65 protein-coding genes and 1 pseudogene (2 of these 66 running past the window's edge) are annotated in these 54,917 nt (G+C 50.0%); 45 read left to right on the plus strand and 21 right to left on the minus strand.

Going from position 1 to position 54,917, the window contains the following annotated elements:
• Positions 1 to 696, plus strand: the 3' portion of a protein-coding gene (locus tag B5066_RS13315; RefSeq protein ID WP_079476388.1) for a helix-turn-helix domain-containing protein. 54 nt of this gene lie to the left of the window's left edge; the window shows 696 of its 750 coding nt (coding positions 55-750); its start codon lies off the left edge, out of view; its stop codon occupies positions 694 to 696.
• Positions 697 to 727: 31 nt separating this feature from the next.
• Positions 728 to 1,111, plus strand: a complete 384-nt coding sequence (locus B5066_RS13320; protein ID WP_079476389.1) for a hypothetical protein — start codon at positions 728 to 730, stop codon at positions 1,109 to 1,111.
• A gap of 265 nt (positions 1,112 to 1,376) precedes the next feature.
• On the opposite strand, the gene B5066_RS13325 is transcribed toward B5066_RS13320, so the two are convergent.
• Together B5066_RS13325 and B5066_RS13330 are read right to left on the minus strand one after the other, a co-directional pair.
• Entirely contained in the window at positions 1,377 to 2,093 is a 717-nt protein-coding gene (locus B5066_RS13325) for a GntR family transcriptional regulator (RefSeq protein WP_079476390.1), read from the minus strand.
• A gap of 109 nt (positions 2,094 to 2,202) precedes the next feature.
• Positions 2,203 to 3,300 (minus strand): tartrate dehydrogenase, encoded by a 1,098-nt coding sequence (locus B5066_RS13330; protein ID WP_079476391.1) that lies wholly within the window; start codon positions 3,298 to 3,300, stop codon positions 2,203 to 2,205.
• 164 nt (positions 3,301 to 3,464) lie between these two features.
• Between B5066_RS13330 and B5066_RS13335 the strand changes: the two genes are divergently transcribed.
• The 9 genes from B5066_RS13335 to B5066_RS13375 all read left to right on the plus strand — a co-directional run bounded on the left by B5066_RS13335 (position 3,465) and on the right by B5066_RS13375 (position 14,076).
• On the plus strand, positions 3,465 to 5,111 hold the full coding sequence (locus tag B5066_RS13335) for an SLC13 family permease (protein ID WP_079476392.1): 1,647 nt from the start codon (positions 3,465 to 3,467) through the stop codon (positions 5,109 to 5,111).
• A gap of 29 nt (positions 5,112 to 5,140) precedes the next feature.
• Positions 5,141 to 6,286 (plus strand): glycerate kinase family protein, encoded by a 1,146-nt coding sequence (locus B5066_RS13340; protein WP_179124112.1) that lies wholly within the window; start codon positions 5,141 to 5,143, stop codon positions 6,284 to 6,286.
• A gap of 256 nt (positions 6,287 to 6,542) precedes the next feature.
• Positions 6,543 to 7,517, plus strand: a complete 975-nt coding sequence (locus B5066_RS13345) for a 2-keto-3-deoxygluconate permease (RefSeq protein ID WP_079476394.1) — start codon at positions 6,543 to 6,545, stop codon at positions 7,515 to 7,517.
• Positions 7,518 to 7,588: 71 nt separating this feature from the next.
• Positions 7,589 to 8,878, plus strand: coding sequence for a four-carbon acid sugar kinase family protein (locus B5066_RS13350; protein ID WP_079476395.1), 1,290 nt, complete (start codon positions 7,589 to 7,591; stop codon positions 8,876 to 8,878).
• Entirely contained in the window at positions 8,875 to 9,870 is a 996-nt protein-coding gene (gene pdxA / locus B5066_RS13355; RefSeq protein ID WP_079476396.1) for a 4-hydroxythreonine-4-phosphate dehydrogenase PdxA, read from the plus strand. Before B5066_RS13350 ends, pdxA begins: the two co-directional genes overlap by 4 nt.
• Before the next feature lie 68 nt (positions 9,871 to 9,938).
• The gene (locus B5066_RS13360) at positions 9,939 to 11,669 is read left to right on the plus strand and encodes a sigma-54-dependent Fis family transcriptional regulator (protein WP_079476397.1); all 1,731 of its coding nucleotides are present in this window, start codon (positions 9,939 to 9,941) and stop codon (positions 11,667 to 11,669) included.
• A gap of 196 nt (positions 11,670 to 11,865) precedes the next feature.
• Complete coding sequence (locus tag B5066_RS13365; RefSeq protein WP_079476398.1) at positions 11,866 to 12,900, plus strand: zinc-binding dehydrogenase; 1,035 nt, start codon at positions 11,866 to 11,868, stop codon at positions 12,898 to 12,900.
• Between the two features lie 196 nt (positions 12,901 to 13,096).
• Positions 13,097 to 13,315 carry a hypothetical protein gene (locus B5066_RS16585; protein ID WP_143745440.1) on the plus strand — a complete coding sequence of 73 codons (219 nt, stop codon included), beginning with the start codon at positions 13,097 to 13,099 and terminating at the stop codon, positions 13,313 to 13,315.
• A 473-nt stretch (positions 13,316 to 13,788) separates the two neighbouring features.
• The gene (locus B5066_RS13375) at positions 13,789 to 14,076 is read left to right on the plus strand and encodes a hypothetical protein (protein ID WP_079476400.1); all 288 of its coding nucleotides are present in this window, start codon (positions 13,789 to 13,791) and stop codon (positions 14,074 to 14,076) included.
• A gap of 118 nt (positions 14,077 to 14,194) precedes the next feature.
• On the opposite strand, the gene B5066_RS13380 is transcribed toward B5066_RS13375, so the two are convergent.
• On the minus strand, positions 14,195 to 15,535 hold the full coding sequence (locus tag B5066_RS13380; protein WP_079476401.1) for an alkaline phosphatase: 1,341 nt from the start codon (positions 15,533 to 15,535) through the stop codon (positions 14,195 to 14,197).
• Positions 15,536 to 15,784: 249 nt separating this feature from the next.
• Between B5066_RS13380 and B5066_RS13385 the strand changes: the two genes are divergently transcribed.
• Together B5066_RS13385 and B5066_RS13390 are read left to right on the plus strand one after the other, a co-directional pair.
• Positions 15,785 to 16,156, plus strand: a complete 372-nt coding sequence (locus tag B5066_RS13385) for an ArsR/SmtB family transcription factor (protein ID WP_079476402.1) — start codon at positions 15,785 to 15,787, stop codon at positions 16,154 to 16,156.
• The gene (locus B5066_RS13390) at positions 16,146 to 18,698 is read left to right on the plus strand and encodes a heavy metal translocating P-type ATPase (protein WP_244897372.1); all 2,553 of its coding nucleotides are present in this window, start codon (positions 16,146 to 16,148) and stop codon (positions 18,696 to 18,698) included. The genes B5066_RS13385 and B5066_RS13390 overlap by 11 nt, the downstream gene beginning before the upstream one ends.
• A 56-nt stretch (positions 18,699 to 18,754) precedes the next feature.
• Here the strand turns inward: B5066_RS13390 and B5066_RS13395 are convergent, their stop codons facing one another.
• The 9 genes and pseudogenes from B5066_RS13395 to B5066_RS13435 form a co-directional block, all read right to left on the minus strand.
• Positions 18,755 to 19,822 (minus strand): metal ABC transporter solute-binding protein, Zn/Mn family, encoded by a 1,068-nt coding sequence (locus tag B5066_RS13395; protein ID WP_079476403.1) that lies wholly within the window; start codon positions 19,820 to 19,822, stop codon positions 18,755 to 18,757.
• A 45-nt stretch (positions 19,823 to 19,867) separates the two neighbouring features.
• A complete protein-coding gene (locus B5066_RS13400; protein ID WP_079476404.1) occupies positions 19,868 to 20,695 on the minus strand; it encodes a metal-binding protein ZinT in 828 nt (275 codons plus the stop codon).
• Positions 20,696 to 20,772: 77 nt separating this feature from the next.
• A complete protein-coding gene (locus B5066_RS13405; RefSeq protein WP_179124113.1) occupies positions 20,773 to 21,945 on the minus strand; it encodes an NAD(P)/FAD-dependent oxidoreductase in 1,173 nt (390 codons plus the stop codon).
• A pseudogene (locus tag B5066_RS13410) lies at positions 21,938 to 23,165 on the minus strand (GTP-binding protein). The gene B5066_RS13405 and the pseudogene B5066_RS13410 overlap by 8 nt, the downstream one beginning before the upstream one ends.
• Before the next feature lie 197 nt (positions 23,166 to 23,362).
• Positions 23,363 to 24,268, minus strand: a complete 906-nt coding sequence (locus tag B5066_RS13415) for a universal stress protein (protein WP_079476406.1) — start codon at positions 24,266 to 24,268, stop codon at positions 23,363 to 23,365.
• Positions 24,268 to 24,504: a hypothetical protein gene (locus tag B5066_RS13420; protein ID WP_079476407.1), complete on the minus strand. Its 237-nt coding sequence runs from the start codon at positions 24,502 to 24,504 to the stop codon at positions 24,268 to 24,270. Before B5066_RS13420 ends, B5066_RS13415 begins: the two co-directional genes overlap by 1 nt.
• 79 nt (positions 24,505 to 24,583) lie before the next feature.
• Positions 24,584 to 24,907 carry a hypothetical protein gene (locus tag B5066_RS13425; protein WP_079476408.1) on the minus strand — a complete coding sequence of 108 codons (324 nt, stop codon included), beginning with the start codon at positions 24,905 to 24,907 and terminating at the stop codon, positions 24,584 to 24,586.
• A gap of 527 nt (positions 24,908 to 25,434) precedes the next feature.
• A complete protein-coding gene (locus B5066_RS13430) occupies positions 25,435 to 26,352 on the minus strand; it encodes a DMT family transporter (protein ID WP_079476409.1) in 918 nt (305 codons plus the stop codon).
• 458 nt (positions 26,353 to 26,810) lie between these two features.
• Positions 26,811 to 27,557, minus strand: a complete 747-nt coding sequence (locus B5066_RS13435) for a YqjF family protein (RefSeq protein WP_079476410.1) — start codon at positions 27,555 to 27,557, stop codon at positions 26,811 to 26,813.
• Between the two features lie 350 nt (positions 27,558 to 27,907).
• Between B5066_RS13435 and B5066_RS13440 the strand changes: the two genes are divergently transcribed.
• On the plus strand, positions 27,908 to 29,188 hold the full coding sequence (locus B5066_RS13440; protein ID WP_079476411.1) for a hypothetical protein: 1,281 nt from the start codon (positions 27,908 to 27,910) through the stop codon (positions 29,186 to 29,188).
• Positions 29,189 to 29,208: 20 nt separating this feature from the next.
• Here the strand turns inward: B5066_RS13440 and B5066_RS13445 are convergent, their stop codons facing one another.
• The gene (locus B5066_RS13445) at positions 29,209 to 30,168 is read right to left on the minus strand and encodes a tyrosine-type recombinase/integrase (RefSeq protein WP_179124114.1); all 960 of its coding nucleotides are present in this window, start codon (positions 30,166 to 30,168) and stop codon (positions 29,209 to 29,211) included.
• Positions 30,169 to 30,277: 109 nt separating this feature from the next.
• Between B5066_RS13445 and hflX the strand changes: the two genes are divergently transcribed.
• The 11 genes from hflX (at position 30,278) to B5066_RS13485 (ending at position 38,675) form a co-directional block, all read left to right on the plus strand.
• On the plus strand, positions 30,278 to 31,567 hold the full coding sequence (gene hflX, locus B5066_RS13450) for a GTPase HflX (RefSeq protein WP_079476413.1): 1,290 nt from the start codon (positions 30,278 to 30,280) through the stop codon (positions 31,565 to 31,567).
• On the plus strand, positions 31,564 to 32,796 hold the full coding sequence (locus tag B5066_RS13455; protein WP_079476414.1) for a methionine gamma-lyase family protein: 1,233 nt from the start codon (positions 31,564 to 31,566) through the stop codon (positions 32,794 to 32,796). The genes hflX and B5066_RS13455 overlap by 4 nt, the downstream gene beginning before the upstream one ends.
• Positions 32,797 to 32,982: 186 nt before the next feature.
• The gene (locus B5066_RS13460; RefSeq protein ID WP_079476415.1) at positions 32,983 to 33,378 is read left to right on the plus strand and encodes a MerR family transcriptional regulator; all 396 of its coding nucleotides are present in this window, start codon (positions 32,983 to 32,985) and stop codon (positions 33,376 to 33,378) included.
• A gap of 86 nt (positions 33,379 to 33,464) precedes the next feature.
• Complete coding sequence (gene glnA, locus B5066_RS13465; RefSeq protein WP_079476416.1) at positions 33,465 to 34,811, plus strand: type I glutamate--ammonia ligase; 1,347 nt, start codon at positions 33,465 to 33,467, stop codon at positions 34,809 to 34,811.
• Positions 34,812 to 35,256: 445 nt separating this feature from the next.
• Complete coding sequence (locus B5066_RS16830; protein ID WP_158219134.1) at positions 35,257 to 35,430, plus strand: hypothetical protein; 174 nt, start codon at positions 35,257 to 35,259, stop codon at positions 35,428 to 35,430.
• A gap of 206 nt (positions 35,431 to 35,636) precedes the next feature.
• The gene (locus B5066_RS16835; protein ID WP_158219135.1) at positions 35,637 to 35,774 is read left to right on the plus strand and encodes a hypothetical protein; all 138 of its coding nucleotides are present in this window, start codon (positions 35,637 to 35,639) and stop codon (positions 35,772 to 35,774) included.
• 55 nt (positions 35,775 to 35,829) lie between these two features.
• Positions 35,830 to 36,069 carry a hypothetical protein gene (locus B5066_RS13470; RefSeq protein WP_079476417.1) on the plus strand — a complete coding sequence of 80 codons (240 nt, stop codon included), beginning with the start codon at positions 35,830 to 35,832 and terminating at the stop codon, positions 36,067 to 36,069.
• A 166-nt stretch (positions 36,070 to 36,235) separates the two neighbouring features.
• The gene (locus B5066_RS13475; RefSeq protein ID WP_079476418.1) at positions 36,236 to 37,081 is read left to right on the plus strand and encodes a DnaD domain-containing protein; all 846 of its coding nucleotides are present in this window, start codon (positions 36,236 to 36,238) and stop codon (positions 37,079 to 37,081) included.
• On the plus strand, positions 36,969 to 37,841 hold the full coding sequence (locus tag B5066_RS13480; RefSeq protein WP_244897373.1) for a DnaA ATPase domain-containing protein: 873 nt from the start codon (positions 36,969 to 36,971) through the stop codon (positions 37,839 to 37,841). The genes B5066_RS13475 and B5066_RS13480 overlap by 113 nt, the downstream gene beginning before the upstream one ends.
• On the plus strand, positions 37,842 to 37,991 hold the full coding sequence (locus tag B5066_RS16840; RefSeq protein WP_179124115.1) for a hypothetical protein: 150 nt from the start codon (positions 37,842 to 37,844) through the stop codon (positions 37,989 to 37,991).
• A 303-nt stretch (positions 37,992 to 38,294) separates the two neighbouring features.
• On the plus strand, positions 38,295 to 38,675 hold the full coding sequence (locus tag B5066_RS13485; protein ID WP_079476420.1) for a hypothetical protein: 381 nt from the start codon (positions 38,295 to 38,297) through the stop codon (positions 38,673 to 38,675).
• A 108-nt stretch (positions 38,676 to 38,783) separates the two neighbouring features.
• Here B5066_RS13485 and B5066_RS13490 read toward each other — a convergent pair whose 3' ends face one another.
• Positions 38,784 to 39,377 (minus strand): DUF4352 domain-containing protein, encoded by a 594-nt coding sequence (locus B5066_RS13490; protein ID WP_179124116.1) that lies wholly within the window; start codon positions 39,375 to 39,377, stop codon positions 38,784 to 38,786.
• Positions 39,378 to 39,496: 119 nt separating this feature from the next.
• Positions 39,497 to 40,048, minus strand: a complete 552-nt coding sequence (locus tag B5066_RS13495) for a hypothetical protein (protein ID WP_079476422.1) — start codon at positions 40,046 to 40,048, stop codon at positions 39,497 to 39,499.
• Positions 40,049 to 40,362: 314 nt separating this feature from the next.
• Here B5066_RS13495 and B5066_RS13500 point away from each other — a divergent pair, with 314 nt between their 5' ends.
• A complete protein-coding gene (locus B5066_RS13500; protein ID WP_079476423.1) occupies positions 40,363 to 40,548 on the plus strand; it encodes a hypothetical protein in 186 nt (61 codons plus the stop codon).
• 122 nt (positions 40,549 to 40,670) lie between these two features.
• Positions 40,671 to 41,087 carry a hypothetical protein gene (locus B5066_RS13505; protein ID WP_079476424.1) on the plus strand — a complete coding sequence of 139 codons (417 nt, stop codon included), beginning with the start codon at positions 40,671 to 40,673 and terminating at the stop codon, positions 41,085 to 41,087.
• A gap of 386 nt (positions 41,088 to 41,473) precedes the next feature.
• Here the strand turns inward: B5066_RS13505 and B5066_RS13510 are convergent, their stop codons facing one another.
• Positions 41,474 to 42,394, minus strand: a complete 921-nt coding sequence (locus B5066_RS13510; RefSeq protein WP_079476425.1) for a hypothetical protein — start codon at positions 42,392 to 42,394, stop codon at positions 41,474 to 41,476.
• Between the two features lie 38 nt (positions 42,395 to 42,432).
• Positions 42,433 to 42,744: a hypothetical protein gene (locus tag B5066_RS13515; protein WP_079476426.1), complete on the minus strand. Its 312-nt coding sequence runs from the start codon at positions 42,742 to 42,744 to the stop codon at positions 42,433 to 42,435.
• 287 nt (positions 42,745 to 43,031) lie between these two features.
• Between B5066_RS13515 and B5066_RS13520 the strand changes: the two genes are divergently transcribed.
• The 3 genes from B5066_RS13520 (at position 43,032) to B5066_RS13530 (ending at position 44,329) form a co-directional block, all read left to right on the plus strand.
• Complete coding sequence (locus B5066_RS13520) at positions 43,032 to 43,238, plus strand: hypothetical protein (protein WP_079476427.1); 207 nt, start codon at positions 43,032 to 43,034, stop codon at positions 43,236 to 43,238.
• A gap of 92 nt (positions 43,239 to 43,330) precedes the next feature.
• Positions 43,331 to 43,537, plus strand: coding sequence for a hypothetical protein (locus tag B5066_RS13525; RefSeq protein ID WP_079476428.1), 207 nt, complete (start codon positions 43,331 to 43,333; stop codon positions 43,535 to 43,537).
• 147 nt (positions 43,538 to 43,684) lie between these two features.
• Positions 43,685 to 44,329: a C40 family peptidase gene (locus B5066_RS13530; RefSeq protein WP_079476429.1), complete on the plus strand. Its 645-nt coding sequence runs from the start codon at positions 43,685 to 43,687 to the stop codon at positions 44,327 to 44,329.
• A gap of 69 nt (positions 44,330 to 44,398) precedes the next feature.
• Here the strand turns inward: B5066_RS13530 and B5066_RS13535 are convergent, their stop codons facing one another.
• Together B5066_RS13535 and B5066_RS13540 are read right to left on the minus strand one after the other, a co-directional pair.
• Positions 44,399 to 45,424: a thermonuclease family protein gene (locus B5066_RS13535; RefSeq protein WP_079476430.1), complete on the minus strand. Its 1,026-nt coding sequence runs from the start codon at positions 45,422 to 45,424 to the stop codon at positions 44,399 to 44,401.
• Between the two features lie 263 nt (positions 45,425 to 45,687).
• Entirely contained in the window at positions 45,688 to 46,581 is an 894-nt protein-coding gene (locus B5066_RS13540; protein WP_079476431.1) for a universal stress protein, read from the minus strand.
• Positions 46,582 to 46,764: 183 nt separating this feature from the next.
• Between B5066_RS13540 and B5066_RS13545 the strand changes: the two genes are divergently transcribed.
• The 3 genes from B5066_RS13545 to B5066_RS13555 all read left to right on the plus strand — a co-directional run bounded on the left by B5066_RS13545 (position 46,765) and on the right by B5066_RS13555 (position 48,528).
• Positions 46,765 to 47,211: a hypothetical protein gene (locus B5066_RS13545; RefSeq protein WP_079476432.1), complete on the plus strand. Its 447-nt coding sequence runs from the start codon at positions 46,765 to 46,767 to the stop codon at positions 47,209 to 47,211.
• Positions 47,212 to 47,274: 63 nt separating this feature from the next.
• Entirely contained in the window at positions 47,275 to 47,598 is a 324-nt protein-coding gene (locus B5066_RS13550; protein ID WP_079476433.1) for a hypothetical protein, read from the plus strand.
• Between the two features lie 45 nt (positions 47,599 to 47,643).
• Positions 47,644 to 48,528, plus strand: a complete 885-nt coding sequence (locus tag B5066_RS13555) for a universal stress protein (protein ID WP_079476434.1) — start codon at positions 47,644 to 47,646, stop codon at positions 48,526 to 48,528.
• Between the two features lies 1 nt (position 48,529).
• Here B5066_RS13555 and B5066_RS13560 read toward each other — a convergent pair whose 3' ends face one another.
• Positions 48,530 to 49,153, minus strand: a complete 624-nt coding sequence (locus B5066_RS13560; protein WP_079476435.1) for a response regulator transcription factor — start codon at positions 49,151 to 49,153, stop codon at positions 48,530 to 48,532.
• A gap of 182 nt (positions 49,154 to 49,335) precedes the next feature.
• On the opposite strand from B5066_RS13560, the gene B5066_RS13565 reads away from it, so the two are divergent.
• Entirely contained in the window at positions 49,336 to 50,079 is a 744-nt protein-coding gene (locus B5066_RS13565; RefSeq protein WP_158219139.1) for a Crp/Fnr family transcriptional regulator, read from the plus strand.
• Between the two features lie 56 nt (positions 50,080 to 50,135).
• On the opposite strand, the gene B5066_RS13570 is transcribed toward B5066_RS13565, so the two are convergent.
• On the minus strand, positions 50,136 to 50,570 hold the full coding sequence (locus B5066_RS13570; RefSeq protein WP_079476437.1) for a universal stress protein: 435 nt from the start codon (positions 50,568 to 50,570) through the stop codon (positions 50,136 to 50,138).
• Between the two features lie 155 nt (positions 50,571 to 50,725).
• Here B5066_RS13570 and B5066_RS13575 point away from each other — a divergent pair, with 155 nt between their 5' ends.
• From B5066_RS13575 to B5066_RS13625, 11 genes are all read left to right on the plus strand, one after another.
• Positions 50,726 to 51,079 (plus strand): SpoIIAA family protein, encoded by a 354-nt coding sequence (locus tag B5066_RS13575; protein ID WP_079476438.1) that lies wholly within the window; start codon positions 50,726 to 50,728, stop codon positions 51,077 to 51,079.
• 31 nt (positions 51,080 to 51,110) lie between these two features.
• Entirely contained in the window at positions 51,111 to 51,311 is a 201-nt protein-coding gene (locus B5066_RS13580; RefSeq protein WP_079476439.1) for a hypothetical protein, read from the plus strand.
• Positions 51,312 to 51,463: 152 nt separating this feature from the next.
• A complete protein-coding gene (locus B5066_RS13585) occupies positions 51,464 to 51,691 on the plus strand; it encodes a hypothetical protein (protein ID WP_079476440.1) in 228 nt (75 codons plus the stop codon).
• A gap of 150 nt (positions 51,692 to 51,841) precedes the next feature.
• Positions 51,842 to 52,120 (plus strand): hypothetical protein, encoded by a 279-nt coding sequence (locus B5066_RS13590; RefSeq protein ID WP_079476441.1) that lies wholly within the window; start codon positions 51,842 to 51,844, stop codon positions 52,118 to 52,120.
• Between the two features lie 83 nt (positions 52,121 to 52,203).
• Positions 52,204 to 52,521 carry a hypothetical protein gene (locus tag B5066_RS13595; protein ID WP_079476442.1) on the plus strand — a complete coding sequence of 106 codons (318 nt, stop codon included), beginning with the start codon at positions 52,204 to 52,206 and terminating at the stop codon, positions 52,519 to 52,521.
• A gap of 33 nt (positions 52,522 to 52,554) precedes the next feature.
• Positions 52,555 to 52,884: a hypothetical protein gene (locus tag B5066_RS13600; RefSeq protein WP_079476443.1), complete on the plus strand. Its 330-nt coding sequence runs from the start codon at positions 52,555 to 52,557 to the stop codon at positions 52,882 to 52,884.
• Between the two features lie 15 nt (positions 52,885 to 52,899).
• Entirely contained in the window at positions 52,900 to 53,349 is a 450-nt protein-coding gene (locus B5066_RS13605; protein ID WP_079476444.1) for a hypothetical protein, read from the plus strand.
• Between the two features lie 241 nt (positions 53,350 to 53,590).
• Complete coding sequence (locus B5066_RS13610; RefSeq protein ID WP_079476445.1) at positions 53,591 to 53,812, plus strand: hypothetical protein; 222 nt, start codon at positions 53,591 to 53,593, stop codon at positions 53,810 to 53,812.
• Positions 53,813 to 54,058: 246 nt separating this feature from the next.
• Entirely contained in the window at positions 54,059 to 54,322 is a 264-nt protein-coding gene (locus B5066_RS13615) for a hypothetical protein (protein WP_079476446.1), read from the plus strand.
• Positions 54,323 to 54,490: 168 nt separating this feature from the next.
• Entirely contained in the window at positions 54,491 to 54,670 is a 180-nt protein-coding gene (locus B5066_RS13620; protein WP_079476447.1) for a hypothetical protein, read from the plus strand.
• Between the two features lie 112 nt (positions 54,671 to 54,782).
• A protein-coding gene (locus B5066_RS13625; RefSeq protein WP_079476448.1) for a hypothetical protein crosses the window boundary here: on the plus strand, positions 54,783 to 54,917 show its start. Its footprint extends 168 nt past the window's final position; 135 of the gene's 303 nt are visible here — the first part of the coding sequence; it begins with the start codon at positions 54,783 to 54,785; the stop codon falls past the right edge of the window.

Raw genomic sequence — 54,917 nt, forward strand, 5'->3', positions numbered from 1 at the left:
ATGAACCAGGCAGAAAACGAGGAGCTGGTGGAGCTTTATAAGGCACAAAACCGTTTTTTCGACTGTATTTTCCGCAGCCGGAAAAAAGAAGCTAAAAAAGAGCTCGCGACAATATACCGGATTATTTCGCTCGAGCCGGAAGATGAGAAGCGGCTGCAGGTGCTGAAGCAGTATTATTTCTTTTTAATAGGCGGATTTCTGGACCGCTATACTCAAACCTTTTCGTTTGATAAAAAAGCGCTTGCCGCCTCAGTAGCCCTGATTAATGTTATGGAAGAGTGGAACCTGGAAGAGGAATTTTTTGAAGGAATCAATGTATTGGTCGACGGGATGCTTGATACCACCTGGAATGAAGACATACAAGCCTATAATAATCCGATCATTTCCAGATTTATTACGCTTGTGGAGCAGCAGCTCTACCAGGCGTTAAATACGAACATCCTCGTAGGCGAGCTGGAGGTCTCCAAAAGCCATATCTCCCGGCTGGTGAACGAAGAGCTTGGCATGTCCATCCCAAACTACGTGACCCAGAAACGAATACAGGAGGCGGCATATCTCCTGCAGACTACAACGAGTCCGGTAAAAGCCATCGCTGAACGGCTGCGGTTTTCGAGCGCCAGTTATTTTGGGGTATGTTTCAAAAGCGTCTACGGATGCACACCCAGACAGTACCGTACGTTCACCGCTCAAAGGTAACAAATAACGCAGACAGAAAGGGAGAGAGACAATGGTGGTCTCCTTGCAGCATTATAGAATTCAAAAAGCATTACGCAGTTTGTCAAAAGCACTGCATTGGGATCTTGGAGAAGCACTTTTGCGGAAAGACAGAGTATATCTTTCCATTTCCTGTACAGAGCGCCACCGGGTGGACCCCTATATTCGTATTCTTCAGGAATCAGAGGCCGTCTATTTTTGGGAAGTAAGTGAAGAATTAATGAACGGACCCGTCAAAGAAGTGCTTTATGTGGGAGCAGCTTCGGAAGCCTTTGAGCGATGGGTCTGCTCACCAATTAATGGCAGTATTAGGCAGGAAAAGGGAAGAGAAAGAATCTATGCGCACTCAGGATTTGAACCAGGCGGTAATAACCTGTCTGGCGGCAAATGGCTGTGAAATGAAGATATCTGCGCTGGTCCAACAAGTAAGCCAAACGCTGCCATTTCCAGTACATGCTAAAGAAATAAGTGATAGAGTCAGCAGTTTAGAACAGATAGACGCCGTGAAAAAAGTTAGATCTTCGTCAGGAGCATTGGCTGTTGTTTTACGAAAAGAAGCTTCCAGCGGTATCAGTCATTTATATGAAGAAATAACGAGGAGCCGTCTCTAAGCGAATAGAGGCGGCTTATTTGTGTAAATAATAAAAATTTTCTCTCTGAAGTCAGTCAATAACGTTTAAAATGTCCCGGCTGGCTCGGCGCCGGTGGGACTCCATAATGGTTCTGGCCGCTTTGCCGTCGTTTGTTTTTAGGCAGGCCACAATTGCTTCATGCTCTAAAATCGAATTGGTGGGGAGCGGGCGTTTATTTACGGTATATAAACGGGCCCGGAATAAATGATCGGCGTGAAATTCGATTAAATCGTTCAGCCGCTCGTTTCCGGCCGCTTGAATGATTCGTGAATGAAAATCATCGTCCAGAATAGCCCAGTTTTTCAGGTTTTTGCTTTCCAGAGCGGTTTTCTGTTCCGAAATTAAAGCTTCGAGCTGGGAAAGGGTCCCCTCGTTTGTATTTCGGACAGCCAACTCGGCAGCCAGGCCGTCCAGGCTCTCCGCAATTTCGTAGATTTCCATTAAGTTCTTACGTTCAATAGGGGTAACTGCGAAGCCCTTACGGGGGATGACCCGCACTAAGCCTTCGGTCTGCAGACGTATCAAGGCTTCGCGTACCGGCGTGCGGCTCATATCCAAAACCTCCGCCATCTCCCTTTCTAGAACCATTTTTTCCGGGGGAAGGTAAAGATTCCGAATCGCCTGCCGGATAATTTGATACGCTTTTTGAGGCAGGCGCTTTTCTTCTATGGAAGAAGAAAGCTGTGTTAAATGCTGGTGCAGGGTTTCATCATAAAGAATTGAAGGGGAATAATCGTTAGTGTTCATCGAAAGCCTCTCCCTGTATATAAGTTTCTATCCGTTCATATAAAAGTATAACACCTCCTTTTCGGTTAAAAAGGAGGTGTTATACTTTTATTCTTTTATTTGCGCTTTATTACGCTTTGACGTAAACCTTCGCGAGGGCTTCCAGGATAGCGTCAGTCATTTCTTTGGTGGAGGTATTTCCTCCGATGTCAGCTGTTAAATAACCGGCGGCCGTTGCATCCCGGATAGATTGATTGACGAGCTGGGCTTCTTCGGCATAGCCGAGCTGTTCAAGCATAAGTGATGCGCTTCCGATCGCACCGATAGGGTTTGCGATGCCTTTACCGGCGATGTCCGGTGCGGATCCGTGGACGGATTCAAACATGCTTGGATATCTGCGCTCCGGATCCAGGTTCGCACTGGCAGCGATGCCAAGACTTCCGGCAAGAGCACTTCCTAAATCAGAAAGAATATCTGCTAACAGATTGGAGGCAACTACTACTTCGAGGTCCTCCGGATGGAGAACAAAGTTGGCAGCCATGGCATCTACCAGCCACTGATCCGTCTCGACGTCCGGATATTCCTTACTGACTCTCGCAAATACTTCATCCCACAGCACCATGCCATATTGCTGGGCATTACTCTTTGTAACGCTCGTTACTTTTTTCCGCTTTCTGGTTCTCGCTAAGTCGAAAGCGTAACGAATAACACGTTCGCAGCCTTCTTCGGTAAAAAGGGAAGACTGGACAGCTACTTCCTTGCCAGGACCCCGGCCGGTAAAGTTTCTGCCACCGATACCGGAGTATTCGCCTTCGGAGTTTTCGCGAACGAGCACCCAGTTCAGCGTATCTGTGTCCGGGTGGTTTAGCTTGCTCGGCACTCCAGGGAGAAATTCAACAGGACGAATGTTTGCCCACTGGTCAAAGCCCTGGCATATCGCAATACGGAGTCCCCATAAGCTAACATGGTCTGGTACGCCCGGGAAACCCACAGCCCCGAAATAAATAGCATCATAATTTTTCAACCTCTCAAGCCCATCCTCATCCATCATACGGCCATGCTCGAGATAGTACTCGCAGCCCCATGGAAAGTAATCGGTTTCAAAATTGAAATTGTTTGGAGAATGTTTGCTGATAAAATCCAATACCCGGATCCCTTCCTGTACCACTTCTTTTCCTATACCGTCTCCTGGAATAATCGCTAGTTGATGAGTTTTTTGATTGTCCATTTTTTTCCCACCTTTTTTGTATTTGACTTCATTATCTATAACGTATACGTAAAAGTCAATAAAAAAATAAAATTAGAGAAAATAAGAAAAATAATTGACTTAACGTATACGCTAATATAAGATTTGGTTAATGAAAGCGCTATCAATAACAGGGAGGGAAAGAAATGAATTTCACAAAAACCTGGAACCACCTTTGGTATTGGAATGACCAAGTTAAAAGTCAATTAAAAAACAGCGTCAAAATCTTAACGTTTTCGCAGCCTGATCCAAAGCATGCAGATAATGTCCGGGAAGCCGAGCGCCAGGAGCTGGAACAGGAAGAGCCAAACCCGCCCAATCAACCCCGGCTGTATTCCAAAGTACAATTGATCGGGTTATTTTTAGGCCCGTTGCTTTTCTTATTGATACAGTTCGTTGTTCAGCCGGAAACCATGTCTGAAGAAGCAGTCTCCATGCTTGGAATGATCGCCTGGATTGCCACGTGGTGGGTAACGGAAGCACTGCCGATTCCGGTAACTTCCTTGCTGCCGATCGTCCTATTTCCAATACTCGGCATTATGGAAATGGAAGGAGTTACAGCTTCCTACGGCGATCCGCTCATTTTCTTGTTTGCGGGAAGCTTCATGATCGCTTTAACGATGGAGAAATGGAACCTGCATAAACGTATCGCCCTAAGCGTTATTGCTTTTGTCGGTACCAACCCCAACACAATCATTCTCGGGTTTATGATCGCCACCGGATTTTTATCAATGTGGATCTCCAATACCGCGACCACAATGATGATGGTACCGATCAGTATTGCGGTAGCCAAACATGTGTCAGATTCTTTAAAAGAGACAGAAATCGATACCTCACCCGGCGTGTTTCCGTTTGGTACGGCTTTGATGCTTGGTACAGCGTATGCAGCTACGATCGGAGGGTTTGGCACATTAATTGGAGCGCCAGCCAACACGATTTTAGCGGCAACGTTAAATAATTTATACGACGTGCAAATTGCTTTCGCCACTTGGATGATGTTTGGCGTGCCATTAGTAGTCCTGCTGGTCCCGTTAGTGTGGTTTTATCTGATCAAAATAGCTTTTCCGATGAAAGTTAATCACATTCCCGGCGGCAGGGAAATTATTAAAGAAGAACTTCGTAACCTGGGGAAAACACAGTATGAAGAAAAAATTGTACTTACGATTTTTTCGCTGACGGCGTTTGCCTGGATTACGAGAAGCTTTCTATTGGAAAACTTCATTCCGGGCATTAATGACACCATTATTGCATTATGCGGCGCTTTATTGCTTTTTCTTATTCCATCCAAAAATAAAAAAGACACAATCCTGGATTGGAATACAGCTTTAAAGCTGCCATGGGGAATTTTATGGCTGTTTGGAGGCGGGCTCGCGCTTGCTGCTGGTATTACAAACAGCGGCCTGGATAGCTGGCTTGGTGAAAAGCTCGTTGCTTTTTCCAACGCACCACTGTTTATCATATTACTGTTTATCATTGGATTGATTACCCTGCTCACCGAATTCACCTCCAATACAGCGACATCGACCATGGTTTATCCAATTGTAGCAGCAGGAGCTGCGACACTCGGCACGGATCCGGTCGTCTTAATGATTGCTGCCTGCATGGGTGCGACTTTTGCTTTCATGTTCCCGGTAGCGGCTCCGCCGAATGCGATTGTATTTGCAAGCGGTTACGTGAAGATGAGTAAAATGGCATCAGCAGGGATTTGGTTAAACTTAATATGTATTGTTATTTCCTGCTTGATCGTCTTGTATTTTGTGCCGATTGTTTTTGGCAATTTAAGCGTTATGTAATATTTCAATACCGTCAATGGAGGAAAACTATGAAAATCGTCATTGCTTCGGATTCGTTTAAAGAAAGCTTAAGCTCAGTGGAGGTGGCAAATTATTTTCGTCAGGGGTGGGAACAATTTTCCCCAAAAAATGTGGAATTCGATATTATTTCGATGGCAGACGGAGGAGAGGGGACCTCAGAAGCACTGCAGCACGCATTGGACACGGAAGAAATTCAAGTGCCGGCTCATGATCCGCTGATGAAGCCGATCACCGCCTCGATGCATATTTCTAAGAAACATAGTACCGCTGTTATAGACGTAGCTTCTGCCTCAGGCCTGGATAAAATACCTGAGGGTGAACGAAATCCCTCTCTCGCTACTTCCTATGGAACAGGGGAACTTATCAAGGCCTGCCTGGATTATGATATTGACCGGATCCTCATTGGACTCGGAGGAAGCGGCACGAACGACGGTGGAGCCGGCATGCTGCAGGCGTTAGGAGGGAAGCTGCTGGATAACAACCACCAGGAGCTTCCGTACGGCGGAGTGTTTTTAAAACAGCTCGATACATTGGACATGACTTCGCTGGATCCGCGGCTGGCAAAGAAAGAAATAATCGGTTTATGTGATGTAGATAACCCTTTAACCGGGCCGCGGGGAGCAAGCTACACGTTTGGTCCGCAAAAAGGAGCATCTGAAGCAGCCATGGCTTCGCTGGAAAAAGCATTAAGCACATTCGGTAAAGTGCTTAGCACCTATACAAATAAAGCTGTAGGTGAACAACCTCATATGGGAGCAGCTGGAGGTCTGGCGGCCGGACTGGCCGGGTGTTTGAAAGGCCGGCTGGAGTCGGGAATTTCATTTATTTTAAAAGAAAACAATTTCTATGAACGGGTGCAGGGCGCTTCCTTAGTCATTACGGGAGAGGGAAAAATAGACTTCCAGAGCGCTTTCGGAAAAACGCCGGTGGGTGTTGCGAAAGCCGTGCAAAAAATAAATCCATCGATTCCAGTGATTGCGATATGCGGCCAGCTTGGGGAAGGCTTTGAAAGTGTATATGAGGAAGGAATTACAGCCGTTTTTAGCGTCAGCGAAGGTCCTTCCACCCTGCAGGAAGCTCTCAAAGACTCGAAAAACCTGTTAGCACATCTGGCAGGCAATTTGTCTAAATTCTATGGACAAATGATGAATTAGAGCAAAAAATAAAGAAGAGAGAACGAGCAAAAAAAGTCGTAACAAAATGCTTGAAGCTGGATATTATCCGGCTTCTTTTTTATTTTGCCTCCATTAAAACCTCGAACAGCTATTCTATAATTCGTTTAATTTTGCAACTATTTTTAAAAAATCCGCTTTCACAGTTGAATAATTGATTAATATGTTTTATATTTCAACATGTAAGCGTTATTATATTTACTGTTGCAAATTGCAAATATTAAAAGGAGGTTGTATAATGCGTATTAAAGCGAACATGGAGAAAATCCCTGGCGGCATGATGGTTGTGCCATTATTGCTTGGGGCTCTGATTAACACCTTTGCACCTGGTATGCTGAGGATTGGAGGCTTTACCCAGGCGCTTTTTGTCGATGGGGCGCTGGTTTTAATTGCTTTATTTTTACTTTGTGCAGGGGCGCAGATTAATGTAAGAAATGTCGGAACCACTGTGGGTAAAGGGGTCACATTATTAACAGTGAAATGGGTGGTTGGGGCAGCCTTCGGTTTAATCGCCTACGCCTTTGCCGGCACGGACGGTTTATTCCTTGGCCTGGCTCCGCTCGCTATCATCGCAGCTATGACCAACAGTAACGGTGGATTGTATGTAGCGCTAGTCGGCCAGTACGGAAAAGGAGATGACCGGGCGGCCTATTCCATACTGGCGCTTAACGACGGTCCTTTTTTAACCATGGTTGCCTTATCGATATTTGGTGCGATTGGCTTTGTGGACGGCCTGTTCTCGGTTGTTGATTTTGTCGCCGTGCTACTGCCAATTATTATTGGCGCGGTGCTCGGTAACCTGGATGAAGAAATGAGAGATTTTCTGGATTCCGGAAGCAATATGTTAATTCCGTTTTTCGCCTTCGCGCTGGGGATGGGGATTAACTTTGCGGACATTTTAGCCGGTGGGCTCGGCGGGATCGTGCTCGGGCTGATGACTGTATTTCTTACCGGCAGCGCTGGCTACTGGGTATTCAAACTGTTCAACTGGAACCCGATTGTAGGCGCATCGGAGGGCTCTTCAGCAGGAAACTCAGTTGCCACTCCGGCAGCGATAGCTTCGGCCAATGCCGCCTTCGCCAGTGTGGAATCTGTGGCCACTGTCCAGGTCGCAGCGAGTGTTGTGACTACTGCTATCCTGCTGCCTATTTACGTAGGCTTTCTTGTAAAACGATTGGAGAAAAAAGGAAAACTTCAAGCGTATCTTCAATGACATTTAACGTAAAATGAGGGGATTTCAAAACATGAAGTCCTCTTATTTTTGCCAGACGAGGTGATTTTAATATGGATATATGTATTGTGGCTGACGACTTAACGGGAGCCAATGACTCCGGGGTGCAGTGCGCCCGGTACGGCTACCGGCCGTCGGTGGCTGTAAATGCAAGTGATACAAATGCGTTTGTGCATAAAGAAGCGCTCATTATTGACACAGATTCAAGGGAAATGGCTTCTGAGCAAGCCTACCGGACCGTCAAAGATGCTGTCCGTCCATTGACAGAAAGCCCTCCGAAATTAATGTATAAAAAAATTGACTCTACGATGAGAGGAAACCTTGGAACAGAATTAGACGCCTTGTATGAGGCTTTTTCCCCGGATTTTATTCTGGTGAACCCCGCGTATCCCGAGAACGGAAGAAGGGTGATAAACGGGGATTTATATGTTAACGACAAATCTTTAACAGAGACCGGCATATCTACGCTTCCGAATCAGAGCGTCATTTCTTCAGCAGTCATCGATCTCCTTCAGGCACAAAGCAGTAATAAAGCTTATCACCTTACGGAAGGGGAAATATCCTCCGTGGAGCTTCCGGCACTGCTGAAACGCCTGAAAACGGAGGGCGTGGTATATCTCAGCTTTGACGGGGAAACGGAGAAGCAGATGGTAAATCAAAGCCGTGCGCTTGCAGCTGCCGGATATGACCTCATCTGGGCAGGATCTGCGGGGATAATGAAATTTTTACCCGAGATTTATCGTTTAAGCGGAAGCGAATCATCAGCCGGAAAAGCAGACCGGCTGCACGAGTGCGAATCCGTGTTGGTTGTTGCTGGCAGCCGGAGTGATATTACCCAAAAACAAAAAGCTCACCTCGAGGCGGATTATCCCGGGTGGACGGTACCTCCGGAGATTTTTCTAGATCCCGGGTGGCAATCCGGGCCTTCCATCCAAGAAGTGCTCCAGGCGGTCTCGGAGCACAGCCATCCAGTGATGCTTATTTCGACGGATACCACGCCAGAGGCTGTAGAGAACGTGAAAAATAAAGCAGAAGAGATAAATATGCCCATGGTGGAAGCGACGAAAACAATTGCCGAAGGTTTAGGCAAATTAACTCGCCTGGTGTTCGATATTAATACGTTTGATGCGGTCGTCATGACCGGCGGGGACGTAGCGAAAGCAGTGTGTCTTTCGCTCGAGAGTACAGAATTTGAACTGATCCAGGAGTTTGAGCCGGGAATCCCCCTGGGACGGCTGCACGGATATTACCATCCGCTCGCCATAACGAAGGCAGGGGCTTTTGGGACGGAAAAAACATTCGTGCATGCGATCGAAATGCTGAGAGGAGAGATTTTAACATGACAAAGCCAGTTATTGGAATCACGATGGGAGATGCGGCAGGCGTAGGGCCGGAAATTATTGTCAAAGCCTTAGCAGGGCCATCGGTTTATGACTACTGCACGCCCGTGGTAATTGGTGACACCGGACGTTTAGAGGATGTTATAAAAATAACGGGCACCGGCCAGACGGTGGTGTCGATATCGGAGCCCTCGGAAGCAAAAGCGGAGCCGGCCGTCATTTATTGCATCCAGGTAGGAAACCTGGACCCGGGTCTTCCATATGGGCAATTATCCTTTGAGGCAGGAAAACATGCATTTTTATATTTGGAAAAAGCCGTGCAGCTGGCCATGGCCAAGCGTATTGATGCTATATGTACAGCGCCGTTAAATAAAGAAGCTCTTCAGGGGGCAGGATACAATTATCCGGGGCACACGGAGATTCTTGCGGACCTGACCGGAACAGAGGATTATTCCATGATGCTTTCCGCTCCCAATCTAAAGGTGATTCATCTAACGACCCATCTAGGGCTGAAGGATGCCATTGAAGCGATAACGCCGGAACGCACGTATAATGTGATTCGTCTAGCTCACCACACGCTCTCCAAGGCCGGTGTTACCCAGCCAAAAATTGCCGTATGCGGCATTAACCCGCATGCCGGGGAAAACGGGTTGTTTGGCTACGGCGAAGAAGAAAAACAGCTGCTCCCGGGTATTCAAAAAGCTCAGGAGGAAGACATCCATGTGGAAGGGCCATACCCGGCAGACACTTTATTTTTTCGTGCGGGACGCGGCGATTTTGACGTCGTCGTAGCGTGTTATCACGACCAGGGCCATGCGCCGGTGAAGGTACTGGGCCTGGAGGCCGGCGTGAACATTACGGTTGGCCTCAATTACGGCGTCATACGCACGTCGGTCGATCACGGCACGGCCTTTGACATAGCCGGAAAAAATATCGCGGATGAGCGCAGTCTTCTGGAGGCGCTCACCATTGCAGCAGAGCTTGCTCCTAAATAATTCATTCTCCATAGTGTGCCTTTTTTCGTGTAAAATATGAAGAAAATTGCATTAAAGGGAGTAAGCAAATGTTGAAAATAGGAATTATAGCTCCTTATGAAGGCTTAAAGGAAGTAGCAACCAGGATTAGTGCTTCTCACCAGGAAGTAAGGATAAACGTAGAGTCAGCAGACCTGGAGGAGGCTGTGGAGCCGGCCCGGCGTCTGGAGGAGCTGGGTTATCATGTATTGATCAGCCGGGGAGGGACAGCGCAGATTCTGCGTGAACGGTCCTCTCTGCCCGTGGTGGAAATTGATGTTTCCGGCTACGATATTTTGCGCACGCTGCTTTTGTTCAAAGACTCGAAGGACCCTATAGAGCTGATTGGATTCCCCAATGTCTGCCATGGGGTGAATCAGGTGGCGGAGCTGCTTGGCATATCCATTTCCTATCAGGTTATTCACAGCTCTCAAGAAGTGCAGCAGGCAGTAGAAAATGCCATCAGCCGGAATATTCAAGTTATCATTGGAGACACGGTAACTTTAACAACCGCCCGCCGTTTTGGACTGGAGGGAATCATGATCACCTCCGGGCCGGAGTCGGTGGAACAGGCTGTGGTTCAGGCTAAGGAAGTCGGGAGCGTGCTGCTTTACCAGGAAGCCATGAACACAAGCTATCACCATCTGCTGGAGCATCTACCGGAAAGTATTGCCCTTGTTAAAGAAACAGGAGAATTAATGTTTGCCAACCAGCCTTTTTTAAACCTGTTTCAATTAACATCACATGCAAGTAATTATGCTGATAAAAACGATATTTTACAGAGCTTACATCAAAAAATGCTGAATTACGCCTTCCTTCAGGAAAACTTTAGCATTAATGGACGCAGTGTAATTGCAGAAGGGGAATTTTTAGTTGAAGGAAAAGAAAGGCTTTATTTTCTGAAAATCAGTGATGAAAACAGATACAGGGTGGAACAAAACGGTTTAGTTATTCAGCCGCTTCAGTCAGACATTGTCTCCTTTGGCCAAATTTCGACAGCTGATGAGCGGGTACGTTCCATTGTGGAACGGGCGAAGAAGTTTACGGAATCCGTATACTTTCTCCAGGGTGAAAATGGTACAGGGAAGCGTTCCATTGCTGCTGCCCTGCATCATTATCGTAATAACTATATTGAAAATCAATGGGAAGTAATACTGGACAAAGATTTCGATGAAATGGCGATGAAGCGGCTCGAAGCGATGATTTTATCGGGGAACGGAACGTTTTACATGAAAAACTGGGAGGCACTTTCAGCTGAACGGCTGGAACAGCTTTTTGAGGCTGCCTTTGATTCTGTGGCGGTAATTATTTTTGCTGCTGCAGACACCAACCAACCTCTGCTTCAGGAAAAGTTTCAAAAGAAAAGCATCGTGCTTTCGCTTCCGCCTTTACGGGAGAGAATTGAGCATTTGCCTGAGTATATACGCACCTTCATTGCCAGAAACAATTCAAAATACGGAAAACAGGTGGTGGGAGTGGAAAGCGGGCTTTTGCTGGAATGGAAATCCTCTCGCTGGCCTGGGAACTTGCACGAACTGCAGGAAATGGTTGAAATGGGAGTGAAAAATTCCGAAGGCCCGTACATTTCCAGGGAAGCCGTTCAAACTAATCCAGCATCCGCATATGGCGCCAGGGAACTGCTGGACCTGAATCAGTCACTGGATAACATCGAGAAGCAAGTGATCAACCTGGTGCTGCAGGAAGAAAACATGAACCAGACCCGGGCGGCCCAAAGGCTGGATATTAACCGGTCCACGTTATGGCGCAAGCTTAAAGGCTGAAAAATAAAATTCATATAATGAGAAATAGACAAGCACCTCCACCAATGGGGGTGTTTTTTCTTATGGGAAAAAGCGTAAAGCCTTTTCCTTGCTTTAAAGCGGACTGTACGGGTTACACTGAATGCATCACTTCTCCAGGGATTGCAGAGAAGTGAAGATAAGAACAAACATATTAATGACAAGGTGGGACTCAGCTATGAAAGCAAATATCATGTACGAAGCGGGCGACGTCCGCGTAGAAGACGTACCGAAGCCGCAGCTCGAGGAATCGACAGACAGCGTGTTGAAAGTCGTCGCTGCCTGTATCTGTGGAAGCGACCTGCATCCGTACCGCCATATGCATGCCGATGAACAAGGCGGAGGCGAACCGATGGGCCACGAAGTGATCGGCCGAATCGAAGAAATGGGCTCTGGCGTGACGGACTTCAAGAAGGGGGATCTCGTCGTGGTGCCATTTGCATATGGAGACAACACGTGCCCGTACTGCCAGGAAGGCCTGCAGACATCCTGTGTGAACGGCGGATTTATGAGCGGCTGCCAGGCCGAATACGTACGCATACCTCAGGCGCAGGGAAGCATGTTTAAGCTTCCGGACGAGATCGGTGATGATTCGCCGCTGCTTCCGTCCCTGCTGACGATTTCGGATGTTTACGGCACCGGCTACCATGCCGCAGTCATGGGCGGCGTAAACGAAAACACCACCGTCACCGTAGTAGGCGACGGAGCCGTTGGACTGCTTGCGGTGCTGTCGGCGAAAAAGCTCGGAGCCCGAAAAATCATATTAATGGGGCGCCACAAGGAGCGTACCGACCTCGGAGTGGAATTCGGTGCCACCGACGTTGTTTCCGAGCGTGGAGACGAAGGCATTGCCAAAGTCCACGAGTTGACGAATGGGGAAGGCACCCACGTCGTGCTGGAGTGTGTCGGGCTGATGCCGGCCTATGACATGAGCGTGGGCGTTGTCCGTCCCGGCGGCGTGATCAGCCGTGTGGGCGCGCCGCAGTACGAAGAGGCAGGGGTAGGCTTTGCGAGTCTCTTCAGGCACAATATTACGCTCACGGGAGGGCCCGCTCCGACACGTGCCTATATGGACGAACTGCTGCCGGACATTCTGGACGGCTCCCTCAATCCGGGCCGCGTGTTTGACGTCACGATGGGAATTGACGACGTTCCGGAAGGCTACCGGGCGATGAATGACCGCGAAGCACTTAAAGTACTGGTCAAACCGTAAAATATATATAAAAAGCAAAGGGAAAACACAATTTGATGTGTTTTCCCTTTGCTTTTTATATAATACGATAAGTGTGCCCGGATAACGTTTCAAACCGACAGCACAGAAAGAAAAGATACACCAATGTTCCCCATAAAAATAAGGGCATTAATTGCAAACGTTTTGCAGTAATATTTACCAGCAAAGGAGAGTATGTATGGTTACCTTTTTATTGCTTTGTATAGCGCTTTCAGGCATTGGCCTATGGATGTACGGGCATAGGAAGCGTGCGCGAATGGCGGTGTTTACCGGAAGCCTGGGCGTGGCAGCTCCGCTGCTGTATGTCGCCGGAGGCGGACTGCTGCTGCCGCTTGCGCCGCTGCTGTCGCTCGGGGCTGTTTACTGGACAGTAAATAGAGCCGGCGGGAAGCGCTAAAACCTGTATGTAAAGCAGCCGCAGCAGCTAGCCGTGCTTTCTCTAATCGTTGCGGCAGTAGGAAAGAAAAGAAGTTTTATCAGTTGCAGATAATTTTCAAGTGTGCATTGTTGAAATTACATATGGACCTGTGAGAGTATATAAAAATACTGAGCAGTAAGTTCCACAGCCGGCTGGAAAATACTTTCATGCCCGCAGGTCCAGGCGTTGATTCGTACTGGCAAATTCCCTGCCCGGCCCCGGACAAATACATTGCAATCATTATTACGTTTACTTATCGTCTTCCGGGGTTATATATAAAGATATTAGAGAACAGGCAGCGGAGTTGGCAGATGGGGGAAATGAAAGCAGGCATTCGCCGCAAAAATACAAGTATGGGGGCAGGACAAGCACAAGAGCCATGGCGTCACTGAGTACTATCAAACGCATGGTTTCACTGGAGAAGCTTGTGCTATGGAAAGGGGTATTTTTTTATGCAGGACCAATGCGAAAATATTACGCTGGACGACATTATGTTAACGTGTGACGGATACTTACACATTATAATGGAAGGGGAGCGGTCGCTTCATTTGAAAGACAATGACGGCTTCCGCTATTACTACGATAAGAAAACCCAGTGGATTTATGCAGAGAACGGAAGGGGCGGATGGAATTTCCTCGATGTAGTGGAAAAGCCTCAAACCGCTTCCCATAAAGGAGGCACCCTCCTCGAACGAGTGAAGCTGCGGCTGAAAAAGTGGAAATGGGCTTTTGATAATTAATGGCGCTCATGCTTATATGAGCTGAGTTATATGCAGAGACTCCGGATGAGGGAGCCTCTGCTTTTTTTATTATCAAAAAGCGGTCCCCATGCCGGAGACCGCTTCGTGGTAATGTTCGTTATTTCATCGCCTGCTGCATAGCGTCAAAGACTTCCGTGTTCTTCAAGTTTCCGGAGAACGCTTCTTCTCCCGGGCCTTCGGCATAAACGGTAATGTCTACAGCGGTGTGATCCGTGCTTGTCCAGTCAATGCCGGAACGTTCACTTAGCACGTGGTTAAAGCCAAGCTCAAGCGATTCTGCTTCTTCCACCATGGTTTCTTCTTCGTCCGTCATCGTCATGCCGGTATGCTCTTCAAATACTTCGGCAGGCTCCTCGTCGCCGAGAAGCACCTGCTCCTGCATCGCCGCTCCCGTCGCCTTTACGTTTTTCAGAACGGAAGGATGATTTTCGTCGGTGGCTTCGCTGGCGCTTCCGCCCGTGTCGTGGTCACTCGCTACAACGACGAGCGTATCTTCATGCTCCTCCGAGTAAGCTGTCGCTTCTTCCACGGCCTTTTCGAAAGCTTCGGTATCAGACATCATCCATGCAGGGTCGTTGGCGTGGCCGGCCCAGTCAATCTGGCTGCCTTCCACCATCAGGAAAAAGCCGTCTTCGTTCTGCGATAAGTGGTCAATGGCCGAGGAGGTCATTTCGGAAAGGGACGGCTGCACCGGGCTCTGCTCCATGGAAGTGTTCATAGCGTCATCCGCAAACAATCCCATGATCCGGTCGCCTTCAGCTTCTTCCATCGCACGCTCGGTTTCTACATATTCAAAGCCGGCATCAATGGCTTTATCCACATAGTTTTCTCCGTCTTCCCGGATGCCGCCTTCAGATTCCGGCAGGAAGTGTTCACGTCCGCCGCCGTACATCAGGTCCAAATTTTCGTTTTCTGCCATCTGTTTCGCGATTTCTGTATAATTGTTCCGGTCTTCTACGTTAGAAGCAAAAACGGCCGGGGTCGCGTGAGTGATCGTTGATGTTGCGACAAGCCCAGTCGATTTGCCCATGTCAGCGGCGTCATCCAGAATGGAAGGCATTGTTTCGCCCTCCGGCGTTGTGCTGATCATGCCGTTGTTAGTACGTTCACCAGTAGCATATGCGGTCCCCGCAGCGGCAGAGTCCGTAATAATAGAATCGGCAGAGGAAGTGTCCACTTTGCCGGTCGTCATGTCGCGTTCTTCCCATACCGGCTCTCCGTCTTTATAAAGACTGTAGTTTTTCGACACGCTGTCCGAAAACCCGTCTGGAACCATGAGGATGACGTTTTCCGCTTCCGTTTCTTCCGATGCCTGCTTCGAATTTTCCTTGGCTGCAGTGTCTGCATCATCGTTTTCCGACGCCGCGGCAGTACCAGCAATAAGGCTGCTGGCCCCGAGTAGTACAGCCGCTTTCGTTGAACGCTTCCACTTCTTCATTCAATGACCCCCTATATGTTTGTAACCGTGGATAACTCCACGCCCCTTACTATAAATGGAATTTATGAAGTGAATGTTAGAGTCATTTAAACATCGTGTAAAGGAAATAATGGAACCGGAGCCAAAAGCTTCATATTAAATTGAATACAGTTTGCGCTGTCAATTAAACAATTGTTTGACTGTTTGCTTAAATAGGTATAAGATTCAATTAAACAAACATTTAATTGTTAAATTGAAAGGAAGATCTTAATGGCTAAAACAACGGAACAGTGTGATATATATTGCTACGACCCGGAAAAGGTATCCCGTGTCCAGACACAGGTCGGGCAGGTGGATGCGCGGAGTGCCTCCCAGTGGTTTAAAGTGCTTGCCGACGAAACCCGTTACAAAGTAGCTTACGCCCTCAGCGTGGAAGGGGAGCTGTGCGGCTGTGACCTGGCAAATATTCTGGGAACCTCGACCGCCACCGTGTCGCATCATTTACGGATTCTGAAGCAGGCAGGTGCTGTCACCTACCGCCGCGAAGGGAAGCTGGTTTTCTATACTCTTTCCGGCAGCCAGATCTCTCACCTGCTCGGGGGCATGGAACCGGGAAGGGAGGAGACGTCAGTTGGCGTTTAAAGACGAGACCCTTGAACGAAAAACCACCGAAGAAGAAAAGGAAGGATGCTCCTGCTGCAGCGAAGAAGAATTCAGCCGGCCGTCTGCTTCGCGTTCTTTTTCCATCCAGCTGACCCCGGTCGAAGAAGCGTCCTGCTGCAGTTCGAACGAGGAAGCCGAGAAGGACAGCTGCTGCACACCGGCCTCAACGACGGAAGAAGAAGAGGAAACGGAAGCTTTTGATGCCGGTGAAAATGCGTACACCTTCCAGGTAGAAGGGATGGACTGCCCCTCCTGTGCGGCGACGCTGCAGAAGGGCGTTTCGCGCCTGGCGGGCGTCCAGGAGGCAAAAGTACAGTACACTACCGGCAGTATGCAGGTATCGACGGACGGGACCGTGGCTCCGGCAGCGATTCAGCACACCGTGCAGCGGCTCGGGTACAGTACGCAGGTGCCGGCAGCGGATACAGGCGAGACCTATAATATTTACGGCATGGACTGCGGCTCCTGCGCGGCCACGGTGAATAAGCATTTTGCGCAGCTTGACGGCGTGCGGGATGTGCAGGTGCATTTTACGACAGGAAAAATGGTCATCGACCATCAGCTTTCCCGGGATACCGTGAAACGTGAGGTCGAGCGGCTTGGGTTTGAAGCGGCTCCTGTCACAGAAGAAGACTCTTCTTCCAGGCAGCCGGAGGCTTCCCCGCTCCGCGGAATGACGAACACAATTGTTTCCGGGGCGCTTCTGCTCGCCGGTATTGCCAGTTCACTGACGCCGGCTCCGGCGCTCATTTCGATTCTTTTGTATCTTTCCGTTATTGTGGTGGGAGGCTACAAGCCGGCGAAAAGTGCCTATTATGCTATCAAAAACCGGTCGCTTGATATGAACGTCCTCATGATGGGCGCCGCCATCGGCGCTCCGCTCATCGGAGAATATTTTGAAGGGGCCCTTGTCGTCTGGCTGTTTGCGCTGGGGAATGCGCTGCAGCAGTATTCCGTCGCGAAAACGCGCAAATCGATCAGCCACCTGATGGATCTAGCCCCGGCGGAAGCCTGGGTGAAAACAGGAGACACGTGGGTCCGGCGTCCGGTAGAGGAAGTCCGGATAGGACAGACGATGCTGATTAAGCCGGGAGAAAAAATTCCGCTGGACGGCACTATCCGCGCAGGCACCTCCATGATTGACCAGTCCCCGATTACCGGGGAGTCGCTTCCGATCGATAAAGCCTCCGGAGATACGGTATACGCCGGTACGCTGAATGACTATGGCAGCCTGGAGGTAGAAGTGACGGCACGACCGGAGGATACGACGCTTGCCAGAATCATTCATCTGGTGGAAGAGGCGCAGGAGCAGCAGGCGCCGACCCAGAGCTTTGTGGACCGGTTTGCGGCGATTTATACGCCGATCGTGTTTGCTGCTGCTATTGCGGTGATTGTGGTGCCGCCGGCCATTGGTTTTGGAGGCTGGTCCGACTGGGTGTACCGGGGCCTGGCGCTGCTTGTCGTAGCCTGCCCGTGTGCGCTCGTCATTTCAACACCTGTCGCCATCGTTTCAGCCATCGGCAATGCGGCTAAGCAGGGCGTGCTGATTAAAGGCGGGGCCTTTCTTGAAGCCGCCGGTACACTGAATGCCCTGGCCTTTGACAAGACTGGGACGCTCACGGAAGGAAAACCGGTCGTGGAAAAAGTGTATGCGGCAGATGGCGACGCGGACCGGCTGCTGTCGGTGGCGTCGACCCTGGAGGCGTATTCGAACCATCCCATCGGGCGTGCCATTACAGCGTACGCCGGAGAACAGAAAGTGGCCTCCCGGGAAGGAACAAACTTTTATGCAGAGCCCGGGAAAGGGGTGGCCGGTACGATTGAAGGCAAATCGTATGCTGCCGGAAAGCCGGAGTGGCTGAAAGAGAAGGGCGTCCAGATAGAAAAATACGAAGAAGAAATCCAACAGCTTCAAAATGAAGGCATGACTGTTGTACTGGTCGGCGACGAGGAGAGTGTGTTGGGCTATGTAGGCGTAGCCGATAAAATCCGCCCGATGTCCTCGGGAGCAGTACAGTCGCTTCATAAAAACGGTATTCGCGAGTTGACCGTTCTTACCGGCGACAATGAAGGGACTGCCGCGAAAATTGCGGGCCAGGCAAACATTGATCGGTATATGGCGGGGCTGCTGCCGGAGGATAAGGCAAAAGCCGTACGCACCCTGCAGCAGGAAGGCCGGCGAGTCGGCATGATCGGAGACGGCATCAATGACGCTCCGGCGCTTGCCACCGCCGATATCGGCATTGCCATGGGCGGTGCCGGAGCTGACACCTCGATGGAAGCGGCAGACATTGTCCTGATGGCGGACAACCTTGAAAAGCTTCCGTATACGATCCGCCTCAGCCGGAAAGCGCTGCGCATTATTAAGCAGAATATCTGGTTTGCGGTGCTGATTAAAGTGGCTGCACTGGCGCTGATCGTGCCGGACCTGCTGACGCTTTGGATGGCGGTGCTGAGCGATACCGGAGCAGCCCTTATCGTAGTGGCGAACAGCCTGAGGCTGTTCCGGCTACGGGGGTAGCTCGCCGCGATATAAATGTAAAAGCCAGACGGGCCGCCCGTCTGGCTTTTTGCTGTTTAGTTATTCAGTGCCTGCTCGAGGCTTTCAATATTATCTTCCATTAAAGACACATAGGTGGCATCATTTTCAATATCTTCTTCCATGACGCTGGACAGGTTATGCAGGTAGGCAACATCTGCGCCGATTTCCTCCTGTACCGTTTCTGCTGTTTGAGAAGGAATATTCTGTTCCAAAAGGATGGTATTAATGTTATTTTCTTCTGCTGTAGCAACAATCTCGTTGATTTCCTTTACGGAAGGCTCGTCCTGGGCATTGATGCCGCTGACAGGAATTTGTTCGAAGCCGTACCGCTCTTCCCAATAGCCATAAGCCGCATGGGAGACGATAAACTGATTGCTGTCACTATTGTCAGCCACGTCCTGGAATCCCTGGTCAACGTCTTCAAGATCGGACGCCAGGGCCTGGTAGTTTTCTTCAAACGTTTCTTCCTGCTCCGGCATTTGTTCCACTAATTCGTTCTTGATGCTCTCAGCAGCCTGCTGGGCACGGACTGGGTCCAGCCATACGTGAGGGTCTACGCCGCCGTGGCTGTGCGAGTGGCCTTCTTCACCGTGGCCATGGCCTTCCTCGCCGTGGCTGTGGCCTTCTTCACCGTGGCTATGGCCTTCTTCACCATGGTTATGGCCTTCTTCACCATGGTTGTGCGAATGTTCATCAGAGGCTTCCAGCAGCTCCATGTTATTAGTCACTTCGAGCACGGAAACGTCCTGGCCGTCGACCGTGCTCTTCGCTTCTTCCGCAAATCCTTCCATGCCGCTTCCGGTCATAACAAACAGGTCGCCCTCGGCTATGTTAGTCAGCGTCTGGGGAGTAGGGTCAAAGGAATGGGCATTGGAGCCGGGTGGAACGACGTTTTCAACATTCACATAGTCGCCGCCGATTTGTCTGGCAAAGTCCTCCCAGGCAAACAGGGTGGTGTAAACGTCCAGCTTTTCGTTTTGCGCCTGCTGGTCTTCGTTATTATCCCCGGAAGCGTTTTGCTGGTTTTCGCTTCCCGTGCTGCAGGCCTGAAGCAGGACAGCGCCGGCAAGTATAGAAGCGCCTAGTGCAGTTTGTTTTTTCATTTTTATTCGATCCTTTCTGTAAACAGCTTGCTGATTGAGAGATAATTAGTGGGCGATCATTTCATGAGTAATTTCTTCGCCATTCATATCTGACGGGTAGTAGGTCGGCCAGTTTTCGACTTCTTCCAGCAACTCACCGTTATCGTCCCCCCAATAAAGGTGGTAATGCCCGGCGTCGGTCGGAGCAATGCTGTGATCGCTGAACTGGATGTATTCAGGCATTCCTTCGTCGCCTTCTTCTAATTCGAAGACAAATCGAACGCCGCGGTTGCCGGCTTCGTATTCCAGAATCTCATGGCCGCCGGAAGCGTATCGCCCGGTCATTTCTTCTCCGTCCTTCATGAAGGAAACGGTGCCATCCTCTTCAATAGTAATTTCATCCACGTCGGTCTGGTAGCCTTCCTCGTAATATTCTTTGTATTCTTCCTGCGTCATTTCACCATCTTCTTCCGCTTTGTGGGCGAATACTTCATCGAGCGTGCCGTCTTCCAAATAAGGATAAACAGACTGCCATTCGCCGGCCCAGTCGGAAAGAGGGCGGTCTTCTACTTCATCATTGTAGAAAAAGCCGTTGTAAATGCGCTGGGATTCGGCGTCCTGGGAGTGGCTGTGGTCATGACTGTGATCATGGCTTTCTTCGTCATGGCTATGGTCATGGCTTTCTTCTTCATTGCCATTGCTGCTTTCGTTCTGATCGTTACTTTCTTCCTGCTCATTGCTTTGGTTTTCTTCTCCGGAGCTTTCCTGGCTCTGTTCCTGTGATTCTGAAGAGTCACCGCTCCCCGAGCTTTCCTCCGTGGAATTGCCGCAGCCGGTGATAAGCATCGCGCTGACGGTCAGGGCACTTAACCCTTTTACTGGAAATTTCTTCATCATTACCACTCCTTGTAGTTAATCGTATTCATTACGATTTAATAAATAAAAATATAATAGCTTACTAGATGCATGTACTACGTGCAGGCATGCTGGGCTTCCTGTTGAATGCATGCAGCCGCGGTGCGGGCTCCGGCAATATTTCGGGCGGTGGGCCCGATCGCTAAATCGGCCAGCGGTCCGCTGACATACAATCCCCTGGCCCAAACAGGGGAATACGGGGCAAGTGCCGGGTAGCCGCAGGGGGCAAGCGGCAGCTGGCACGAGTTGATTAGCCGGAAGAGAAGAGGATTCTGGGCTGGGTGGTACTGGTCGCCGGTGGCACAAAGAATGGCCCGGGCCTCCCATGTCGCAGCGCTTCCGTGCAGAAGCCAGTGAGACTGGCGAGAAGTGACCCGGCGGATAGGATCCTGCCTGACTTCAAGGCGACCAAGGCCCTGCTGTCGCTGCACCTGGCGGTAAAGATTTTTCGTAATCGATCCGGACCGGCGGGCGCGGGTGATGGCGTGCCGGCGTTCGGAAAATGTCGAAGTGTTTCTGCAAACCTGTCGATATTTGCCGCCCATCCACTCAGGAGCAGCATCATATTCCCACACGCGAAGCGGGTGGCGGAGGGCGAGGGTAACTTGGCCCGGAAAGCGGCGGCTGAGATCCAGAGCCTTCTGAACACCGCTCATGCCGCCGCCAATGACAGTGGCTGGCGGACGAACAGGTTCCGGTTCCTGCTTTTGATGAATATGACAGGCGCCACCCTGATCTGCAGCTGGGAGCCATGAAGGAAGAGAGCAATGCTCCTTAGTGCCCGTAGCGAGGACGACACGCTTCGTAAACAACGTTCCCCGCTCCGTGTCCACCATCCAATAAGCACCGCAGCGGTCGATGTTAAAAGCGTGAGCCTGTTCGAAACAGGACGTAAGGTCCATTTCTTCGATTACCTTAGCGCAATGATGGCGGAACAGGGAGACCGAGGGTTTCTTGCTGGAACCGGAAAAATGACTTGAATAGTAATGATTACGTTTTGCGAAGCTGAATAAATCCCGCACACGAGGGTGAAGGTGATGGACGCCAGGGGAACGCAAGTATTTCATGCCTACCCGTTCGGTCATCGTATTCCAGGCTGACAACGGCCCGGGGCCCGAATCAATCAGAAGCAGTCGTTTGTCCCGTGTTAACGAAGGATCGGCGTATGCCAGGTGGGCGGCCGTCGTGCATCCGTGGATGCCGGCACCGATAATGATCCAGTCAAGCATGCGGATGTTCATCTCCGGAATTTACATGATGATGCGGCGAAACGAGCCAGGGGAAAGGGTCGTGAAAGTCGCTTTCGCCCGACTGCTGTTCCTCCTCGGTCAACAGGCACGCCGTCAGTTCCCGGATCACCTGCTGCTGGTCCAGATGCTGGCCGATAATCACCAGCTCGGTGCACTTGTCGCCGGTTACCGGGTCCCAGCTGGCCTTCAATTCCGGCTGCTCCTCGAGCGTACGCTGCTGTTGACCGTCAGGGAGGGAGGCGACCCAGTACGACACCGGCTCAAGCTGAATCGACATGCCAGCCTGGGAAAGTAACAGCGCCGTATCATTTCGGGTGATGCACCAGATGATGCCCTTCGCCCGGATTACCTGCCTGGGGAAGGCCTCGAGGTACTCAAGAAGTCGCTCAGAATGAAATGGTATCCGGCTTCGAAAAACGAACGAAGAGATATGATATTCCTCCGTTTCCGGCTCATGTTCCTGCTCGAGCTCCTGCAGCCAGCCGGGCGCCTGCAGAGCTTCGTCAAACGAAAATTTCCCGGTGCCGAGCACGCTGGAAGGGGTCACACGGCCAAAAGCCGTTTCAATGATTTCGGCGTTTGGCTGAAGAGCTCTCAGCATGCTTGTTAAACGATGCACCTGCTCCGGCTCCAAAAGGTCCGTTTTGTTTACTACCAATACATCACAAAACTCAATCTGCTCAATCAAGAGATCGGCAATTTCCCGCTCGTCGTCATCTGCCGCGCCCTGGCTGCGCTCCAAGAGCGTTTCGCCTGATGTGTAATCCGACCAGAAGCGTGCGGCGTCTACCATGGTGACCATAGTGTCCAGGCGGCAGCTTCCGCTGAGGTCGATCCCTGACTCCTCATCCTCGTATGTAAACGTCTGGGCGACCGGGATGGGCTCGCTGATGCCGGTGGATTCGATTAAAATGTAATCCACGCCGCCCTGCCCAGCGATCCGCTGAACTTCCTGAAGCAGGTCGTCCCGCAGCGTGCAGCAGATGCAGCCGTTGGACATTTCCACCAGATTTTCCTCCGTGCGAGAAAGCATACTGCCCCGCTCAATCAGGCCGGCATCGATATTGATTTCACTCATATCGTTGACAATGACGGCTACTTTCCACTCCGTCTGCTCGTGCAGCAGATGGTTCAGCAGGGTCGTTTTTCCGGAACCTAAATATCCGCTCAGCTACCGTTACCGGTATCGGTGAAGACATGCTGGACTCCTCCTCATACATAAACATAAATCGTAATTGTTACGATTTGTATACTTTAATTACTTTATAAAATATTTTTATGTCTGTCAACGCCTGTCTGTAATTTTTAAATGAAGCTTATTTCCATGACAAACAAAAATCCCCTCGGAAAGGGGATCGGCTTAAAAAAATTAAAGTAGGAACCTAGGGAGGGGGGCTCACGGTCCTGGACGGTGATTATTCCGCACGATGAGCACGTCACAGGAGGCCCGGCGGACGGTATTTTCAGAAACGCTGCCGAGCAAAAACCGCTCGGTCCGACCCATGCCGGAGGCCCCGGCAACAATCAGATCCGCCTGATATTTGCTGGCTGCTACTTCGGGGATCATCGATTTCGGCGTCCCGTATTCCACCGAGTAGTGCACAGAGGTAAGATCATAGTTTTCCAGTTTGTTTAATGCGCGGTATTCCTGGAGTAATTCGCCGGCTCGCTCCTGGTACACGCTGATGATGTCTTCTGTATAGGGTTCAAGCGATGATAATGACTGGGTGTTCAGCACATAAACGACCTGCGTGCGGCTCTGGAGCCTGGCTGCCATGCTCATTCCGGCATGAAAGGCACTTTTTGAGGCGTCCGAGCCGTCGACGGCAATTAACAGCGAGCGGTACACGGCTGTGGTGTTACTGTTTTTAACAATCCAGACGTCGCAGGAAGCGCGGCGGACAATTCCGGCAGAGACACTCCCGAAGCGCTTTTTCCCGGAGGTGCCGGCCCCGGAGCTGCCGGCAATAATCAGATCGGGCTGAAACGATGCTGCAATGTCTCCGGCAATAACGGTTTTGGGGAGACCTTCTTTAATGAAAATGCGGACATGGTGAATGCCGGCGTTTTCGGCTGTTTCTTTCCCATGGGTAATGATCGCGCTTCCCTGCTTGTTCAGGGCGTGAAGCATTAAATCCGGGTACTGTTTCCTGAGTTCTTTGATGCTGTGGTAATCAACAATATGGCAAAGGGCGAGCGTGCTGCCGTGGGCAAGAGCCGTCTCAATGCCTTTAGACAGGGCGGCTTTTGATTCTTGTGAACCATCGAGGGCGACGAGTATCCGGCGGTAGGGAAGAGGCATTAGGATTCATTCCTTTCTTTTTCCCCGCTGCACAATTTACGGAACGTAGTATAGAGAACATAAACAAAGGAAGTGAGAGAGGCAGCCTGGATCCACCGAAGCTTTGCATGCAGGCGCCGTGCGTACAAAATGCCTGTCCAGAGACCGATGGTAAATAAGCAGATTTTCAGCACACCAAAATCAACCACAGAATACGAGCGGGCGGCTTTGTGTATATGCCTAATTAACTGTTTCATCATGCACCTCCATTTATAGAATACAGGCTTCATGACAGGAACAATACAGCAGGGCGGTACAAAAGAGCTTAGGAAGGGACTACATGAGAGGGAAGTGTTCCGAGGCGACATAGTACGTAATCAATCTCTCTTTTTCCCCATAGGCAGCAGGCGCAGCGAGGGGGACAGATTCAATGGCTACCACGTTCATCACCCGCTGCCGGAAACGGATTTCATCTCCTAATTCAAAGCTGACCTCGGTATAATGCTCCAGAAAAAGCTCCTCCTGAAGCTCCATGGCGCTGCCGATAAACCACAGCTTGTTCGGCTCCTCCGTATTTGCAGCAAGGTACACGAAACGGACGAGAGAGTATTGTCCTGCCTGAAAAGGTTCAACCGGGCGGGTACGTGCCGAGACGTCCATATAACGTGCTCCTTTCAGTAATTATTCAAAATTGCCGGCAAGCGGAAATAGCAAAATAAATGAATTATGGATACATTAATAAAGTAAAAAATACCAGGGTCTTAGTACCTCTATAATTACCAGTATACAAGCAAAATAGGTAATTGCATCATCACAAAGTCCTTCAGTATTTACTCACGACTAAATACATACAAAAATAATAATGACTGCAAGGCGAAGCTTTCGTGCAGACATTTAATTTCCCCGTAAATGCCTGGCGTGAAAGGCAAAAGCAGCAGCGAAAGAGGAAATGGTTTACCAAGAAAGGCTGCGGCCCATATAAAAACGATGACATATTTTATGAATACAGCAGCCAATGAACAGTAAAAAAGCCTGCTGCGGACGATGTCACAGAGGCTGTATGCAAGTATATAAACATTTATTTACAGCAAAGGAGCAAGCAGCCGGCGAAAAGCATTGTACCCAGTATTCACGTAGAAACGTAATGCTTGGGGGGTTCTTTATGCATTTATTTGCTGCTTTTGTAATCAGTCCTTGCCCTGGCCTCTATACCAGGATGAAACCAATTTTGCGGGAACACCTAGAGTCATCACGGCAATGCCAGCCATTATCAATAAAAAGCCGAGAAAGAAATGGATCGTCAACGCTTCACCAAGCAGCAGCCAGTCAAGAACAGCTCCGGCCAGTGGCTGAAAAAAGTAAAACAATGAACCAACACCGGCTTCCATCAGCTGCATGCCTTTGTTCCAGAGAAAGAAACCGCCTGCGGTCGAAACGATGCCCAGGTATAACACGCCGGAGAAAACCATTATATTTGGGACGGCCAGACCGGTGGCCTGAAGCTCCCATCCTGCAAAAGGAATCGTTAGAAGCATTCCGAAAAAGATGCCGTAGGCAGTAATTTCAACAGAGGAAAATTTAGCCGACGCCCGTTTTACATAAACCGACAGAAGAGCCCAGGAAATAGCTGCCATCACCAGAATCAGGCTCCCGAGCAAATACGCTCCCATGCCGGCATTCCATTCAATGACGATGACCACGCCAGCGCTTGCTAAAAGCAGGGCGACCAGCTTTTGGACAGTGATGGCTTCTTTCAAAATGATTCTGGCGAACAGCACGAGAAAGACCGGCGTCGTCGCTGTCAGAAGCGATGCTGTGTGCGCGTCTGCCAGATCGACTCCGATAAACTGAAACGAAATGGTCACCAGGTACCCGATAAAGCCGATCCAGCCAAGCAGCAGCCAGTCGCTTCTTGTTTTGGCTGGGCGGGGTATGCGGCTCCACCGCAGAATGGCAAACAGCACTGTACAGCCAATGAGATAGCGAATCACCATTAGGCTGAACGGAGGAATATAGTCCAATACGTATTTACTCGCAACAAACATACCGCCCCAAATGCCTGCAGCTAGGGATAAACATAGTGCACCAAGCAGTGTTTGATTCATCTTGTTTCATTTCTCCTTTGAGAATTAATATAGCTGTAGAATAGAGTGAAACCATCACGGAAAGGAGTATAAACAGTTATTCACGGTCGATGACCATACTTTTTCTGAAGATTGAAGCCAAACTAAAAGGGCCATCCCTCTCCTTTGGGAGGAATGACCCGAAAACAGCTTTTGTTCTCTTTTCTTGGCCATAAAGCTATATGATTTGTTGGAATGAATACTTATAGTGGACTGGCGTCCTGGGTAGCTTTACTAAAAGTTGCGGAGCATTTACGGGCGTTATTTGTTTGGACGCCGATTAGATTCCTTATACCCAAAATAGCAGCCTCATACACTCGAATCGGCTCTCACATAAAACAACGGGTAATCTATATCAAAGCCCGAAAAGCCCCGCGCAATGAAGCTTCATGATTTTACCGGAGCGCTTTTTAATGAAGCCTGAGCGCTTGTTTCCGTTATTATCGTTGAAACAAAATCCGTTTCCCGGACCAGAACAAGGCCCGTTTTTCTGGGGCGAAGTGGCACTTCATACGGGACAGAGCCAATTCATCGGCTGCCAATGGAGGAAGTGAGACCGTCTGCACATCTGCCTGGGCATCCTGTACTTCCCAGGGTGTATGGTGAATGCCTATTTCGACCAAACCGTTTTTTACAGACGACCAGGCATAATACCGTTCAAGCAGCCAGTGATCCAGCGTCCCTTCCAGCGGGCAGTAAGCGTCAGACGATGCCCGGTAGGTGCCTTCGAAATAAAAAGCTTCTTTCCTGCGGCGTCTGCTGGTGCAGTGGAAGGCTTCAGTTTCTTTATGCATACGCATAGAAGCATAATAGTACGGAAGCGATGCCAGACGCGCTCCCAGAACATTTAACAGCTTGTCGGCATCTAAGCTGAAAAAGAAAATGCCGGGGGTGCTGCCTCGCCGGACATACGTACGCACATTCAGCTCCAAATACTTATGCAGGTAAGGAAAAGAGGGAAGGCTTCTTATGTGCATATCGGTGACCCGAAATGGCAGGATCGTTATCCAGGCCTCACCGTCAAATGTATCCAGTTCAAGTCCTGGGGGAAGATACTGCTCAACTTTCCCTGCGCGCACCGGACAATGCAGAAACAGCATGTCACTCCACCGCTGGCTCATCACCCACGGCCCGCGTGGGAGGCTTGTGCGCCGGTGGGCCGTAGTATTTAAAATGTCCTCATACATCAAACCCCTCCTTGTTAATGCGGGCACGTGAAATATATGTAGTATGTGCTATTCACGATCCATCTGGATTGAAAACATACAGGGTTTCAAAGACCGCCCGCCGGTTTATTTCCCTTATGTCAGTGCAGGGGCGCCGTGACAGACGTTTAAAGCCAGGAAAGTCCGGGAACGTATAAGTTAGACCCATGCGAATGAAGCATTATTAAAAAAAGTGTTTACGAAAACGAACGATATAACTCTGGCAGTAATTAGAGGAGAAATGCCTGCTAATAAGCCGGGAAAGGGAACGCGCCCTTTTTCGGCTTATTTTTTATGATATATATCATTTATTGAACCAAGGAGGTAAGAACATGTCTCCACCGAACGATCAGGAGAATAATATAAAGAAGCCGGAAGACGAGTCTTCGGAGAGCGCTGCTGAACATGCCGCAGAGCCGTCGCTCATTGTCGGCCTTGTTCCGGCGCCGGGAGCCGCGTCTGAAACGATTGATGTGCTGTACCCGGAGCTTGCCGAACTGTTTTCGCAAGAGGTAGATGATGAGTACGCCTGGGACATTAAGGTGGTAGTGGACTCATTAACGGGCTCTGCCGAGGAAGCGGCCGCTATTCTCGAAGAGGCCCAAACGCTTAAGGACCGGCGTGGCTGGGATTATGTGATTTGCCTGACGGATCTGCCGCTGTTCCGGGACGAGGATTTTCTCGTTGCCGAGGCCAACGTGGAGCGCGGGATTGCCCAGCTGTCGATCCCGACGCTCGGTGCGCTTCCAATCATGCGCCGGGTACGCGAATCGCTGCTTCAATTAACGAGCGAAATGCATCACGGCAGCTCCGACGAAGCCCGGGACCGCCAGGAAGAAAAACAGTCTTCCATGGGCAGTTCAAGAGGGAAATATGTACGAAATACCGGGGCCCGGCAGCTGCTCGGGGACAGTTTGATTGAACGGATCGCCCCGGTGTACCGCATTCGCCCGGATGAAAGCAATGACACGTCTGATACACGGTACGTAGCCCGTCCGAACATTAACGGGTATTCCCGGGTGGTCACGGGAATGGCGCGGGCGAACAACCCGGTAAAGGTGTTTACGGCCTTTAAGAGTGTAATCGCCATCGCCTTTGCCACCGGTGCCTATGCGCTAATATTTCCTACTCTCTGGCAGCTCGGGGCAGCCTACGGGCCGGGACGCTCCATCACCTTAATGGTCGTAGCCTTAACTTCATTAACCGTCTGGATGCTTCTCGCTCACGGGCTCCTTGAAAGACCTTCGACAAACCGGTCCAGAAGCATCAGGCGGTTGTATAATTCAGCAACGGTGCTGACGATCGGGTTCGGGGTGATATGCTACTACTGTATCCTGTTTCTGCTGTTTTTCCTGGCCGTATTTTTGTTTATTCCAACGTCGATGCTGCAGTCCAACTTAGGCGTAGGGCAAAATGTCGAATTTCCGTACTACCTGTCGCTGGCCTGGCTGGCAGCGTCGCTTGCAACCTGTATCGGGGCGCTTGGGGCCGGGCTGGAAAACGAGGAGACGGTGCTTACCGGTACCTACGGCCACCGGCAGCTGGAACGGAAAAAACAGGTGCAGCGGGAACGGGAAGAAGAAAGAAAGCAGGAACAAAACCGGGAACGTTAAATGGAGAAGAAGCTGCCAGCTCAGCCGGCAGCTTCTTCGTTCACGTAGCGGATGTATTTGGTGAGCGTGAGCATCGACTGCAGGCCGAGCCGGTCCATCAGTGCTTCCGGCGACACGCCGCTTTCGAGCTCTCGCACGATGTAGCTGTTGCGGAAATGGGTGGCGGAAATCGCCCGTTCAATCCCGGCGCGCTTGCGCTCCTCGCGGATCATTTTCTGGATCGCCACCTCGGTTAAATTTTTCGGCTGGTCGTTTTCATAGCTCCAGCGGTACGTCTGGCGCTGAAAGTCAAATGCGACAAACAGCGGTTCGCCGTCAAAGGATGGGCGCACGGCCTGCGGGATCACGTCGAGGTAATAGTACAGCTGCTTCTGCAGCTCCTTCGTCAGCTGGAGCGTCCGCGGGTTGCCCTCGGTAATGTCAAGCTCGCCGCGGGTCAAGTGCAGGTGTTCGATCCGGATGGAGGCGAGCTCGTGCATGCGGAGCCCGTAGTCGTAAAACAGCTTTAAAATCACAATGTTTCGCGGAGCGAGCATCGGGCGCACGGCCTGCTGCTTGTCGGACAGCCCGGAGTCGGACTCGAGCGTATCCATGAGCTGCTTCATTTCCTTCGGGGTGATCAGCTCCTCTTCCTGTAGCACGTTCCAGACGCTGTCGTCGACCGGCAGCTCCGCCATCGGGTTGGAGGCAATCCGCTGCGTGTCGCGCAGAAAGCGGAAGTAGCGGACGAGCACGGTCTGGATGCGTTTGAGCGTCCGCAGCTGGTAGTGGCGCTCCTCGACGAGAATATGAAAATAGGTGGCAATATCTCCAGGGGTGACAGCCGCTTCTTCACCGTCGAGCACCACATCGATGAACCGGTGAAAGTCGGCCAGGTCGTATTCGTAGCGCTTCAGCGTACTCAGTTTGCGCCCCCGGGACTGCAGGAAGAAAAGAAAGGCCTGCATGCCGTCCGGAAGCAGCTCGGGTTGCAAATTCATCATCATCCCTCCTGCTTCGTATGTCGTTTAAGCATCGCGGCTTGTTTGTTTGGCACTTAACCCATATTATAGTATGTAGAGGACAGGAAAAACAGGAGGATCTAAACTATTGCAGGATTTTGAGAACCAACAGGTAGATAAAGAACGGGTTGTACTAATTGCGGTACACAAAGATGATACCGATGAAGCGACGTTTGAAGCGTCTCTCACCGAGCTTGAACAGCTGGTGGAGACGGCGGGCGGCACGGTTACGGCTGTGCTGACGCAGAGCAGGCGTTCGCTTGATTCGAAAACGTATGTCGGGAAAGGCAAGCTCGAGGAAGCGGTGGCGACCGCCGAAGAGCAGGGAGCGGATCTTTTGATCTTTAACGATGAGCTCTCGCCCGGCCAGATTTCCACAATTACGAACCAGACCGGTTTGTACATCATTGACCGCACCCAGCTGATACTTGATATTTTCGCCGGCCGTGCGGCATCAAATGAAGGGAAAATGCAGGTGGAGCTTGCGCAGCTGAACTACATGCTGCCGCGCCTCCGCGGGCAGGGCGAATCGCTGTCCCGGCTCGGCGGCGGAATCGGCACACGCGGCCCCGGGGAAACGAAGCTTGAAACCGACCGGCGCCATATCCAGAAGCGGATGGACGATATCCGCAGAAAGCTCAAGCAGGTCAAAAACCGGCGCGACCAATACCGCGAACGGCGCAAGGAAAAGAACGTGCTGCAGTTTGCACTCGTCGGCTACACGAACGCCGGCAAATCCACGATTTTAAACGCGCTCACCGAAGCGGACACGCTCGAGGAAAACGCGCTGTTTGCGACACTCGATCCGCTCACGCGCCGGGTGGAGCTGCCGTCAGGCCTCGAGGTGCTTGTGACCGACACGGTCGGGTTCATTCAGGACCTGCCGACCGCGCTGATTGCGGCGTTTCAGGCGACGCTTGAAGAAGTGAAGGAAGCAAACGTGCTGATCCATGTGATGGACGGCTCGCACCCGCGGGCGGCCGAGCAGGCGGCTACAGTACGCGGACTGTTAAAGGAGCTTGAAGCAAGCCATATTCCGGCGCTCACGGTCGTAAACAAGCGCGACGCCGTTGAAGACGAGCTGGTCGTAGCGGCGGACAAGCCCTCGATTTCTATCTCGGCCCGGAAGAACGAAGACGTGGAGCGTTTGCGGGAATCGATGGAAAGCTTGCTGCTTGAGCAGCTTCAGCCGTACCAGGTGGAAATTCCGCTCGCCGACGGGCACGTAATGCAGCGGTTCAAGCATGAAACGGTCGTGCGCGAGGAAACGCTCGATGAAGAAAACGAAAGCTGGATCCTTTCCGGTTATGTGCAGAGCGACCAGGCCATCCACCGGGAAATCAAGCAGTATGCTAAAGGAGATGCCGGGGCCCGATGACACGTGAGATGATGGAACAAAAGCAGCTGCAGCAGGCCGAGCGCCGGATTGCGCCGCAGCTTGAAGCAATTGCGGAACGGGAGCTTGTGAACCAGCAGCGGGTGCTCGACATTTTCCGGAAGCACAACGTGTCGGCGTTTCATTTCCAGCACTCTACCGGCTACGGCTACGACGACACCGGGCGCGAGGTGCTCGACCGGGTGTATGCCGATGTGTTCGGTACCGGGGCGGCCATCGTGCGCCAGCAGTTTATTTCCGGGACGCACGCGATCAGCACGGCGCTGTTTGCGGCGCTGCGTCCCGGCGGACGGCTTTTGTATGCCACCGGCACGCCGTACGACACGCTGAAGACGGTCATCGGCCTCAACGGCAGCGAAGCAGGGACGATGAACGAATGGGGCATCGGCTGCGACGTGGTGCCGCTCGCCGGCGGCTGCGTGGACATGGGTGCCGTGCACGAGGCGGTCACGCCGGAGACGCAGGTGATTGCGTTTCAGCGCTCGCGCGGGTACGATGACCGTCCCTCGATCGGCCTGGAGGAAATGAAGGAGTACATGGCGGAGCTGAAACAGGCGTACCCGGAGATCGTGCTGTTTGTGGACAACTGCTACGGGGAGTTCGTGGAGACCTCTGAGCCGGGCCACATCGGCGCGGATTTGATGGCGGGCTCGCTCATTAAAAACCCGGGCGGCGGCATTACCCGCACCGGGGGCTATATTGCCGGGCGGAGCGACCTGGTTGAAAAGGCGGGGGCAAGCTTTGCCGCGCCCGGCATCGGCCTCGAAGGCGGAGCGACGCTCGGCATGCTCCAGGAGATGTTTCAGGGACTGTTTCTCGCGCCGCATGTCGTCGCGGAAGCCCACAAGGGAGCAGTACTGACCGCGGCGCTGATGGAGGACGCCGGCCTGCAGGCATCGCCGGCCTCCGGGGAGGAGCGGACCGATTTGATCCAGTCCGTGCAGTTTGGCGACCGGGACAAAATGATCCGGTTCTGCCAGGCGGTGCAGCAGTATTCCCCGGTCGACTCCGGCGTCACGCCGCAGCCGAGCGCGATGCCCGGCTACAGCGATGAGGTGATCATGGCCGCCGGCGCGTTCATCCAGGGCTCAAGCATCGAGCTTTCCGCCGACGGGCCGATCCGCCCGCCGTATACGGCCTTCGTGCAGGGCGGATTAACGTATGCGCACGTGAAAATTGCCGTTAGCGAAGCGTTAAAAACGATCCAATAAGCGACAGACGGGCAGGTCCTCCGAAAGAGGGCCTGCTTTTTCTGTACATTTACCTGGAAATAAGTGAAAATAGAAAAGAAACAATAAGTTCTGAAAATTTTGATGTAAAAATAGCTTACATGAACTTGACGGAAAAGCTTACATCATGTAGGATATACTTAGTTTCAATGAAAGGGGGCGTAACGCATGAATGATCATGTACGCCGGAATACCCCTTTATTTCCGATTGGGATCGTCCAGAAGCTGACGGAACTCACCCCAAGGCAGATTCGCTACTACGAAGAACACGGCCTGGTGTTTCCGACACGGACCGAAGGCAACCAGAGGTTGTTTTCCTTCCGCGACGTGGATCGTCTGCTTGAAATCAAAGCGATGATGGAGCGGGGCGTGAACCTTTCAGGCATCAAGGAAATCTATGAGTTAAAAACGTATTCCGAGGAACCAAAGCAGCCCTCGGCACCAAGAAGTCATGATATGACCGACCGCGAACTGCGCAAGCACCTCCGCAAGGAAGTGATGATGGCAGGCAAATACTCGCGTCCGTCCATGATTCAGGGACAGCTGTCGCGGTTTTTCGACTAACAGCAGGATTAACTTTTTCCCGGCTGCGGCCGGGGGAAAGATCTAATAATTCACAATTCCAGTTTTAGAGAGGAGTCACAATTAACATGGCAAACACGAGAAAAGACATTTTAAAGTTTGCAGAAGAGGAAAACGTTAAGTTTATCCGCCTTCAGTTTACTGACTTGCAAGGAATTATTAAAAACGTGGAAATCCCGGTGGACCAGCTGGATAAAGCATTGGACAACCTGATGATGTTCGACGGTTCTTCCATTGAAGGCTTTGTGCGTATTGAAGAATCCGATATGTACCTCTATCCGGACCTTGACACATGGATTGTTTTCCCATGGACCCCGGAAAAAGGTAAAGTCGCACGTTTAATTTGTGACATATATGAGCCGGGCAAACCTGGCCAGGATCCAACACCATTTGAGGGCGACCCTCGCGGTATTTTGAAGCGTGTACTTAAAGAAGCAGAGAAATTAGGCTTCACCGACTTCAATATTGGACCGGAGCCTGAATTCTTCCTTTTCAAAAACGATGAAAAAGGCGAGCCGACCACAACCCTGAACGATAAGGGCGGTTACTTTGACCTTGCGCCGACCGACCTCGGCGAAAACTGCCGCCGCGATATCGTGCTTGAGCTTGAAGACATGGGATTTGAAATCGAAGCTTCCCACCACGAAGTGGCGCCGGGACAGCACGAAATCGACTTCAAATACGCAGATGCCATCACGGCCTGCGATAACATCCAGACGTTTAAGCTCGTGGTTAAAACGATCGCGCGTAAGCACGGCCTGCACGCCACCTTTATGCCAAAGCCATTGTTCGGCGTAAACGGCTCCGGCATGCACTGCAACATGTCCCTGTTCAAAGGCAAAGAGAACGCGTTCTACGACAAGAAGACCGATTCTCAGCTGAGCACAACGGCTATGCAGTTCTTAGCAGGTACTCTTGAGCACGCGAAGGCGTTCACGGCGCTGACGAACCCAATCGTCAACTCCTACAAGCGTCTTGTGCCGGGCTACGAAGCACCAGTATACGTTGCGTGGTCCCTGCGTAACCGCAGCCCGCTCGTGCGTATTCCGTCCTCCCGCGGCATGAGCACGCGTATCGAAACGCGCAGCCCGGACCCGGCAGCGAACCCGTACCTTGCGATTGCAGCAATGCTCGCAGCCGGCTTAGACGGCGTCAAGCGGAAGCTCGAGGCTCCAGAGCCGACAGACCGCAACATCTATGTGATGGAAAAAGCAGAACGCGAAGAGCTCGGCATCGAGGACCTTCCGGCAGACCTGAACGAAGCGCTTCAGCACCTGCTGAACGACGAAGTTCTTGTGAACGCCATTGGCCCGCACGCCATCGAGCACTTCGCCGAAGCAAAAGAAATCGAGTGGGACATGTTCCGCAGCCAGGTACACCCTTGGGAAAGAGAGCAATTCCTCTCCACGTACTAAAATCGAAAAAACCCTTCAGCCGCAATGGCTGGAGGGTTTTTTGTGTTTTATATTATATTTTCATTTTATAAAACGTCCCTAATTACAAGACGTAAAGAACTTGAACAAAATATAACTCAAGAAATTGAAAAACTATAAGGTGAAATTCTACCAGCCCACTGGAGGACATTGAACGACGACGCAACGCTGTGATTTGATGTCTTCCTTTTTTGTTAAGAGGTATTTATGAAAAAGAAACGGCAGGAGAAGAAGCAGCAACTGACGGAGGGAGAAATTAAACGTGCCTCAGTTGATTGAAGGGGGATGCAGCTGCTTATTGGTAACCTTACGCTTTTATGGTCATCCTTTTTTATAAATTAATGTAAAAAAATAGAAGGAAATCTTCTAGAATTAACGAAAGTTAAACTTATAGAATGGCAAGACTATTACCTTAGGGGGGATTAAAATGACAGAAAAAATTCAAGTAGGAGATACGTACCGCGATAGGGACAGTGGAAAAGTATATGAGGTAACGAGGTTTAACGGCAACTCTGTAGTGCTCACAAAAGAAGAAACGTCATTAGCTGTGATCCCAATCATGGAAGAAGGAGTTCATTTACCAGGCTTTGTAAAGATATAAGTCACTATTATAATTGTAACGCTTTGGAGAACTTTTTATGCGTTGAGGAAATTCTCCATAAAACATAAAATTAGCAAAGAATTTATAAGTCTTAGTGTGCCCATTGTTTTTTACATGACTTTCATCCCAAATACGCATTTAGACGTTTGCTTCCCCTGTATAAAGAGGTAGAGAAGGATACATAAAAAAATAAGGGATGATAAAAAATGAATAAAGCACATTTGATTACGGAGAAACTGGCGCTGGAGGAAGAGTACGATAAAGGTGAGGTTCCGCACGATGAATACACCGAGCGTGTGGAGGAGCTGCAGCAACAGCTGGAGAAGCCGAACTTTGTAAAATAAATGTAATTATGAAAAGTTAGAATACTATGGTAGTGTGTAAGCAGAAGGTGATAAAATGAGCAACTTTGCTTACATTAAACGCGGAAAAACCAATGAAATTCTCATTGGAGCGTACAAGGAAATCGTCAATGCGTATTACGGAGAAGATATTTACTCGTTTGATACCGAAGAGGAATTATTTCACAGCATTCAAACGTACCGCCAAAAAGAATATATCATCACCCGCCTGAGCGAATTACCCATCATCGATGCGATGTGGAAAAAGGCAGGAGACGCCCGCTGCGAAACCGAGTAGCGGGTTTTTTGTGTTCAATTGCAGGAAGGTCGTATGAAGCAGTTATAAAAAAGTTCACCTTATATAATAATTTTTCGTCCCCCGAAATGAACCTTCCAGACAATATACAACGTGGAGAAGACGAAAAATAAACGTTTTCTTTGAAATTTATAAAGAGGTGAAAAGCGTGAGCAAGCATCAGGAACTGCGGGCCATCATGAAGAAAATGAGCGGGCAGGACAGCATCATCACGGTGCCGCGTATCTTTATCGAATATTTGGAGGGCGATCTGAATACGGCGCTCGTTTTAAATCAGCTTGTGTTCTACGCTGACAAAACGAAGCGTACCGACGGCTTCTTTTATAAAAGCTACGGGGAATGGGAGGCAGAAACGGGATTAACCCGGCGCAAAATCAAAGGGTCGATCGATAAGCTGGTCAACAAAGAGCTGGTCACCACCAAGCTGAAAAAGGCGAACGGGGCACCAACGCTGCACTATGCGCTGGATTACGACAAAATGCTTGCTTCCATTACGGCAAAATGTGCAAATCCATCCGAACAGTCTGTCACTAACCCGGATTCGGACAAAGTGTCGGATTCCATAACAGATGATTTGCAGTTGAATTCCACAAATGAATTAAACAGTAGTCGACAGGCCTTCGTCAGCGTTGTTCCGTTTTACCAAGAGAATTTTAGCGGAATAATGACAGCCTATCACCGGGAGCGGCTGGATGATTGGGGTGAGGCGCTTTCCCCGGAGGTTGTGCTTCGGGCCTTAGAGATCACCATTCTTCAGGGCGGACGCAGCCTGAAATACGCTGAGCAGATCCTGAATGATTGGCAGCGGTTCGGATGTCGCACACTTGATGATGTAGAGAACTACGAAAAAACGAAAAAACAGCAGAAGGAGGCACGCCGACATGGAAGAAGCAGCCCAAGGCATGCAAGAGGTACTCGCCAGTCTCGAAAAGAAATCAGCGGAAATGAAAAGCAATCCACTCTCGGTAACGGATGGTACCGGCCGGGAAGCTGATTACCAGTGTCCGGTATGTAAAGACCAGACCGGCTGGCTGGAAAAGGTGGAAGGAGTCGAAAAATGGGTTATCTGCTCATGTATTCGCGAGCGCCGGACGCAGCGGCTGCTTCAATTCAGTGAGATCACTGAAAGCTTCCGAAACGTCACCTTCGGGCAGTTTCAGACCGATAACGTGGATCCGCAGGTAGCGAGTATGAAAGAAGCCGCGCTCGCCTACTACAGCACTTACCAGGAGCTCCGGAAGCAGCGGGAGAACAGCATGCTGATCATGGGGGTTCCGGGCTGCGGTAAAACGCATATTTTGACGGCGCTCAGCAACAACCTGATGCAGCGTAAAAAGCTCGAGGAGGAGGGCGGACAGCAGCAGGGCGTATCCGTTCAGTATTTTCCTTACGTGGAAGGGTTCAACGACCTGCGGGACGACTTTAATCTTTTGGAGCGGAAAATGGAGCGCTTGAAAAAGGCGGATGTGCTGTTTATCGATGATTTGTTCAAGCCGGTGAAGCAGTGGACGAAAGACGGGCACGAGCGGGTGCCGCGGGCGACGGCCTGGCAGATTGAGCAGATGTACGCCGTGATTAATCACCGGTATCTAAATCATCTGCCGATTCTCGTTTCCACCGAGCTGATCATGGAAGAGCTCGTGGAGGTGGATGACGCGCTCGCGTCCCGAATCGTGCAGATGTGTAAATCCTTCCTGGTGACGATCACCGGGCCGAAGAATGACTTAAACTACCGACTCAAAGGAGTGTATTAAATGATGCCAGCGTGCGGGGTTGTAATGCATGGGAGAAAACTGAACGAAGCGGAAGAACAGCTGCGAAGGGAGCGAGTGCAAAGGAACTTGGAGCGCTTTAAAGAAGCGGAACGGAAATTTGAAAGGCAGAAACTGGCGATGGAAGCATAATTTATAGGTGAACTGATAAAAACGTATGTTAAATCTTTTTATTATTTTAGCAAACAGAATGTAAAATTATTTATTTCTGGGAGGCAGAATAACGACGGGAATCATCATTTGAAACATCTTTAACCTTCCTTTCATTATGTTCTTATGAAAAAGGAATTGCCGTTTTTTACGGTTCTAAAACTCGTGTTTCTCAGAAATTTAAATAAGCGAAGAAATAAATCGATGATAAAGAGGCATTCAATTAAAATCGAGTTAGGCCATCCAAAAATTAGGGGATAGATGAATATATAGTGGGGTGGTTTCATGAAAAGAAGGATCAGGCTTACGGCGCTTTACGGCAGTACGTTTCTTGTTATTAGTATTATTGTGGGTTACATATTCGATGGGGAGTTCGATGAAACCTTTGTTGCCGGTCATACTATCGGAGGGATTATCATTGGATTATTTATAGCTCCGCACTACCAGGAAAATTCTGAGGAGGAAACACCAAGGCTGGTACGCATCAACAGAATTATTACAAACACCGTATATATCTTCCTGATACTCTTTTTCATTATGTTCAGCTTGAATTTTATATTTGATTCCACCAATTGGAAAGCTACGTCGTTCTCTGCAATTCCGCTAATCATAGCTTTAATAATCAAACTTGTTTATCAATGGCGGGTGAAGAAATTTAAGGGATAGAGGAGATCATCGCATGTATGCATTGAAATAACGAAATCCCTGCAGTCACTATGGCTGCAGGGATTTTTGTATTAGCAAATAATTTTTCTGTTGGAGTAAGACCCTAATTTATTCGGTCAAATTAACTGTTGCAGAATTGCTTCCAAGAATACCTTCTTGAACTTGCGCTTGAAGATCATCTGCTTCAGCGACTTCTTCATTTACATCAAAGGCGATCACGCCGCTAGAAGTAGAATCAGGATTGATTTGCTCTAAGAACAATCCCATACCGTCTTCATTAGCATAACCAGAAGCTTCAGAGTCTGGCTCGTAGGTATTACCATCGCTTAGTAATTTCACGTAAGACTCGTCTACAGTAATAGCTTCACTACCATTATTTGTGATTTCTACATCGACAAGAATATACGTACCGTCAGCTTCTGTTTCTAAGCCATCAGAACCTACTGTTTCGGTCGTTTCCATGCCATTAATGACATAAGTCACGTCTCCAACCTGAACTTCCTCACCGGTGCCATACGTTTCTTCCTCAGAACCTCCATCTTCTGACGCGTTACTTTCTTCTGAAGAACTTTCATTGTTACTGCTGTCGCCAGACGATTCCTCTCCGTCTCCGCCAGTAGCCATCACAATGATCATAATAATAATGACCACCAAGACGAGGGCGCCGATGCCTGTCAAACAGCCTTTAAACATTTTTCCCATAAAATTGAACCTCCTACATATGTAATGAAACGAGGTTAATTTTACCATTGGCACTATCAATTGGCAATTATTTTTTCATACTTTTTTCATACATTGTAATACTTTTTACTCAATATTCTTTATTCTGACGTTTCAAGCTGGCTGTCCTGCGCCGGCTCGTTTTCAATCTCAATATCACTATCCTCCGCAACGTCTCCCAAAACCAGCGGGACTTCCGTATCAGGAGCAAAACCATCGAAGCCGCCGTACACCGCTATGGTTACCCCCACCTTCAGGTAGCTGTCCTCTGGGGCTGTGACTAAAAAAGTATTTTTCTCCCCTGAAGGTGCATACATTCTATAAACGCGTTCGTCGTAAGGGTTAAAATTCTCACCGGGCGAATATTCATGAGTGATCTTTCCCTCTATCACGATAGGGGTGTTTTCTTGCATCCCCTCGTAATACGGCTCAGCTGCGTTCTTTAAATTCTCGTCGAAATCGCTTTCTTCAGGAGGCTGGGCCACTGATTCCTCCGGGGCAGAGCTTTCCTCTGTATTATTACTGTATGGTTCTTCAGAGGCTTCCTGCTCGTTGTTCTCCTCCTCCGGGGAAGCATTCTCCCCCAGACTACACCCCGCAGAAAAAATACTGACAGAAACTCCCAGGATGAGCAGCATCATTTTCTTTTGCACCGAATCCCTCCAGCCTGTACTAAATACAAAAGCATTCGTTTATTTATAATACTACTATTTATATCTTCATGCTTTTTGTATAAATTCCTTTAAGGGGAGGGGAAAGAAATAAATAAATGAAGTGTGGGCATCATTTTGGGTTGGGGAAAGCCTGTAGGGAGGGCTATAAATTTAACTAAAATGATTTTTGGATTTTGGGGCATCCACTCCATCTTTTATCGCTATAAGTTTTATGCTTTTGGAATGTGGGAATATTAATCCCAATCCATTAGTTCAGGTATCTGGATCACTTATTAATAAAGGAGGTCTTTTGTATGGATGAACTGAAGGAACACTTACTGCAGCAGGCAAAGTCGGTTAAAGAAGGACAATCAATTGAAGCGTCACTGGGCCGGGAAGAAGAAGCCTTTGACGAACTGATTGCCGAGGGTCATATAAGTGCTAAGAAAGTGGACGGCATAGGCGAGAATACAGTGGAATACGTCGACATCAGCACATAAAAGCATGAATCCAGTAAAGCATCTGCCTCCAGGGCGGGTGCTTTTTAGTTTGTAATAAATAAAGGTTTCCCCCTGGCGGTTAAAGGCTATAGTGGCCACTACTAGCAGCAGGAGGGATTTAAATGAACGAGGAAGAAATAAATGCAAAGATAGAGGAGCTCGAACAAGGACTGAACCGTTCCAGCGATACGCTCGAAAACGATCATAACGTGCCTGTGAATAAAACAAAGGCGGCTCGCGAAGCGGCTGTCATATATAAATATGGCGGCGAGGATCACACCAATACTGCGGAGGAGCCGACGAATCTTCGGGTGGAATTTGACAGAAGTCCCACCGGCGAATGCACTGCAAAAGCCGTTTTCCAGACCAATCGGCATAACACGGAAATTGCAGGCGGGGAAAAGCCGTTTGAAGCATTGTATTCATTAAATACAGAGGAGAGCACATGGAAGATTGATGCCCCGGGCGGCAAAGAGCTGGAACAGAATGATCTGGACAAAATCCTGGCGTATACCTTTCAAAGCTATCTATTGGAATAGTGAGTACAAGCCGGCAGTCCTGTTCGGGCTGCCTTTTTGTGTAGAATTAAAAAAGGCTCTGTGCGCACACAGAGCTAGCTGAGGGGATATGCTTTCGCCATGTACTATCATCTTCCACCAAGAAGAGGATATGAGAAAAGTGGTACATGCTCTATAATAAAGCGCTTTCATCATAAAATCACGAGGCAATAGTCCTTTTTTACAAATTGAGCCTATCCTGTTATAAAAAAGGGCCCCGCGGGGAATACGGGGCCAGGCTCAGGAGCGGGATGAAATATTCATCCCACAAGCACTTTATCGGATGAACAGTATTCATTAATGAGTCCTTGGATAGAAATAATATAAAAAATATTAAAAGAAGTTTCTGTCTGCTGCAGACGGCGCTGTTAACGATTGCTGGCTTTTTGAACAGCCTGCTCGACCGTTTCTTTGGAAACGTTGAATTTGTCTGCGGTGGCTTCCACCGGGCTGTTGCCCGAATCAGTACTTTGCCCGTACGCCGGCCCGGCCCAGTAAAAATACATGTCCAGTTCTTTGTCTGTCGGGTAGTTTTCCTCCTGCTTCGGCAGTCCTTCGTTATTAATGGAGCCATACACTGTGTCGATTTCGTGGTTGCTGTAGTCTCCGGGCTCATCGTTTTCGGCCGCCTCAATGTCTCCGTGAGGAAAGTAATCTGTTTTCCCGTAAACATACCCGCCGTAATCGATCGCTTCTTTGGCGTCGACAAAGTTGATCGTCAGCAGATGGAACTCTTCTTTTTTCTTTATGTCCATGATCACTTCGTCACTGATGGTGTCGATAACAGTTTCATCAATGGAAGTGGGCGCTGCGTCCGGAATCACATAATAATTTACATAAACAGTGTCATTGTAATTAGTATTTTCGCCCTTGTGCAGCGTATAGGAAGGAATGTCCAGTTCGGAGGCTCCCCCGGTTTGTTCTTTTTCGTATGCCGTGAACTCATCCTCCATCTTTTCGGATAAAACGGCGCACGGCACGCCATCATGATTCGAATCAAGGCCGCCCGGGTCATTCTCAGAGCTGAACTTGTGCTCCGTCCAGTAGGCATACAGCTGCTGATCGTCCTCGAAGTCGCTGCAGCTTTTTAGCGCCGTATTATCTTTGGCCGCTTCTGTTTCTGCAGGGGCAGCTTCCTCCTCGCCGGGGTCATTTATTGGGGTGCCCGCAAATAACGCTGCGGCGATACCAATCAAAAGACCCAGGTAAACCATGAAAGCCGTAACAGCCTTCCATCTTGCACCGGACCGGAACCCGGGCAGCCGGCGCCATTTATGTTTTTTCTGCATGAAATTCCCCCCTGGATACTCGGCATACCCCTCTGCAATTACAGGTGATTGTCCTGTTTTATCTTTTTTAGAAAATATGCTTCCTTCGATTTGAATTCCAGCTCATCGATTTTACTTATAATGAAATGATACCTGGAAATTTCGTTGCTGATTTTTAACCCTTTTAATAACGCATCCACCGCCTGACGGATTTCCGCAGCCTCCCGAAGGCTTTCAAACACGATGACGTTCCGGGTAACCAGTCTTGCTTTATCGTGATTGGCCAATTGGGTAATCAAATCAAACAGGTTGTCATAATTGCTGGTTTTCGTATTGTTGATTAAATCGACACTAATCAGAAAGACTCCCATCGAGCATCCCCTCCTGGACCTGTTGGGACGGTATCTTCGTTCATGTTCAACGTGAAACGGCAAAGCTCCGGGGTCAGTCCTGCTTTTCCTTTTTCTGTCTGGCATAAGTCACCCAGCCGATGTAAATGACAATGAAAGCAGCAATTATCGAAGCCATCGTGTCCTGCCTCCCGTGATTTGTTAAGCCTATTGTACCACAGGGAATTCGAGGAGGGGGTTGTCAAAGGTGTCCGGAAGCTGCCTTTTGGGCATGCAGTGGAAAAATAAAGCGTAAAGGGGCGATGGCGATGTATTATGAACCGGGAACGCGCGTATTCAGCGAGGCGAGGCAGCAGTGGGGCGAAGTGATACTTCAAAACCGCCATAAAGGGCCGCAGTGGTACTACGCGAAATTCACCCCGGTCCGGTCGGGGTGGCATCATGAAAGCGACCTGTGGGATGCGGAGGAGCTGTTCGTGTGCAGCTGGGACCGTCACCGGGCGGGACAAATATGACCGCGCCGGCGTAATTTTATTCTCCCCGGTGGTCGTTTCCCCGGATTAAATGTAAAATAGGTGGCGGTGTTATAAATTTGGGAGGGATCGTTATGTATACATCTATTATCTTTTTCATCGAAGACGGGGACCGGCTGATTGTGCCGAAGTCCAACGAGACCCCGAGCGTGGATGAAATTATTGAAAAGCTGAAAAAAGGCAAAAAGCAGGACCTGAAAATGTCCGAGGCCTTCAGCGAATGGTTCAACACCGAAGTGGAGTGCAAAAAAGTAACCAGCGTCAGCGTCAACTTTATTTAACAGCGAGCATCTGCCTGCGGGCGGGTGCTTTTTTCATCGATTAAAAAATTTTCGGTGGATGGTTGTAAAAAAGGAGGCCCGGGTTCCTTTACTGTACAGGGCGGCAAAAAGCCGGCACCTATTCGCTTCAGGAAAGGATGATGAGCATTGGCACAAGCATTGGGGCATCAGCTGATTACGTACGGGGAGGATCATCTCGGCACGCCGTATGAATTCGGCGGCGACGGCACGGATACGTTTGACTGCAGCGGCTTTGTCCGCTACGTGATCGAGTATGTAACCGGGGAAATTATTCCTCGGACCGCAGCCAGCCAGTCGGAAACAGGGACGCCTATTGCGGAGGAGGATCTGCGGACCGGCGATCTCTTGTTCTGGAAGGACACCCGCTCAGAGGATCTGAACCATAATGAAGTGACCCATGTCGGCTTTTACGTGGACGGACAGACGTTTTTAGGGGCGCAGGGGTCCACCGGCGTGGCGTTTGCCGATTCGACGCGCGACTACTGGCAGTCCCGTTACGTCGGGGCACGGCGTGTCGTCGACAGTACCGCAGCCCCGCTCACCAATGTAGGCGGAAAGGGAGACCTGCTGCGGGTGGTCGCCAGCCAGGTGAATTACCGCAGCGAACCGTCCTGGGACAGCGGTGCCGTAGCGGGAAAAGTCACGGAGGGCGAGGTGTTTACGATCGAACGCCGCGTCCCGATGAAGGAACGCTCGGATCTGTTTGAGCTCATCTCCGGTACGTATATTACGACGCATGAAAACTACGTGGAGGTGCTGCCGCAGGGGTAAGTTAATACGGCAGCAGCAATAGAAAGCAGGCCCGGCATGCGCTGCCGGGGCCTGCTTTTTTCGTTTTATTTACGTTTCGCAGCCGACGCCGTCTCCGTCACGGTCGAGATGGCTGCCGTAGCCCGGGTCACCTTCGCGGACCGGGGCGGCCCCTGCATTGCGGGCCGCACCGCAGTTGTCATAATACACGTCTTCAGAGGATTCTTCGCTGCCGGAAGAGCCGGAGTCTTCCGAGTCACTGGGATCTTCGGAAGTTTCTTCGTCACCGTCCTGCTCCTCGTAGCCGTCGTCGGTTACATAATCATCGATCGACCAGATGCCGATGCCGGCCGACCGTGCGTCCGCCTCCGCAGCTTCAAATTCGTCGAGGTACTCCGTGTTTGGTGGGTAGACGGCTACCCGGGCGAGTCCTTCCTCAATCAGCTGCTGGTTGAAGTTTTCCCCGTCCACAAACACGTAGGCAAGCAGCCGGCCGTAATAGTCGCGCTCCTCGACGCCGAGCTCGAGCCGCACGTCTTTGCCGTCCAGCTCACTAGTCGTAAATTCCGCAGCCTCCGGTCCGAACGGCTGCACGCCCATCTGCGGGTGTTTGGTTTCCGGAGTGTCGACGAGAATGAGGCGGATGCGTTCCTCGCCGCCTTCGTATTCTACATCGATTGTATCTCCATCGACGACGTTGGTTACTGTCGCGTTGGTGTCTTCAACATCAGAGGCGGAAGATGTGTCTGCCGATGCTTCTTCTTCGGTACTTTCGCTGTCTTCCTTTGTTGCAGCACTGCTGTCGGACGATGTACTTTCGGTGGTGGCTTCTTCAGTGCTGCTGGCATCTTCCTCGTTCGAAGCGTCTTCCTGTTGCTGATTGTCTTCTGTCGTGTCGTCATTTTTACGGCCGGAGGATTCCTGTCCATCAGCATTTCCGTTATTTTCTTCTGCCTGTTCTTTTGGGTCTGTAGTATGTTCATTCTCCGCCGGTTGCTCGCTCGCTTGTTCTTCTGCGGCCTCGTTGCCGCTTTCCTGGCCGGGCTCTTCACTGCATGCTGTGAGAAAGAGCGTGAGCGCCAGGGTGGAGGATAAAAGCGTTAATGGTTTTTTCAATAGAATCACCCCGCTGCATAATTGGTTAGCATATAAACAGGAAATAGATGGACGTAATGTATGAAAAAAGTAGCGGTTGTTAGTATTAGTAATAGTGTACAAGAAAGCAGAGTAAAAGAAAATAACTAACCTGACAGTGTATTTAGTTGTCTGTGCGCAACAGAATATAACTGCAAAAAAATACACGCGTGAAAATTCCTATGTCATAAAATGACAGTGAAAAAGCCCTCTGCGTCTTTGCAGCGCAGGGGCTGGAACCAATACTATTTCGGCAGATAGTCGTTTCGCACAATCAGCACGTCACAGGCAGCCCGCCGCACGAGACTCTCCGAAACGCTGCCAAGAAAGAGGCGTTCAGCGCGTCCCATTCCGGAGGAACCGGCGACGATCAGGTCCGCTTCGAATTTGTTGGCGGCCTCGGTTGGAATGACTACCTTCGGTGCGCCGTATTCGACGGAGAAGTCAATGGCGGAAATGCCGGCTCCGACGCTCAGGCTGCGGTATTCCTCAAGCAGGTCCTTTCCGCGTTCTTGGTACATTTGGATAATATCTTCAGTATGGTATTCGGCCGAGGAGATAAACGGCGTATTCAGCACATATACGACCTGAACCCGGCTTTTCTCCCGTTTCGCAATGTCGAGGCCGGCATAGAGGGCGCTGGTAGACACCTCGGAGCCGTCTACGGCAATCAGCACGGAGCGGTACGGCGCCGGCGGCTTTTCGTTTTTAACAATCCAGACGTCGCAGGAGGCATGGCGGACGATGCTCGCGGCAACGCTTCCAAAAATCCTCTTTTCAAACGTGCCGGCTCCGGAGCCCCCGGACAGGATCAGGTCAGCTCCGAATTCGTGGGCAATTTCGCCGGAAATCAATGCTTTGGGAGGGCCTTCCTTCATAAACGTCAGCACGTTTTTCACGCCCTGGTCTTCAGCGCTTTGTTTGGCCCGGTTTAAAATATCGGTGCCGATACGTTCCGACGCGCTTAACAGATCCGGCGACCCCCGGCGGAGCTCGCGGATATTGTGGTAATCGATGATGTAGCAGAACGCGAGCGCGCTGTCGCAGGTGAGGGCGGTTTCAACCCCTTTTTGAAGGGCGTATTCCGATTCCTCCGATCCGTCGAGGGCCACGAGGATGCGTTCATAATGCAGCGTCATTGCAATCAATCCCTTCTGGCTTTTTAGTATACCTATAGTTTAGCTCATTTTTTCTTTCCTGCGTGTGAGGATCCTCACATCCAACCGGGACTTTTCAATTTATACTGGTTTCATAAGCAGTTATAAGTAAAAACTATTACAGCCTGAAGCGGCTGTGAAAATAAAGCACAAAGGAGTTTCGGTATGACGGATGGATTAAAGCATATTACCCGGAAGGAAATGGTGAATGAATGTGGAGATGTGCCGCGTACGCTGCCGGAATTAACGAAAGAAGCGGAGGGCAATTCGGAAATCGCCTGCCTGCTGCCCTTTTACGTGTACTACTTTCATACGTATGAGTGGCAGGAATACTCGTTAATGACAGAGCATGCGCTTCCCGGGACGTTGAACCACGCCGTCTTTATCGCACTTGATACCCCGTCGCTGCAGGCATCGGCGCAGATGAAGCGGTACTTTTACGGGCTGTCTTTCATCAGCAGGCTCCCCGAAGACAGGAAGACGGTGTTTACCCTCGAGGAGTGGACGCTGCACGTCTTCCGGAAATACTACTCTTTAACGACGAAGGCAGCGCTCCCGTCCGGGAACGCGAAGCCGAGGCGGACGGGGATGCGGATTTTCCGGGTCATGTAGACACTGGTGGTAAATATGAGAGCGTTTGCGGAATGAGGGAACATAAAGGAGGACTGGTTGCACATGCAAAAGCACCACTACGAAAATGTCGGGGAAAGTACAACAGCAGCAGGGGAAGAGGAGTATATACGGTTTGTGTACATTTTCAGCGAGCCTGGCCGCCGGGAGGAAGTGCTCTACATTGGTACGAAAGAACATGTTCGAAAGCATGCCCGGGTGGGCCTTTTAAATATCGACCTGGAGCTTGCGGACGCTGTCACGGTAGGGAACCGGACGTTTAAAATTGTCGGGATTGAGCGGGTGGCGCCTTTTGAGACGGTGCAACGGACGTACCGGGGCGGCATGGTGACGTATTATTTTTCGGAAGCGGAGCTGCCGTTATCCTGAAGGCTGAAAACATAATAGAAAATAAACGTACAGAGGAGATGCGATATGTATAAAACCATTCTTGCTGCTGTGGACCGGTCCGACGAAGCGAAACGGGCAGCCCGGACGGCGGTCATGCTTGCCGGCCGGTTTGAGGCGACGCTTGTACTGGCGCACGTGGTGAACGAACGGGATTTCAGCGCGTTTCAGTATTACGTTCCATCCGCCTGGGAGGAAACGAAAAAGACGAACGAAGCGATGCTGGAGCAGTTTACAGCTGAAGCCGAAAGCGGGGGCGTGACGAAGGTGGAGACGGTGCTGCGCTCCGGCGCTCCCAAGTCGGCGGTGCCAAGAGAGCTTGCTCCGGAGTTTGGCGCTGACCTGATCGTGACCGGGGCCTCCGGGATGGGCACCGTGGAAAAGCTGGTAATGGGGAGTGTGTCGAGCGGCATTCTCCGGAAAGCCAGAGAGGACGTGCTTGTCGTCCGGAAGGAAAGCGCCGGTGGGTACAAAAAAATTCTTGTAGCTGTGGACGGCTCCGAGGAAGCGGGCCTGGCATTTGAAAAAGGCATCCAGCTCGCGCTCCAGACAGGCGCAGAACTGTTTATCGTACACGTGTTTAACTCGTACCTGCTGTATTCCACCTCCCTGAATGCCCGTATCCTAAGAACGATCGAAGACGACGACCGAAAAATGCTGGAGGACTATAAAGCTGAAGCAGAGCGCCTCGGCGTTGCAGACGTAACGACGTCGCTGCTGTACGGGGCGGCCAAGCTGATTATTCCGCAGGAATATGCCATCCAGCATGAAATTGACCTGATCGTAAGCGGCGCCTCCGGCATGAACAGAACGGAGCGACTGCTGCTTGGAAGTGTGGCAGAAGGTATCGCGCACCGGGCGATCTGTGACGTACTGGTGGTGCGGCAGCCGCTCGAGCACAGAGAGCAGTAAGCTATTTTCCGGAATGGATCAGCCCCGCCCGGTAGGCGTACTCCACCAGTTCCTTTCTCGTTTTCATCGCGAGCTTTTCCATCAGGTTGGTGCGGTGGGCTTCGACGGTTTTCACACTGATCACGAGTGTATGGGCAATTTCTTTATTGGCGTAGCCGAGCGCTATATAGTACAAAACCTCCCACTCCCGCGGGGAGAGCCGTCTCGGGCTGCGGACGGAAGCAGGCAGGTGCTGGGCCTGCATCAGCGCGTGGAAGGAAGCCGAGGTGTAGCGCGTGCGCCGGGCGGCAGCCCGGATAGCCCCGTATAAATCTTCAAGGGAATCGGTGTGCAGCAGGCACCCGGTGGAGGCGCGTTCGTATACCTGCTGCAGGAACGCAGGCGTTTCCTCCCCGGAGACTAAAAACACGGCCGGAAGTAAAGGGCGGCTCGCGATAGCCGGAGTCGGTGATATCGTACCGGCATCGACGACGCAGACTGTCTGCGGGCTGCTGGGCGGAAAAGCATCTGCAGGCGGCCAGCCGGAGCTTTCCCTGGTGACGGTAAAGTCAGAAGCTTCGTCCAGCAGCGCTCGTAACGCTTTGCGGTAAATCGGACGCCTGCTTACTAAAACGATCGCAGTCATACTGTCACCTTCTTATGCATGGTTAGACGTTCATACGGCCAGGCGCTTCGGGAACTACTGCCCAGGCAATTAACCATGAAGTGTTAAAAAAACAGGAAAAAATAATTAAGGGTTTTCCCTTATATTTTTTGAAAATCCCCTTTGATAGTATCATAGTAACACTATTGAAGGAGATGGAAATAATGGGCAGGCCCCTTCAAAGTCTTCCAGTGCACGAAAACCCGGACGGATCTTTTGCAAGTTTGCTGTCTCCTGAAGAATTTGAGCGTTTTCAAGCGCGCACGCACCTGGCGCATAAACGGGCCGGCACGTACCTGTATCGAGAAGAAGACCCTTCGGATTATTTCTATTTTCTCTATGAAGGCACCGTGAAAATCCAAAAAGGCACGAGCGACGGAAAGGAACTGACGATCACGCTGCTCGGACGCGGGGACCTGGCCGGCGAATACGGCAGCCTCCAGGCCGTGCGCCATGATTTTTCCGCCAAAGTTGCCGCCGCCAGCACCGTCGGCGTGATCAAAAAAACGGAAATCGAAGCGCTGATCAGAGACTCCGGCGCCTTTTCCCTGAAAATGATGCGGTGGATGGGCAGCAATACGCTAAAGGAGCAGTCAAAATTCCGGGATCTGCTGCTGTACGGCAAAAACGGGGCGCTCGCTTCCACGCTGATCCGGCTCAGCACGACATACGGAGCCGCCCGCGAGAATGGTACTGTCGTGCTGCAGCTGAAGCTTACCAACGCCGAGCTCGGGGAACACATCGGTCTGTCGAGGGAGGGCGTGAACCGCTGCCTGAACGAATGGAAAAAAGCAGGCGTACTCTCCTATGAGAACGGCCTCATTGTTATTCACGATATGCTCTACCTGCGCCGGCAGTGCAACTGCCCGCTGCACAATCTCTGCTCAAGTGACATATGCCGCCTGTAGCAATTTGAATTCCCCGGTGCCCCGGCAGGCACCGGGGTTTTTAGCGTTTACAAAACCTAGGGCCGCACTACCATTACGCTGCACCCGGCATTTTTTGTCAGATGCTCGGAGACGCTCCCGAGAAAAAGTTTTTCGACGGCGTTTAAACCGGTAGCGCCGGTCACGATTAAATCGACGTGGTATTTTGGCACCACCTCGCTCGGAATCGTTATTTTCGGCGAGCCGTATTCAATGTCAGCCACAACGTCTATAACACCGAATTCCTCCGCCTGCTTTTTGTATTGGTCGAGTCGCTGGCGGGCTTCGTTTTCTGCTTCGCCGATAATTGAAGAGTCGTAGTTACTCATTGGCCGGTGGGCATTTTGATTGATCACCTGGGTAATTACAAGCTGGGATCCCTGGGCTTTGGCAATCGGAAGCGCCGCCTCAAACGCATGACCTGCTTCCCTGGAGCCGTCTACAGCAACCAAAATAACGTTCATTGTATGCATAATCTGCCTCCTCCTGAGTTTATCGGATATACTGTCTACTTCTCGTTTATACAGGTGTTTTCCTGTTGCCGGGGACGGTAAATTACACATTGGCCGATTAAGTCCGGAAGCAGCAGGGAATTCAACCGGTAAATACGCATGGGAGGTGCTTAAACATGCTGAGCGTTACCGCTGCTGAAACGGATCATTTCATGGAGATTGAAATAAGCGGGAAATTGACAGAAGAAGACTACGACACGTTTCGTAAATGGTTTCACTCCGTCAAGCAGGACGACACCCCGATTCATCTGCTGGTGATGGTAACTGACTGGAAAGGGATGACGCTTCAGGCAATAGGCGAAGATCTGAAGTGGCTGCGGCGCATAAAGGAATTTCAAAAAATGGCGTTTGTCAGTGATGAACAGGGCATAAAAGCAGCAGAAGCATTTGGGGCGCTCCTGCCCGGAATTGAGACAAAGTATTTCCGGCAGGCGGAAAAGGCGCAGGCACGCGAATGGCTGGCACAATAAAATCACGAACGGAAAGGAGCCTTTCCTCCGCATGGATGAGGCAAACGTTAAATTAGCTGTACAGGGAGAAAACGAGATCAGAAAGGAACAGAGAACAAGCTTTATTCCCCGCATCGGTGAAACGGTGGCTCTGGAGCCGGATGAAAAATTCAGGGTGATCGATATTGAGTACACGATGTTTGGAGAAAATACGGAAGCGGCAGAAGTCGTCGCCCTCGTGGAACGACTGTAAAGCTCCGAAGCGTCTCTTTAAAAGGGGCGCTCTTTATGGGTTTATTTCCATAATATAATTATGTTAACTAATCAGCAAAATGATTACTACGGCAGTAAAAGCGGGTAAAAGGGATTAACGACCATGAAACGTATTTTAAAGGAGGCAGGGACGTGAATAAAAAGCAGAAAAAGCAGTTGGACAAATTGATTGTCGACTATTTGAAGGACCGGGGAAAATCCCATGAACTGAAGGTAGCAGACGAGCTGTCGGAGCGGTTTGAGGGAAAGCTCCATGCCGCTACCGTACTTGTGAGGATCGACAGAATGAAAAAAAGCAACGATCTGCGCCACGAGGCCAGAGCTGTCCACGATACGATCGTCTGGGCGAAAAAACTGTAGCAGAGCGAGCTGCTGTCAGGCACATCTGCTCAATTCCAAAAAGCATGATTCAGGTTTTTAATTCTGCCGGAACAGGGAAAGACAAGCATTAGGAAGAACGGCAGAACAAAGCCCTACTATCCTACAGCTTACGGAGGAGGCATATGAGAAATGGAAAAAGTAGAATTTCAGTTTATCACGTGCGATAAAAGAGGAGAAATTCCAATAGAAAGCGGCATACTAACGATCGAAGATGACAATACATGGCAGGCAGAGCTGATTAATTTCACCGGCGGCATGGAGCTGTTTTCCGATCAGGGAAACGAATTCCGCATGAAAGATAACGCTCTGGTGGAGTACGAAGGCAAGGGCAAAGCCTCCAAAACCGATAACGAAGAAGCAGAAGGAAATATCGTCATCAAAGGCCAGGGGAAAATTAGCAAATACTAATAAGCATCCCGGGCGGGGTGCTTTTTCAATGGCAAAAATGGCAGCCCGCCTCTGCCGCCTGAGTATGAAAGGAGGATTTTTTTATGGACACGTATTATGAGCATCCCGAATACCGCCCGTTTTTCCCGAATGCGCTGAACGCTTCACATTCCATAGAGATACTGGATTTCGACGGCCTGGCGCTGCTTATACAGATGACCGACGAGGCGGTGGAATCACCGCACCGCCCGGACGCGGACGATATGCTGCACTGGCTGTGGGACATTGGCATCGATTATTTGGAAAACAATAATCCTGGCGACCGCCAGCGGATGGTTATTACAGAAGCAGATATGGAAAACGGGACGTTGATTACTTCCTACGAAAATCTTTTGAAGGAATTTGAGGACAACGGGTACTGATCAGCGGTTAAAAAAACCTTATAGGAGGCAACTATGTCATTTCATAATTCAATAGGGAAAAATATCAGGATCGCGCTTGCGGATATAGCGAAGGAAGACAAAGTGCTGAATCTGATTCTTCCTCCTAAAAGCATGGAAAAATTTATTATCGTAAAAATAGATTCCATTGATGAAATGGGAGTATGGATCGAGCACGAAATAGAAGCCGAGCTTGATGAAAATGATGACGGAGAAAAGCTGCTGCAGACCCAGCGCGAGAAAAAGTTCGTCCGTGCAAAATTCCTGATCAAGTGGCACTACATCGAAGGCGCCTATGCCCCGCTCGATGATGACGTTAACAGCAAAATGAAATTTCTGCGATAAAAGGAGGAGCCGCACATGGACAACTGGATTCACCAATTATCAAGCACCGCACGGCAGAACAAAAAAAACGCGTCCACGGTGGAGGAAGAAAAGCAGATGGAAAGCATACGTGACTGCTCGGAGCAGCTGAGAGGCATGTTTGATGAATTAATGGGCACCATCAACGGCCGGTCGGATTTAAAAGTGGAAAAGGTTAAAGGCCACAAGCATGTGAAATATTTTTACGGGGTTTCCGAGCTCATTGTTGAGTCCGGCGACATTTTCACCCGCAAAGGTTTTCTGGAAATGAGCTTTAAAATCCGCATTAATGACTCTGCCTACAACGTCAGTGACGTCCGGCCCCGCAGCGCTTATTTGAAAGATTTAAATTCATGCAGGTGGGAAACAGAAACAGGCATGGCATTTGATGAAGAACAAGTGTCGCTTTTATTTAAGCAAGCACTGCTTCCTTATATTGAAGAATAAAAACAACAGTGGCAGCCGATATATTTCGGCTGTTTTTTGTGTTATTAAATTGTCGCTTTTAATTTTTGTTTAAAAATATACAATAATAAACAGTCATTAATGTTTCAAATTTAATACACTAAAATAATTTCCGAAGCCCGTGACAGGTTAAAAAGAATCATAAAATAAAATTCATAAATTGAAAAATAATAGTACTTTATTACTTGAAATTGGAGTATTATTAAAGAGAGGGGGAAGAACGATGGCTGTCGTGTATGTTAACCGTCACGTTCGTTATGTTCAGGTATTGTTAAGCGATGAAGGCAGTCTATTGCACTGTTTGACGTGGGAAACCGATGAGGGAGTGGTGTTTGACGTACATGCGCTCGACGACAGCTCGTTTTCCCCAAAGTATGACCGGATTTATGTGCCCTTCGACCAGAAAACAATGACTCTCCATGGAAACACGTATATTTTGTATTAGCCGTAGTTTATATCCAGGCGCCAAGTAGCTGAAACTAAACAATTTTTACTGGTGTTTTATTTTATATACACATTGGTGTGTTGAATATGTTGATGATTTGTTGCTTGTGTAGTTTGATTAATGTTTTATTTTTAAGACAAGGCATGGTTGTTGCTTTACGGATACGGATTATCTATTGGAGCAGGGATTGTGTGCGGATGGTGATGGCTGCCTGGCATTTCCTATGCAAGGGGGTGCAGGAGTGTTATGCTTTGGGCGGGACAGAAGTTGAAAGGAGCTTGTGTTATCTCTCAATTTTCGTATGTAATCGATGAACAAGGCAACGAAGTATTCGTAGGGACGGAAAAAGACATTAAGGAAATGTTTCCGGACAGGGAGAAACATATTTTTAACACCGAAGAAGAACTGCTGGGCGGTATACGTAATTTCCGGGAAAATGAACGGATTATATCCGTGGTGAGCGATCTCCCGGTGCTGAATGAACACTGGAAGGATAAGGACAATATGTAAAACAGCTTTGCTTTTTACTGGGCAGCTTTTGGACGGGCCTGTGATTACCCGGGCTCGGGCCGGACTTTTTGATAAAGTCCGGTTTTTTTATTGATACGGGCGTTTAAAAGCCCGGGCGTAGTATAATGAGACGAGCACCTCCCATTTTTGTTAGAGAGGAAGATGTTTATGAAAAAGAAAAGAAATTCTGCCTGGCTGCTGCTGCCGCTACTGCTTCTGCAGGCCTGGTGGCTTTACCGGGAAGCGGAAAAACAAGGAAAACCCAAATGGAAGTGGAGCCTGTGGGGGTTAACCCAGTTTCCGGTGCCGGCGGTTGCTTTTTATATTGTTCACAAGTGGAAAGAGTGAGCCGGGTGCTTCGAGTTGATGGTTTTAAACCGGCATCCAGGTGTAATAGCATAGTAGGAAGCGAGAAAAATGATGGACCGGCAGCACCTATTAGAGTGAAGGGGCGACAAACATGAAACAGGAAACGCAGGAAATTAACGAAATTATATTGGACGAATCGGCACTGCAGTTTGAATCGGCATACTTGTATCTGGAAACATCTGATCCCGATCGAATCGGAGAAAGTGCCTGGACGATCGCCATTTAT

The organism is Marinococcus halophilus, assembly GCF_900166605.1.
Lineage (GTDB): Bacteria > Bacillota > Bacilli > Bacillales > Marinococcaceae > Marinococcus > Marinococcus halophilus.

Coding starts and splice junctions, on each gene's coding strand:
- B5066_RS13590 (WP_079476441.1), top strand. CDS start 51,842: ATGGAAAAAGTAGAATTTCAGTTTATCACGTGCGATAAAAGAGGAGAA.
- B5066_RS13520 (WP_079476427.1), top strand. CDS start 43,032: ATGTATTATGAACCGGGAACGCGCGTATTCAGCGAGGCGAGGCAGCAG.
- pdxA (WP_079476396.1), top strand. CDS start 8,875: ATGACAAAGCCAGTTATTGGAATCACGATGGGAGATGCGGCAGGCGTA.
- B5066_RS13540 (WP_079476431.1), bottom strand. CDS start 46,581: ATGACGCTGCATTATGAACGCATCCTCGTGGCCCTCGACGGATCGGAG.
- B5066_RS13575 (WP_079476438.1), top strand. CDS start 50,726: ATGCTGAGCGTTACCGCTGCTGAAACGGATCATTTCATGGAGATTGAA.
- B5066_RS13615 (WP_079476446.1), top strand. CDS start 54,059: ATGCTTTGGGCGGGACAGAAGTTGAAAGGAGCTTGTGTTATCTCTCAA.
- B5066_RS13605 (WP_079476444.1), top strand. CDS start 52,900: ATGGACAACTGGATTCACCAATTATCAAGCACCGCACGGCAGAACAAA.
- B5066_RS13335 (WP_079476392.1), top strand. CDS start 3,465: ATGAATTTCACAAAAACCTGGAACCACCTTTGGTATTGGAATGACCAA.
- B5066_RS13500 (WP_079476423.1), top strand. CDS start 40,363: ATGGATGAACTGAAGGAACACTTACTGCAGCAGGCAAAGTCGGTTAAA.
- B5066_RS16840 (WP_179124115.1), top strand. CDS start 37,842: ATGATGCCAGCGTGCGGGGTTGTAATGCATGGGAGAAAACTGAACGAA.
- glnA (WP_079476416.1), top strand. CDS start 33,465: ATGGCAAACACGAGAAAAGACATTTTAAAGTTTGCAGAAGAGGAAAAC.
- B5066_RS13545 (WP_079476432.1), top strand. CDS start 46,765: ATGACGGATGGATTAAAGCATATTACCCGGAAGGAAATGGTGAATGAA.
- B5066_RS13470 (WP_079476417.1), top strand. CDS start 35,830: ATGAGCAACTTTGCTTACATTAAACGCGGAAAAACCAATGAAATTCTC.
- B5066_RS13330 (WP_079476391.1), bottom strand. CDS start 3,300: ATGGACAATCAAAAAACTCATCAACTAGCGATTATTCCAGGAGACGGT.
- B5066_RS13360 (WP_079476397.1), top strand. CDS start 9,939: ATGTTGAAAATAGGAATTATAGCTCCTTATGAAGGCTTAAAGGAAGTA.
- B5066_RS13415 (WP_079476406.1), bottom strand. CDS start 24,268: ATGCCTCTTCCCTACCGCCGGATACTCGTCGCCCTCGATGGTTCACAA.
- B5066_RS13515 (WP_079476426.1), bottom strand. CDS start 42,744: ATGGGAGTCTTTCTGATTAGTGTCGATTTAATCAACAATACGAAAACC.
- B5066_RS13395 (WP_079476403.1), bottom strand. CDS start 19,822: ATGAAAAAACAAACTGCACTAGGCGCTTCTATACTTGCCGGCGCTGTC.
- B5066_RS13345 (WP_079476394.1), top strand. CDS start 6,543: ATGCGTATTAAAGCGAACATGGAGAAAATCCCTGGCGGCATGATGGTT.
- B5066_RS13565 (WP_158219139.1), top strand. CDS start 49,336: ATGGGCAGGCCCCTTCAAAGTCTTCCAGTGCACGAAAACCCGGACGGA.
- B5066_RS13405 (WP_179124113.1), bottom strand. CDS start 21,945: ATGCTTGACTGGATCATTATCGGTGCCGGCATCCACGGATGCACGACG.
- B5066_RS13550 (WP_079476433.1), top strand. CDS start 47,275: ATGCAAAAGCACCACTACGAAAATGTCGGGGAAAGTACAACAGCAGCA.
- B5066_RS13425 (WP_079476408.1), bottom strand. CDS start 24,907: ATGGACGTCTCGGCACGTACCCGCCCGGTTGAACCTTTTCAGGCAGGA.
- B5066_RS13375 (WP_079476400.1), top strand. CDS start 13,789: ATGCAGGACCAATGCGAAAATATTACGCTGGACGACATTATGTTAACG.
- B5066_RS16830 (WP_158219134.1), top strand. CDS start 35,257: ATGACAGAAAAAATTCAAGTAGGAGATACGTACCGCGATAGGGACAGT.
- B5066_RS13460 (WP_079476415.1), top strand. CDS start 32,983: ATGAATGATCATGTACGCCGGAATACCCCTTTATTTCCGATTGGGATC.
- B5066_RS13420 (WP_079476407.1), bottom strand. CDS start 24,504: ATGAAACAGTTAATTAGGCATATACACAAAGCCGCCCGCTCGTATTCT.
- B5066_RS13325 (WP_079476390.1), bottom strand. CDS start 2,093: ATGAACACTAACGATTATTCCCCTTCAATTCTTTATGATGAAACCCTG.
- B5066_RS13510 (WP_079476425.1), bottom strand. CDS start 42,394: ATGCAGAAAAAACATAAATGGCGCCGGCTGCCCGGGTTCCGGTCCGGT.
- B5066_RS13480 (WP_244897373.1), top strand. CDS start 36,969: ATGGAAGAAGCAGCCCAAGGCATGCAAGAGGTACTCGCCAGTCTCGAA.
- B5066_RS13440 (WP_079476411.1), top strand. CDS start 27,908: ATGTCTCCACCGAACGATCAGGAGAATAATATAAAGAAGCCGGAAGAC.
- B5066_RS13430 (WP_079476409.1), bottom strand. CDS start 26,352: ATGAATCAAACACTGCTTGGTGCACTATGTTTATCCCTAGCTGCAGGC.
- B5066_RS13490 (WP_179124116.1), bottom strand. CDS start 39,377: ATGGGAAAAATGTTTAAAGGCTGTTTGACAGGCATCGGCGCCCTCGTC.
- B5066_RS13620 (WP_079476447.1), top strand. CDS start 54,491: ATGAAAAAGAAAAGAAATTCTGCCTGGCTGCTGCTGCCGCTACTGCTT.
- B5066_RS13525 (WP_079476428.1), top strand. CDS start 43,331: ATGTATACATCTATTATCTTTTTCATCGAAGACGGGGACCGGCTGATT.
- B5066_RS13350 (WP_079476395.1), top strand. CDS start 7,589: ATGGATATATGTATTGTGGCTGACGACTTAACGGGAGCCAATGACTCC.
- B5066_RS13595 (WP_079476442.1), top strand. CDS start 52,204: ATGGACACGTATTATGAGCATCCCGAATACCGCCCGTTTTTCCCGAAT.
- B5066_RS13485 (WP_079476420.1), top strand. CDS start 38,295: ATGAAAAGAAGGATCAGGCTTACGGCGCTTTACGGCAGTACGTTTCTT.
- B5066_RS13555 (WP_079476434.1), top strand. CDS start 47,644: ATGTATAAAACCATTCTTGCTGCTGTGGACCGGTCCGACGAAGCGAAA.
- B5066_RS13505 (WP_079476424.1), top strand. CDS start 40,671: ATGAACGAGGAAGAAATAAATGCAAAGATAGAGGAGCTCGAACAAGGA.
- B5066_RS13610 (WP_079476445.1), top strand. CDS start 53,591: ATGGCTGTCGTGTATGTTAACCGTCACGTTCGTTATGTTCAGGTATTG.
- B5066_RS13340 (WP_179124112.1), top strand. CDS start 5,141: ATGAAAATCGTCATTGCTTCGGATTCGTTTAAAGAAAGCTTAAGCTCA.
- B5066_RS13380 (WP_079476401.1), bottom strand. CDS start 15,535: ATGAAGAAGTGGAAGCGTTCAACGAAAGCGGCTGTACTACTCGGGGCC.
- B5066_RS16585 (WP_143745440.1), top strand. CDS start 13,097: ATGGTTACCTTTTTATTGCTTTGTATAGCGCTTTCAGGCATTGGCCTA.
- B5066_RS13400 (WP_079476404.1), bottom strand. CDS start 20,695: ATGAAGAAATTTCCAGTAAAAGGGTTAAGTGCCCTGACCGTCAGCGCG.
- B5066_RS13455 (WP_079476414.1), top strand. CDS start 31,564: ATGACACGTGAGATGATGGAACAAAAGCAGCTGCAGCAGGCCGAGCGC.
- B5066_RS13580 (WP_079476439.1), top strand. CDS start 51,111: ATGGATGAGGCAAACGTTAAATTAGCTGTACAGGGAGAAAACGAGATC.
- B5066_RS13570 (WP_079476437.1), bottom strand. CDS start 50,570: ATGCATACAATGAACGTTATTTTGGTTGCTGTAGACGGCTCCAGGGAA.
- B5066_RS13365 (WP_079476398.1), top strand. CDS start 11,866: ATGAAAGCAAATATCATGTACGAAGCGGGCGACGTCCGCGTAGAAGAC.
- B5066_RS13560 (WP_079476435.1), bottom strand. CDS start 49,153: ATGACTGCGATCGTTTTAGTAAGCAGGCGTCCGATTTACCGCAAAGCG.
- B5066_RS13600 (WP_079476443.1), top strand. CDS start 52,555: ATGTCATTTCATAATTCAATAGGGAAAAATATCAGGATCGCGCTTGCG.
- B5066_RS13385 (WP_079476402.1), top strand. CDS start 15,785: ATGGCTAAAACAACGGAACAGTGTGATATATATTGCTACGACCCGGAA.
- B5066_RS13320 (WP_079476389.1), top strand. CDS start 728: ATGGTGGTCTCCTTGCAGCATTATAGAATTCAAAAAGCATTACGCAGT.
- B5066_RS13435 (WP_079476410.1), bottom strand. CDS start 27,557: ATGTATGAGGACATTTTAAATACTACGGCCCACCGGCGCACAAGCCTC.
- B5066_RS16835 (WP_158219135.1), top strand. CDS start 35,637: ATGAATAAAGCACATTTGATTACGGAGAAACTGGCGCTGGAGGAAGAG.
- B5066_RS13445 (WP_179124114.1), bottom strand. CDS start 30,168: ATGAATTTGCAACCCGAGCTGCTTCCGGACGGCATGCAGGCCTTTCTT.